General features: G+C 62.3%; 57 protein-coding genes and 1 riboswitch. Of the genes, 21 read left to right on the top strand and 36 right to left on the bottom strand.

Annotation, left to right across the window (positions count from 1 at the left end; genetic code table 11):
• Positions 1-13 precede the first annotated feature (13 nt).
• Together ACEN8I_RS12405 and alkB are read left to right on the top strand one after the other, a co-directional pair.
• Entirely contained in the window at positions 14-712 is a 699-nt protein-coding gene (locus tag ACEN8I_RS12405; RefSeq protein ID WP_413328856.1) for a 2OG-Fe(II) oxygenase, read from the top strand.
• Positions 713-748: 36 nt separating this feature from the next.
• Positions 749-1,402: a DNA oxidative demethylase AlkB gene (alkB, locus tag ACEN8I_RS12400; protein WP_413328765.1), complete on the top strand. Its 654-nt coding sequence runs from the start codon at positions 749-751 to the stop codon at positions 1,400-1,402.
• A gap of 27 nt (positions 1,403-1,429) precedes the next feature.
• Here alkB and otnI read toward each other — a convergent pair whose 3' ends face one another.
• The 7 genes from otnI to ACEN8I_RS12365 form a co-directional block, all read right to left on the bottom strand.
• Positions 1,430-2,263, bottom strand: coding sequence for a 2-oxo-tetronate isomerase (gene otnI / locus ACEN8I_RS12395; protein WP_413328764.1), 834 nt, complete (start codon positions 2,261-2,263; stop codon positions 1,430-1,432).
• Between the two features lie 5 nt (positions 2,264-2,268).
• Positions 2,269-4,155: a SulP family inorganic anion transporter gene (locus tag ACEN8I_RS12390; RefSeq protein WP_413328763.1), complete on the bottom strand. Its 1,887-nt coding sequence runs from the start codon at positions 4,153-4,155 to the stop codon at positions 2,269-2,271.
• A 49-nt stretch (positions 4,156-4,204) separates the two neighbouring features.
• Positions 4,205-5,596, bottom strand: coding sequence for a chromate efflux transporter (gene chrA, locus ACEN8I_RS12385; RefSeq protein WP_413328762.1), 1,392 nt, complete (start codon positions 5,594-5,596; stop codon positions 4,205-4,207).
• The gene (locus tag ACEN8I_RS12380) at positions 5,593-6,474 is read right to left on the bottom strand and encodes a chromate resistance protein ChrB domain-containing protein (RefSeq protein WP_413328761.1); all 882 of its coding nucleotides are present in this window, start codon (positions 6,472-6,474) and stop codon (positions 5,593-5,595) included. The genes chrA and ACEN8I_RS12380 overlap by 4 nt, the downstream gene beginning before the upstream one ends.
• A gap of 115 nt (positions 6,475-6,589) precedes the next feature.
• On the bottom strand, positions 6,590-7,198 hold the full coding sequence (gene metW, locus ACEN8I_RS12375; RefSeq protein WP_413328759.1) for a methionine biosynthesis protein MetW: 609 nt from the start codon (positions 7,196-7,198) through the stop codon (positions 6,590-6,592).
• Positions 7,195-8,355 carry a homoserine O-succinyltransferase MetX gene (metX, locus tag ACEN8I_RS12370; RefSeq protein WP_413328758.1) on the bottom strand — a complete coding sequence of 387 codons (1,161 nt, stop codon included), beginning with the start codon at positions 8,353-8,355 and terminating at the stop codon, positions 7,195-7,197. Before metX ends, metW begins: the two co-directional genes overlap by 4 nt.
• Before the next feature lie 137 nt (positions 8,356-8,492).
• The gene (locus tag ACEN8I_RS12365; protein WP_413328757.1) at positions 8,493-9,050 is read right to left on the bottom strand and encodes a TMEM165/GDT1 family protein; all 558 of its coding nucleotides are present in this window, start codon (positions 9,048-9,050) and stop codon (positions 8,493-8,495) included.
• A 6-nt stretch (positions 9,051-9,056) separates the two neighbouring features.
• A riboswitch (yybP-ykoY riboswitch) is annotated at positions 9,057-9,233 on the bottom strand.
• Between the two features lie 158 nt (positions 9,234-9,391).
• Between ACEN8I_RS12365 and ACEN8I_RS12360 the strand changes: the two genes are divergently transcribed.
• Entirely contained in the window at positions 9,392-10,594 is a 1,203-nt protein-coding gene (locus tag ACEN8I_RS12360) for an ammonium transporter (RefSeq protein ID WP_413328756.1), read from the top strand.
• A 3-nt stretch (positions 10,595-10,597) separates the two neighbouring features.
• Here the strand turns inward: ACEN8I_RS12360 and ACEN8I_RS12355 are convergent, their stop codons facing one another.
• The 5 genes from ACEN8I_RS12355 to ACEN8I_RS12335 form a co-directional block, all read right to left on the bottom strand.
• Positions 10,598-11,086 carry a DoxX family protein gene (locus ACEN8I_RS12355; protein WP_413328755.1) on the bottom strand — a complete coding sequence of 163 codons (489 nt, stop codon included), beginning with the start codon at positions 11,084-11,086 and terminating at the stop codon, positions 10,598-10,600.
• Positions 11,083-11,985, bottom strand: coding sequence for a putative DNA-binding domain-containing protein (locus tag ACEN8I_RS12350; protein WP_413328754.1), 903 nt, complete (start codon positions 11,983-11,985; stop codon positions 11,083-11,085). The genes ACEN8I_RS12355 and ACEN8I_RS12350 overlap by 4 nt, the downstream gene beginning before the upstream one ends.
• Complete coding sequence (locus ACEN8I_RS12345; RefSeq protein WP_413328753.1) at positions 11,982-12,887, bottom strand: DUF692 domain-containing protein; 906 nt, start codon at positions 12,885-12,887, stop codon at positions 11,982-11,984. Before ACEN8I_RS12345 ends, ACEN8I_RS12350 begins: the two co-directional genes overlap by 4 nt.
• An 80-nt stretch (positions 12,888-12,967) precedes the next feature.
• Complete coding sequence (locus ACEN8I_RS12340; protein ID WP_007862672.1) at positions 12,968-13,249, bottom strand: DUF2282 domain-containing protein; 282 nt, start codon at positions 13,247-13,249, stop codon at positions 12,968-12,970.
• A 164-nt stretch (positions 13,250-13,413) separates the two neighbouring features.
• The gene (locus tag ACEN8I_RS12335) at positions 13,414-13,986 is read right to left on the bottom strand and encodes a peroxiredoxin family protein (RefSeq protein ID WP_413328751.1); all 573 of its coding nucleotides are present in this window, start codon (positions 13,984-13,986) and stop codon (positions 13,414-13,416) included.
• A gap of 114 nt (positions 13,987-14,100) precedes the next feature.
• Here ACEN8I_RS12335 and ACEN8I_RS12330 point away from each other — a divergent pair, with 114 nt between their 5' ends.
• The 3 genes from ACEN8I_RS12330 to ACEN8I_RS12320 all read left to right on the top strand — a co-directional run bounded on the left by ACEN8I_RS12330 (position 14,101) and on the right by ACEN8I_RS12320 (position 16,050).
• Positions 14,101-14,667: a sigma-70 family RNA polymerase sigma factor gene (locus ACEN8I_RS12330; protein ID WP_413328750.1), complete on the top strand. Its 567-nt coding sequence runs from the start codon at positions 14,101-14,103 to the stop codon at positions 14,665-14,667.
• 19 nt (positions 14,668-14,686) lie between these two features.
• On the top strand, positions 14,687-14,938 hold the full coding sequence (locus tag ACEN8I_RS12325) for a zf-HC2 domain-containing protein (RefSeq protein WP_413328749.1): 252 nt from the start codon (positions 14,687-14,689) through the stop codon (positions 14,936-14,938).
• Between the two features lie 662 nt (positions 14,939-15,600).
• A complete protein-coding gene (locus ACEN8I_RS12320) occupies positions 15,601-16,050 on the top strand; it encodes an RNA recognition motif domain-containing protein (RefSeq protein WP_413328748.1) in 450 nt (149 codons plus the stop codon).
• Positions 16,051-16,161: 111 nt separating this feature from the next.
• Here ACEN8I_RS12320 and ACEN8I_RS12315 read toward each other — a convergent pair whose 3' ends face one another.
• The 4 genes from ACEN8I_RS12315 to ACEN8I_RS12300 are packed head-to-tail and all read right to left on the bottom strand — an operon-like array spanning position 16,162 to position 19,351.
• Positions 16,162-16,938 carry an SDR family oxidoreductase gene (locus tag ACEN8I_RS12315; RefSeq protein WP_413328746.1) on the bottom strand — a complete coding sequence of 259 codons (777 nt, stop codon included), beginning with the start codon at positions 16,936-16,938 and terminating at the stop codon, positions 16,162-16,164.
• Positions 16,939-16,963: 25 nt separating this feature from the next.
• Positions 16,964-17,728 (bottom strand): LPS export ABC transporter periplasmic protein LptC, encoded by a 765-nt coding sequence (gene lptC / locus ACEN8I_RS12310; protein WP_413328744.1) that lies wholly within the window; start codon positions 17,726-17,728, stop codon positions 16,964-16,966.
• Positions 17,725-18,327: a KdsC family phosphatase gene (locus tag ACEN8I_RS12305; protein ID WP_413328855.1), complete on the bottom strand. Its 603-nt coding sequence runs from the start codon at positions 18,325-18,327 to the stop codon at positions 17,725-17,727. Before ACEN8I_RS12305 ends, lptC begins: the two co-directional genes overlap by 4 nt.
• A 31-nt stretch (positions 18,328-18,358) precedes the next feature.
• Positions 18,359-19,351 carry a KpsF/GutQ family sugar-phosphate isomerase gene (locus tag ACEN8I_RS12300; RefSeq protein ID WP_413328743.1) on the bottom strand — a complete coding sequence of 331 codons (993 nt, stop codon included), beginning with the start codon at positions 19,349-19,351 and terminating at the stop codon, positions 18,359-18,361.
• Between the two features lie 65 nt (positions 19,352-19,416).
• Here ACEN8I_RS12300 and ACEN8I_RS12295 point away from each other — a divergent pair, with 65 nt between their 5' ends.
• A complete protein-coding gene (locus ACEN8I_RS12295; RefSeq protein WP_413328742.1) occupies positions 19,417-21,447 on the top strand; it encodes a cation:proton antiporter in 2,031 nt (676 codons plus the stop codon).
• Between the two features lie 68 nt (positions 21,448-21,515).
• Positions 21,516-22,088 (top strand): adenine phosphoribosyltransferase, encoded by a 573-nt coding sequence (locus ACEN8I_RS12290; RefSeq protein WP_413328741.1) that lies wholly within the window; start codon positions 21,516-21,518, stop codon positions 22,086-22,088.
• Between the two features lie 20 nt (positions 22,089-22,108).
• On the opposite strand, the gene ACEN8I_RS12285 is transcribed toward ACEN8I_RS12290, so the two are convergent.
• The 7 genes from ACEN8I_RS12285 to rpmH form a co-directional block, all read right to left on the bottom strand.
• Positions 22,109-22,903 carry a hypothetical protein gene (locus ACEN8I_RS12285; RefSeq protein WP_413328740.1) on the bottom strand — a complete coding sequence of 265 codons (795 nt, stop codon included), beginning with the start codon at positions 22,901-22,903 and terminating at the stop codon, positions 22,109-22,111.
• Positions 22,904-23,156: 253 nt separating this feature from the next.
• Positions 23,157-23,648 carry a Crp/Fnr family transcriptional regulator gene (locus ACEN8I_RS12280; RefSeq protein WP_007862691.1) on the bottom strand — a complete coding sequence of 164 codons (492 nt, stop codon included), beginning with the start codon at positions 23,646-23,648 and terminating at the stop codon, positions 23,157-23,159.
• A 187-nt stretch (positions 23,649-23,835) separates the two neighbouring features.
• The gene (mnmE, locus tag ACEN8I_RS12275) at positions 23,836-25,248 is read right to left on the bottom strand and encodes a tRNA uridine-5-carboxymethylaminomethyl(34) synthesis GTPase MnmE (RefSeq protein WP_413328739.1); all 1,413 of its coding nucleotides are present in this window, start codon (positions 25,246-25,248) and stop codon (positions 23,836-23,838) included.
• A gap of 121 nt (positions 25,249-25,369) precedes the next feature.
• Complete coding sequence (yidC, locus tag ACEN8I_RS12270) at positions 25,370-27,088, bottom strand: membrane protein insertase YidC (protein ID WP_413328738.1); 1,719 nt, start codon at positions 27,086-27,088, stop codon at positions 25,370-25,372.
• Positions 27,085-27,384 carry a membrane protein insertion efficiency factor YidD gene (yidD, locus tag ACEN8I_RS12265; protein ID WP_413328854.1) on the bottom strand — a complete coding sequence of 100 codons (300 nt, stop codon included), beginning with the start codon at positions 27,382-27,384 and terminating at the stop codon, positions 27,085-27,087. The genes yidC and yidD overlap by 4 nt, the downstream gene beginning before the upstream one ends.
• A gap of 23 nt (positions 27,385-27,407) precedes the next feature.
• The gene (locus tag ACEN8I_RS12260; protein ID WP_413328737.1) at positions 27,408-27,827 is read right to left on the bottom strand and encodes a ribonuclease P protein component; all 420 of its coding nucleotides are present in this window, start codon (positions 27,825-27,827) and stop codon (positions 27,408-27,410) included.
• A gap of 53 nt (positions 27,828-27,880) precedes the next feature.
• Positions 27,881-28,015 carry a 50S ribosomal protein L34 gene (gene rpmH / locus ACEN8I_RS12255; protein WP_007862708.1) on the bottom strand — a complete coding sequence of 45 codons (135 nt, stop codon included), beginning with the start codon at positions 28,013-28,015 and terminating at the stop codon, positions 27,881-27,883.
• A gap of 424 nt (positions 28,016-28,439) precedes the next feature.
• On the opposite strand from rpmH, the gene dnaA reads away from it, so the two are divergent.
• The 5 genes from dnaA to ACEN8I_RS12230 all read left to right on the top strand — a co-directional run bounded on the left by dnaA (position 28,440) and on the right by ACEN8I_RS12230 (position 35,098).
• On the top strand, positions 28,440-29,834 hold the full coding sequence (gene dnaA / locus ACEN8I_RS12250) for a chromosomal replication initiator protein DnaA (protein ID WP_413328736.1): 1,395 nt from the start codon (positions 28,440-28,442) through the stop codon (positions 29,832-29,834).
• 309 nt (positions 29,835-30,143) lie between these two features.
• The gene (gene dnaN / locus ACEN8I_RS12245) at positions 30,144-31,250 is read left to right on the top strand and encodes a DNA polymerase III subunit beta (RefSeq protein ID WP_413328735.1); all 1,107 of its coding nucleotides are present in this window, start codon (positions 30,144-30,146) and stop codon (positions 31,248-31,250) included.
• A gap of 148 nt (positions 31,251-31,398) precedes the next feature.
• Complete coding sequence (gene gyrB, locus ACEN8I_RS12240; RefSeq protein WP_413328734.1) at positions 31,399-34,026, top strand: DNA topoisomerase (ATP-hydrolyzing) subunit B; 2,628 nt, start codon at positions 31,399-31,401, stop codon at positions 34,024-34,026.
• 28 nt (positions 34,027-34,054) lie between these two features.
• On the top strand, positions 34,055-34,336 hold the full coding sequence (locus ACEN8I_RS12235; protein WP_413328733.1) for a DUF3297 family protein: 282 nt from the start codon (positions 34,055-34,057) through the stop codon (positions 34,334-34,336).
• Positions 34,337-34,453: 117 nt separating this feature from the next.
• Entirely contained in the window at positions 34,454-35,098 is a 645-nt protein-coding gene (locus ACEN8I_RS12230; protein WP_413328732.1) for a PolC-type DNA polymerase III, read from the top strand.
• Here ACEN8I_RS12230 and ACEN8I_RS12225 read toward each other — a convergent pair.
• The 6 genes from ACEN8I_RS12225 to dndC all read right to left on the bottom strand — a co-directional run bounded on the left by ACEN8I_RS12225 (position 35,095) and on the right by dndC (position 42,074).
• Positions 35,095-36,312 carry a DNA phosphorothioation-associated DGQHR protein 1 gene (locus tag ACEN8I_RS12225; protein WP_413328731.1) on the bottom strand — a complete coding sequence of 406 codons (1,218 nt, stop codon included), beginning with the start codon at positions 36,310-36,312 and terminating at the stop codon, positions 35,095-35,097. The genes ACEN8I_RS12230 and ACEN8I_RS12225 overlap by 4 nt on opposite strands.
• Positions 36,313-36,320: 8 nt before the next feature.
• On the bottom strand, positions 36,321-36,857 hold the full coding sequence (locus ACEN8I_RS12220; RefSeq protein WP_413328730.1) for a hypothetical protein: 537 nt from the start codon (positions 36,855-36,857) through the stop codon (positions 36,321-36,323).
• A gap of 190 nt (positions 36,858-37,047) precedes the next feature.
• Complete coding sequence (locus ACEN8I_RS12215; protein WP_413328729.1) at positions 37,048-38,586, bottom strand: FtsK/SpoIIIE domain-containing protein; 1,539 nt, start codon at positions 38,584-38,586, stop codon at positions 37,048-37,050.
• A complete protein-coding gene (gene dndD, locus ACEN8I_RS12210) occupies positions 38,583-40,655 on the bottom strand; it encodes a DNA sulfur modification protein DndD (RefSeq protein WP_413328728.1) in 2,073 nt (690 codons plus the stop codon). Before dndD ends, ACEN8I_RS12215 begins: the two co-directional genes overlap by 4 nt.
• Positions 40,656-40,684: 29 nt before the next feature.
• Positions 40,685-40,900 carry a DNA modification system-associated small protein gene (locus tag ACEN8I_RS12205; RefSeq protein WP_413328727.1) on the bottom strand — a complete coding sequence of 72 codons (216 nt, stop codon included), beginning with the start codon at positions 40,898-40,900 and terminating at the stop codon, positions 40,685-40,687.
• Entirely contained in the window at positions 40,893-42,074 is a 1,182-nt protein-coding gene (dndC, locus tag ACEN8I_RS12200; protein ID WP_413328725.1) for a DNA phosphorothioation system sulfurtransferase DndC, read from the bottom strand. Before dndC ends, ACEN8I_RS12205 begins: the two co-directional genes overlap by 8 nt.
• 153 nt (positions 42,075-42,227) lie before the next feature.
• Here dndC and ACEN8I_RS12195 point away from each other — a divergent pair, with 153 nt between their 5' ends.
• From ACEN8I_RS12195 to ACEN8I_RS12175, 5 genes are all read left to right on the top strand, one after another.
• Entirely contained in the window at positions 42,228-42,452 is a 225-nt protein-coding gene (locus tag ACEN8I_RS12195; RefSeq protein ID WP_413328724.1) for a hypothetical protein, read from the top strand.
• A 112-nt stretch (positions 42,453-42,564) separates the two neighbouring features.
• A complete protein-coding gene (locus ACEN8I_RS12190) occupies positions 42,565-42,840 on the top strand; it encodes a hypothetical protein (protein WP_413328858.1) in 276 nt (91 codons plus the stop codon).
• Positions 42,841-42,891: 51 nt separating this feature from the next.
• A complete protein-coding gene (locus ACEN8I_RS12185) occupies positions 42,892-43,665 on the top strand; it encodes an alpha/beta fold hydrolase (RefSeq protein WP_413328723.1) in 774 nt (257 codons plus the stop codon).
• A 302-nt stretch (positions 43,666-43,967) separates the two neighbouring features.
• Positions 43,968-44,192, top strand: a complete 225-nt coding sequence (locus ACEN8I_RS12180; RefSeq protein ID WP_413328721.1) for a hypothetical protein — start codon at positions 43,968-43,970, stop codon at positions 44,190-44,192.
• A gap of 102 nt (positions 44,193-44,294) precedes the next feature.
• The gene (locus ACEN8I_RS12175) at positions 44,295-45,503 is read left to right on the top strand and encodes a Fic family protein (protein ID WP_413328719.1); all 1,209 of its coding nucleotides are present in this window, start codon (positions 44,295-44,297) and stop codon (positions 45,501-45,503) included.
• A gap of 114 nt (positions 45,504-45,617) precedes the next feature.
• On the opposite strand, the gene ACEN8I_RS12170 is transcribed toward ACEN8I_RS12175, so the two are convergent.
• Both ACEN8I_RS12170 and ACEN8I_RS12165 read right to left on the bottom strand, forming a co-directional pair.
• On the bottom strand, positions 45,618-46,451 hold the full coding sequence (locus ACEN8I_RS12170) for an alpha/beta hydrolase (RefSeq protein WP_413328718.1): 834 nt from the start codon (positions 46,449-46,451) through the stop codon (positions 45,618-45,620).
• An 18-nt stretch (positions 46,452-46,469) separates the two neighbouring features.
• The gene (locus ACEN8I_RS12165; protein WP_413328716.1) at positions 46,470-47,267 is read right to left on the bottom strand and encodes an alpha/beta hydrolase; all 798 of its coding nucleotides are present in this window, start codon (positions 47,265-47,267) and stop codon (positions 46,470-46,472) included.
• 130 nt (positions 47,268-47,397) lie between these two features.
• Between ACEN8I_RS12165 and ACEN8I_RS12160 the strand changes: the two genes are divergently transcribed.
• Positions 47,398-48,240 (top strand): inositol oxygenase family protein, encoded by an 843-nt coding sequence (locus tag ACEN8I_RS12160; RefSeq protein ID WP_413328715.1) that lies wholly within the window; start codon positions 47,398-47,400, stop codon positions 48,238-48,240.
• 21 nt (positions 48,241-48,261) lie between these two features.
• On the opposite strand, the gene ACEN8I_RS12155 is transcribed toward ACEN8I_RS12160, so the two are convergent.
• The 5 genes from ACEN8I_RS12155 to minC form a co-directional block, all read right to left on the bottom strand.
• Complete coding sequence (locus tag ACEN8I_RS12155) at positions 48,262-49,155, bottom strand: sigma-70 family RNA polymerase sigma factor (RefSeq protein WP_413328714.1); 894 nt, start codon at positions 49,153-49,155, stop codon at positions 48,262-48,264.
• 68 nt (positions 49,156-49,223) lie between these two features.
• Entirely contained in the window at positions 49,224-49,661 is a 438-nt protein-coding gene (locus ACEN8I_RS12150; RefSeq protein ID WP_413328713.1) for an antibiotic biosynthesis monooxygenase family protein, read from the bottom strand.
• A gap of 147 nt (positions 49,662-49,808) precedes the next feature.
• A complete protein-coding gene (gene minE / locus ACEN8I_RS12145) occupies positions 49,809-50,069 on the bottom strand; it encodes a cell division topological specificity factor MinE (RefSeq protein ID WP_411882890.1) in 261 nt (86 codons plus the stop codon).
• Between the two features lie 3 nt (positions 50,070-50,072).
• Positions 50,073-50,891 carry a septum site-determining protein MinD gene (minD, locus tag ACEN8I_RS12140; protein WP_007862728.1) on the bottom strand — a complete coding sequence of 273 codons (819 nt, stop codon included), beginning with the start codon at positions 50,889-50,891 and terminating at the stop codon, positions 50,073-50,075.
• A 54-nt stretch (positions 50,892-50,945) separates the two neighbouring features.
• Complete coding sequence (gene minC / locus ACEN8I_RS12135; protein WP_413328712.1) at positions 50,946-51,707, bottom strand: septum site-determining protein MinC; 762 nt, start codon at positions 51,705-51,707, stop codon at positions 50,946-50,948.
• Positions 51,708-51,951: 244 nt separating this feature from the next.
• Here minC and ACEN8I_RS12130 point away from each other — a divergent pair, with 244 nt between their 5' ends.
• Both ACEN8I_RS12130 and ACEN8I_RS12125 read left to right on the top strand, forming a co-directional pair.
• On the top strand, positions 51,952-53,100 hold the full coding sequence (locus tag ACEN8I_RS12130) for a metallophosphoesterase (protein ID WP_413328711.1): 1,149 nt from the start codon (positions 51,952-51,954) through the stop codon (positions 53,098-53,100).
• A 93-nt stretch (positions 53,101-53,193) separates the two neighbouring features.
• Positions 53,194-54,900, top strand: coding sequence for an ABC1 kinase family protein (locus ACEN8I_RS12125; protein ID WP_413328710.1), 1,707 nt, complete (start codon positions 53,194-53,196; stop codon positions 54,898-54,900).
• Positions 54,901-55,023: the final 123 nt, after the last annotated feature.

The raw sequence follows: 55,023 nt of genomic DNA, 5'->3' as shown, positions 1-55,023 counted from the left end.
CAGCACACTTTCCCTGTTGCCCGCCGAGACAGATGACTGGGCGGCCACCACCGCCGCGCTGGACCTCCACGGCAACGCCGTGCTCCCGCAACTGCTAAGTGCGCGGGAATGCAAGACCGTGGCCAGCCTGTACGCCGACGCGCGCCATTTCCGCAGCCGCGTGCTGATGCAGCGCCACGGCTTCGGCCAGGGCGAATACCAATACTTCAGCTACCCGCTGCCGGACATCGTCGCGCGGCTGCGCGCCACGCTTTACCCGCGCCTGGTCGGCGTGGCCAATGCCTGGAACGAAGCCATGGGCATAGACGTGCGCTATCCGGCTGACCATGCCGATTTCCTCGCACGCTGCCACCAGGCCGGCCAGCAGCGGCCCACGCCGCTGCTCTTGCAATACGGGCCCGGCGACTACAACTGCCTGCACCAGGACCTGTATGGCGAGCATGTGTTCCCCCTTCAGGTCGCGGTACTGCTGTCGCGGCCGGGCGAGGATTTCACCGGCGGCGAATTTGTGCTGACCGAGCAGCGCCCGCGCATGCAGTCGCGGCCCGAGGTGGTGCCCTTGCAGCAGGGCGACGCCGTGGTGTTTGCCGTACACCACCGGCCGGTGCAGGGCAGCCGCGGCTTTTACCGCGTCAACATGCGGCACGGCGTGAGCACGGTGCGCAGCGGCCACCGGCATACGCTCGGGATTATTTTTCATGACGCCGAGTGATGGCCGCTCGCGCCGCAAAGCGATCAAGGAGATGGTGTGACCCTGGGGCTTTTTGACGATGCACCGGCGCCCTATGCCGCGCCCGAGGCCATCGCGCCGGGCGCGGCGCTGCTGCGCGGCTTTGCCCTGGAGGTCGATGAAGCCCTGCTGCAAGCCGTGCAAGCAGTCACCGCGGCCGCGCCGCTGCGCCACCTGGTCACGCCGGGCGGCTACACCATGTCGGTCGCGATGAGCAACTGCGGCGAGCTGGGCTGGGTGTCCGATCGCAACGGCTACCGCTACGACCCCAAGGACCCGCTCTCGGGCAAGCCCTGGCCGCCCATGCCGGCTTGCTTTTCCGATCTCGCTTTAAAGGCCGCCGCGCAAGCCGGTTTCGGCAACTTCCGTCCGGACGCCTGCCTGATCAACCGCTATGAACCTGGCGCACGCCTGTCGCTGCACCAGGACAAGGACGAAGGCCATCTGGATGCGCCGATTGTGTCGGTGTCGCTGGGCCTGCCGGCGGTGTTCCTGTTCGGCGGCTTGAAGCGCAGCGATAAGCCTGCGCGCTACCGCCTGCTGCATGGCGACGTGGCGGTGTGGGGCGGTCCGTCGCGGCTGGCCTACCACGGCGTCGCGCCGCTGGCCGAGGGCGAGCATGCGCGCCTGGGCAGACAGCGCATCAACCTGACGTTTCGCCGCGCACGCTGAGCGCGCGCCCGATCAGTTCGAACGCGCTCAGGCGCGTTCGCGAAATTTTTTCAGCCAGCCCAACCCGTCGGTTGTGGCACCAAGCTGGGCACCGCGCAGCGGCTTGTATTCGCAGCCGACCCAACCGCCGTAGCCCAACTCATCGAGCAGCGCAAACAGATAGGGGTAATTGATTTCGCCGACATCGGGCTCATGGCGGCCCGGCGCACCGGCGATCTGCAGATGGCCGACATGGCCCGTGGGCAGGTATTTGCGCAGCTTCATGGCCAGGTCGCCTTCGACGATCTGGCAGTGGTAGAGGTCCATCTGTACCTTGACGTTGGCCGCACCCACTTCGCGGATGATTTCGTGCGCATGGTCCTGCCGGTTCAAAAAGAAGCGGGGGATGTCGCGGGTGTTGATGGGCTCTATCAGCAACTCTACACCGACCCTTGCGGCCAGCGCGGCTGCCTCGCGCAGGTTGTTCACATAGGTGGGCTGCACCGTTTCGCGCTCCATGCCGTCGGGCAACACGCCGGCCATCACGTGGATGCGCGGGCAGGCCAAGGCCTGGGCGTACTCCAGCGCGATGGCGATGCCGGCGCGGAACTCGGCCTCACGGCCGGGCAGGCAGGCCGTGCCTTTTTGCGAGGAAGCCCAGGCTTTTTCGATGCCAGCCGGGTCCACGCCACCCGGCGGCGCATTGAACAGCACCAGCTGCTGGCCGTGGCGCTGCAGGATAGCCTTGAGTTCATCCGGCGTCCAGACGTAGGGCGAGAGGATCTCCACGGCAGTGAAACCATCGCGCGCGGCGGCGGCAAAGCGTTCGGCCATCGGAAGCTCGGTGTACATCCAGCTGAGGTTGGCGGCGAATTGGGGCATGGGCATCAGGCGGCGGGTGCGGCGGCTGTGTCGGGACCGGGCGCGGTTTTGCATTCCCAGAATATGCGCGCCGTGCAGTGCCGGCAAATTTCCGGGTCCAGCTTGTTGAAGATGGTGGCGATCGCGGTGAATTTGTCGGGGAACTGGTGTTCGGGCCCGAGCACACTCGTGAAACCGGTCTTGCGCCACATGCGGATGACCTCAGGCCGCGGCCGGTGGAAGTACAGGTCGCCGCCCATGGCGCGGCGCGCGGCGAGTTCGGCCTCCCAGAGCTCGGCGCCGGCCAGGTCGATGAAGTTCATGCTCTTGCCCATGACCAGCAGGTGTTTTTGCGGCTGCGGCTGGGTGCGCAGGGCATGCAGGATGTCGGCCACATGCTGGGTCGCACCGAAATAAACCTCGCCCTCCATACGCAAGAGCTTGAGCTGCGGGCACTCGGGCAGCACCCGGCGCTGTGCTTCGTCGGGCCCATCAGGGCCCGACGATTTTTTGGTTTCCAGCCCCGCATCGGGCGAGTTGTCTATCACTACGAACTGGCGGTCCAGGCCGCGGCTGTCAAAGCCCATGGTGCGCATCGCGGGCTTTGAGGTGCGATAGAGAAAAGACATCAGCGACAAGATCATGCCCAGCAGGATGGCGATTTCCAGCCGTATGGTCACGGTCGCAGCCATGGTGGCCAGGGCCACGCTGAAATCGCTGCGGCTCAAGGTGAACAGCTGGCGCCAGCGCGCAGCGTCGAGCAGCGTGAAGGCCACCAGCACCAGCAACGCCGCCAGCGCGGCCGTGGGAATCTGCGCGAGCAGCGGCGCGCTGAGGGCCACCAGCGCCAGCAGCAGCACGGCGGAGAACACCGAGGCCAGCGGCGTGCGCGCGCCGGCCTCCAGGTTGGGCATGGAACGATTCATGGAACCGCAGGACACATAACTCGAGAAAAACCCGCCCACGATGTTGGACAAGCCCTGGCCGCGGAACTCGCGGTTCGCGTCTATGCGCTGGCCCGAGCGCAGCGCCACCGTCTTGGCAATCGAGATCGCCTGGCCCAGCGCGACGATGGTCAGCGCAAAAGCCAGGCCGACCAGGTCGGCGGCCTGCGTCCAGTTGATGCGCGGTACTTCAAAGCGTGGCCAGGGCACGGGAATCTGGCCCACGGTGCGCAGCGAGGCCGAGGGCTGGGCGCCGGGCTGCAGCCAGCTGCTCCAGACCCAGGCCAGCGCGGTGGCCACCGCCAGCCCGATCAGCATGTAAGGCCAGTTGCGGCGCAACCTGCGCAGCAGCAAGGCCACGGTCAGCGTGATGGCCGCGACGCCCAGCGCCAGCGGCTGGGCGGAAGTGAGGTTCGTGAGCACATGACCCAGCACGGCGGCTGCGCTGTGCTCCGGCGCGGCGGCCAGGCCCAGCAAATCGGGCAGGGCGTGCACGGCGATCAGCAGCGCGGCGCCCGAGGTAAAACCAAAAAGCACGGCCGGCGAGATGAAGTTGGCCAGCACGCCCAGGCGCAGCGCGCCTATCAGCCACTGCATGACGCCCACCATCACGGTGACGGCCAGCGCGAGCTGGATGTAGAGCGGGCTGAAGGCCACGGCCAGCGGCGAGAGCATGGCAAACAGGGCCAGCGAGTTGGCGTTGGTCGGGCCCGACATGACGTGCCGGCTGGAGCCGAACAGCGCGGCGATGATGCAGGGAATGACGGCGGTGTAGAGGCCGTAGGCCGGCGGCAGGCCGGCCAGCGTCGCGAAGGCGATGCCTTGCGGCAGCACCAGCACCGCGCCCAGCAGGCCGGCCATCGCGTCGGCCCGCACGCTGGCGGGCGACACTTCGCGCACCCAGTCGCCGAACAGGCGTTCCAGGAGCGGAATTGATGACCGAGGTGCTGGGGCGGCTGAGGGTTCCATCACAAGGGCTTGAGCATACCGCGCCCGGCATGCCGGCCGCCCCGGGCGATCAGGCCAGGCCGGCCACGCGCAGCAGCAAACCCGCCAGGGCCGAGGCCGCGATCACCGGGATCACACCGCGCTTGTAGCGCAGCAAGGCTACGGCCGCGCCCAGCGTGATGGCCAGCGCGTAAAAATCCACCCGGCCCAGCCACGGCCCGCCCGTGTCCGCGCGCAAAGCAATGTGCGCGAGGAAGAACAGTGCCAGACTGGCAATCACGCCGACCACCGCGGCCGTGATGGCGGTCAGCGGCGCGGTGAAATGCAGCTTGCCGTGCGTGGACTCCACCAGCGGCCCGCCGGCCAGGATGAACAGGAAAGAAGGCAGGAAGGTGAACCAGGTCACCACCGTGGCCGCCAGCGCGGCGCCCAGGAACAGCATGTCGGGCCCCAGCACCTGCCTGGCCCAGCCGCCCATAAAGCCGACAAAAGCCACGACCATGATCAGCGGGCCGGGCGTGGTTTCGCCCAGCGCCAGCCCGTCAATCATCTGCGGGCCGCTCAACCAGTGAAACTGCTCGACCGCGCCCTGGTAGACATAGGGCAGGACCGCATAGGCGCCGCCAAAGGTGAGCAGCGCGGCCTTGGTGAAAAACCAGCCCATTTGCGTGAGCGTGGCATCCCAGCCTTGCGTGGCCAGCAGAATGCCCATGGGCAAGAGCCAGAGCACGGCGCCCACGCCCAGCACGGCGGCCAGGCGCGAGGGTTTAAAGCGCGCATGCGCCGGCGTCGGCGTATCGTCATCGATCAGCGCCGGGCCGTAGCCTTTGTGCGCGGCGCCATGCCCGGCCCCGCCGGCAAACTGCGAAGGCGCAAAGCGCGCGCCCAGCCAGCCCAGCACTGCCGCGCCCAGCACGATGAGCGGAAACGGCGTGTTCAACACATAGATCGCGACAAAACTGCCGAGGGCGATGGCCCACAGGATGGGCGCTTGCGAGGGCGTCTTGAGCGAGCGCGAGCCTATGCGGTGCACCGCCTGCAGCACGATGGCGGCCACCGCCGGCTTGATGCCGTAAAAAAGGCCCGCGACCAGCGGCACGTGGCCAAAGGCCACATAGACCCAGCTCAGCGCAACCAGGATGAACAGCGAAGGCAGAACAAACAGCGCGCCGGCCACCACGCCGCCCCAGGTGCGGTGCATCAGCCAGCCTATGTAGGTGGCCAGTTGCTGGGCCTCGGGGCCCGGCAGCAGCATGCAGTAGTTGAGCGCGTGCAAAAAGCGCTGCTCGCTGATCCAGCGTTTTTGCTCCACGAGTTCGCGGTGCATGATGGCGATCTGCCCGGCCGGCCCGCCAAAGCTGATAAAGCCCAGCTTGAGCCAGAACTTCAGCGCGTCGGCAAATGAGACTGTCGCCGGCCGTTCGTGCGGCAGTGGTAGGGATGAGGGCAGGGCAGTCGTCACTTCACAGCTCCGGTCATGGTTTCAGGTTTCCAGCTGTGCGGCTCGCCCTGCGCCTCGCGGCACCAGGCATAGAGCGCGTCATACAGCGGCATGGCGGCTTCCAGCATGGCGTGGTCGTCCTCGGCGTGCAGGCGCGACAGGCCCAGCGAAAAGGCCAGCAGGCCGGCCGATTGCGGGGCGAGGTCCAGGCGGTCGGTGTCGGCGCCGCGCACGATGCGCGCCAGCACCTGCAGCGCAGGGTCGTTCAGCGCGAAGGCTTTGAGCAGGGTGTCAAAACTGCACAGCTCGCCCTCGTGCGAAACCGGTGCGCCGGGAATGTCGTAGGCCAGGGCGCCCAGGCGTTTTGCCTCAGCCAGCACCTGCGAAGTAGGCACATAAAGAAACTCGGCGCGCGGGTCTATGAAGCGGCGTACCAGCCAGGGGCAGGCGATGCGGTCTATCTTGGGCCGCTCGCGCGTGATCCAGCGCGAGGCTTGCTCGCCGGTGACGCCCCAGTCGGGCCGCTTGGCCATCATGGGCGGGCGCTGCGCGCGCCATTGGGCGATGTCCTGCGGGGTATCGACGCCGTCTTCACCGCCCACTATGCCGCCGGCCAGCGCACGGGCATTCCAGCCCGCCGCCCGCAGTTCGGCGACGGCATCGGCGCTGACGTTGTGTCCAAAGACGCAATAGGCCACGACTTCGCGCGGCGGCTGCGATGCCGCGAACGCGGCCACGTCTTCGGGCGCACAGTAGCGGGCACCCGCGAGCAACTGGGGGCTCTCACGGAATTTAGCCTCGCGCCGCACGTCGAGCAGCAGGGGCGCATCGGCGCGGCCCATGCGGGCGGCGAGATCCCGGGGGGAGATAGGGGGAACGGAAAGGGTAGAGGTGTCCACGGAGTACTCCAATGAGTTGCCAGCGCTTGGACGGGACACCGTCTATCTGTGAAGATTCGGGAGGCTGAAATCCCGATAGGCGGATATTAGCACTCCCAGGAATCCGTGAGCATTTTCAGCCGTGACGGAACTTGAACACCGCGCGGCTGGCGCGGGCATTTGGCCAAAAGCGGACTTCGCGGCCGTCCTGCAGGCCGAAGGCATCGAGAATCTCCAGCTGGTTCTGCAGCGCCAGCGCCTCAAAGTCCTGTAGCGTGCCGACGCGGATATTGGGCGTGTCGTACCACTGGTAAGGCAGCACCTTGGTCACCGGCATGCGGCCGCGCGCGACGGCCAGGCGATTCGGCCAATGGCCGAAATTGGGAAACACGACGATGCCGGCGCGGCCCACGCGCGCGGTTTCGCGCAGCATGGTTTCAGCGTTGCGCAGGTGTTGCAGCGTGTCTATCTGCAGCACCACGTCGAAGGAGCTGTCGCCGAATAGCGCCAGGCCTTCCTCGAGGTTGAGCTGGATCACGTTGACGCCGCGCGCCACGCAGGCCTGCACGTTGGCGTCGTTGATCTCGACGCCGTAGCCCGAGCATCCGCGCTCGCGGATCAGGTAGTCCAGCAACTCGCCGGTGCCGCAGCCCAGGTCGAGCACGCGGGAGCCGGGCGGCACCAGGCGGGCGATGGACAACAGGTCGGCAGAAGGCTGCACAGTGAGGTCGACAATCGGGTTCATGCGGCCACCTTGCTCTGGAAATAGGAACGCACGACACCGAGGTAGCGCTCGTCCTCCAGCAAAAAGGCATCGTGGCCGTGAGGCGCGTCGATTTCGGCGTAGCTCACGTCGCGCTGGTTGTCTAGCAGGGCCTTGACGATCTCGCGGCTGCGCGCCGGGGAAAAGCGCCAGTCGGTGGTGAAGCTCACCAGCAGGAATTTGGCCTTGACCTGGGCCAGAGCCCGGGTGAGGCTGCCGCCGTAGGCGCGCGCCGGATCGAAGTAGTCGAGCGCGCGCGTGATCAGCAAATAGGTGTTGGCGTCGAAGTACTCGCTGAACTTGTCGCCCTGGTAGCGCAGATAGCTTTCGATTTCAAACTCGATGTCCTGCGTGGTGTATTTGTAGGGCGCGTCGGCGCTCGCGGTTTCCGCGACCGCCTGGCGCAGCTGGCGGCCGAATTTTTCGTTCATCACGTCGTCGCTCAGATAGGTGATGTGGCCGATCATGCGGGCGATGCGCAGGCCGCGCTTGGGCAGCACGCCGTGGCGGTAAAAATGGCCGCCGTGGAAATCCGGGTCGGTCACGATGGCGCGCCGGGCCACTTCGTTGAAGGCGATGTTTTCGGCCGTGAGGTTGGGCGCGCTGGCCACCACCACGGCGTGGCGCACGCGCTCGGGGTATTGCAGCGTCCAGGCCAGGGCCTGCATGCCGCCCAGGCTGCCGCCCATCACGGCGGCCAGGGTCTGTATGCCCAGGCGGTCCAGCAGGCGGGCCTGCGCGCTGACCCAGTCCTGCACCGTGACGACGGGGAAATCGGCCCCGTAGATTTCCTGCGTGTCGGGGTTGGGCTGCATGGGGCCGGTGGAGCCGAAGCACGAGCCCAGGTTGTTGACGCCGATCACGAAGAAGCGGTCGGTGTCGACCGGCTTGCCGGGACCGATCATGGTGTCCCACCAGCCTTCGGACTTGCTGATGGACTGGCCCTGCGCATCGAGGTAGACGCCCGCCACATGGTGGGAGGCGTTCAGCGCGTGGCAGATCAGCACGGCATTGGACTTGTCGGCGTTGAGTTCGCCGTAGGTTTCATAGCTCAGGTCGTAGGCGCGTATCGAGGCGCCGCTCTGCAGCGGCAGTGCCTCGACAAAATGCATGCTGAGCGGGGTGGCAATCAGTGTCAAAAAATCACCTGCAGAAAACAAAAAACCCGGCGTCGCTAAAGCGAGTCCGGGTCCTTTGGAGTTCGTCTTTAGCTGTACTTTTTAAGCGCCCGCAAGCTGAGCAAATCGGCGCTGAAAGGAAGTATACCAAGCCGGGGTCACATCAAGAGCGCGGCCAGCCCCAGCCCGGCAAAGATCAGCGCCGATACGATGTGCACGGCGCGCAGCGGCAGCAGGCGCGTGACGCGTTCGCCGAGCCAGACCACGGGCGCATTGGCCAGCATCATGCCCAGCGTGGTACCCGCGACCACGCTGGCGATGGCGTCGTAGCGCGCGGCCAGCATCACGGTGGCGATCTGGGTCTTGTCGCCCATTTCGGCCAGGAAAAACACCAGCACGGTGGTGAAGAAAACGCCGAAGCGCGGCGGTTTCCCGTCCTCGTCCGCCTCAATCTTGTCGGGCACCAGCATCCACGCCGCCATGGCCAGGAACGATGCGCCCAGTATCCAACGCAGTGTTTGCGGGCCGACCAGCGTGGTCACCCAGGCGCCGGCCGCGCCGGCCAGCGCGTGATTGAACAGGGTCGCGACGAGGATGCCGGCGACGATGGGCCAGGGCTTTTTGAAGCGGGCAGCGAGTATGAGGGCGAGGAGTTGCGTCTTGTCGCCCATTTCGGCGAGGGCGACGATGCCCGTGGAGACGAGGAAAGCTTCCATTCAAAAAGACTCCGGCCGGATGAAACCCATGACTGCACGCCATCCCCGGCCTGAAGCGGATGCTGTGCAGTCAAAGGTCTCGCGTAGTCCGAAGACCGCTTGCGCCATGTTCCACAGGAACAAGTCTGTTGACGCAAGCCCCTTTCAGGATTGAAAGGCTGGCTACTCCCCAATGACAGCCTGCATTGTAGCCGGCCTCCAACCCTCGTTGGAAGGCAGAAATTGGTGCACGCAGGCGTCTCTCGCACGTTTGCGGCGCATTTCTTGCTTGTATTTGGTGCGATTCCAGAAATTCGCGGAATTACGCACCAACAAATTACATTTCATCTGAAGAGGGATCTATGGAAGCACTAAAACAGGGCGCGGACGCCTTGTTCATTCTGCTGGGCGGCATCATGGTGCTGGCCATGCATGCCGGTTTTGCCTTTCTGGAACTGGGCACGGTTCGCAAAAAGAACCAGGTCAATGCGCTGGTCAAGATCCTGGTGGACTTCTCGGTGTCCACGGTCGTCTATTTTGTGGTGGGCTATGGCGTGGCCTACGGCACGCATTTTTTCGTCGGCGCGGAGCAGCTGGCCGCAAAAAACGGCTATGAGCTGGTCAAGTTTTTCTTCCTGCTGACCTTTGCCGCGGCAATTCCAGCGATTATTTCGGGCGGCATTGCCGAGCGCGCACGCTTTTACCCGCAGCTGATCGCCACGGCCGTCATCGTGGGCTTTGTCTATCCCTTCTTCGAGGGCATCGCCTGGAACCAGCACTTCGGCGTGCAGGCCTGGATCAAGGCGCTGACCGGCGCGGAGTTTCATGACTTCGCGGGCTCCATCGTGGTCCATGCGGTGGGCGGCTGGCTGGCGCTGCCGGCGGTGATTCTGCTGGGCGCGCGCAGCAACCGCTACCGCAAGGACGGCGCGGTATCGGCCCACCCACCGTCAAACATTCCCTTCCTGGCGCTGGGCGCCTGGATTCTGACCGTGGGCTGGTTCGGCTTCAACGTGATGAGCGCACAGACCATAGACAAGATCTCCGGCCTGGTCGCCGTCAATTCGCTGATGGCCATGGTGGGCGGCACGCTGGCGGCGCTGGCCTTTGGCAAGAACGACCCGGGCTTTGTGCACAACGGCCCGCTGGCCGGGCTGGTCGCAGTGTGCGCGGGTTCGGACCTGATGCATCCGCTGGGCGCGCTGGTGACGGGCGGTGTGGCCGGCGGCGTCTTCGTCGTGATGTTTACGCTGACGCAGAACAAATGGAAGGTCGACGACGTGCTGGGCGTATGGCCGCTGCACGGCTTGTGCGGCCTGTGGGGCGGTATCGCGGCCGGCATTTTCGGCAGCCAGGCGCTGGGTGGCCTGGGCGGCGTAAGCCTGGGCGCGCAGCTGATCGGCAGCGCCATGGGTGTGGCCTGGGCGCTGTTGGCGGGCTTTGCCGTTTACGGCACGCTCAAGGCCGCCATGGGCTTGCGCCTGAGCCAGGAAGAAGAGTTTGAGGGCGCCGACCTGTCAATTCACCGCATCGGCGCGACACCTGACCGCGAAGTCAACTGGTAGGTGTTAGAAAAGTCGCCGCAGGCGCGGCGCCAGCCAGCGGTCCAGCGACCACGGGCCCAGGCCGTAGATGGCCAGCCCCGCGAGCAGTGAGCCCCAGAACATGTGCTGCTGCAGGGCAGCCGGCGCAATCTCGCCGAGCGAAATGACCGCCACAGCGTTCACCACAAAAAGGCCCAGGGGCGAGAAGCGCCCGCCCAGGCCCAGCACCAGCAGCACCGGCAGGGCGACCTCGCCGGCGGTACCCATCGCCGCAGCCAGGGCGGGAGGCAACAAGGGCACCTTGTATTCGTCGGTGAAAAGGGCCACGGTGGTCTCCCAATCGCGCAGCTTGGTCAAGCCCGAGAGGAAGAACACCTGGGCAATGTAAAGCCGGGCGAGCAGAGCAGCCAGAGGCTGAAGCGAATCCAGCGAGCGGGTCAGCTGGCACCAAAGGTCGTGGCCGCGCTGCCAGAGCCCCGGCGGATTTGCGTGTACGGTGTGGATGGTGTTCATGAGGGTTTCTCCGGATGATCGTGAAGGTTGGAAGCGTTGGGTTCGGCCGCAGGTGCCGCCTCAAAGGCTGTGGCGTTCAACAGGCGCGCGCCTGTGACAAGGCCGTCCTGGGCGGCCCGCCCCAGCCATTGGTTGAAGCTGAATGCGACTGCGGGTTCAGCTGTGCCGCGGTTCGCGCATTCCAAAGCGCGCCCCAGCGCATCCTCCAGCGAGTTTGCACTCTGCAGCGCGGCCAGAAACGCATGCTCGGCAGCCGTGATGGCGCGGACGCGCGGCTTGAAGCCTTGCCGCCAGACCAGCGCATGCTCCGCCACGCCGTCGCGCAGCAAGGCGGCCGCATCGGCCAGCGAGGGCTCGCCTCGCAGGTGGGCATTGACGATGCTGGCCGCCGGATGGAGGCTTGCCAGCAAAAAAACCCCGGCGCCCAGCGTCAGAGTGACTTCCCCAGGGTCGACCGTTGAAAGCAGGGCAAAAGAGTGCGGATCAGGCTGTACATCAGCCGCCGTGGCGGCCTGGTGCAGCGCCCATTCAATCCGGGCGACATCGCCCAGGTAGGTTTCGTCCGCAAGCTGCGGCGATGCTTCCAGGAAACTTGCAAGGCCGCCTCCCCACTGCGCGATGTCCCCGCGGCAAGGAGGATGATGCCGCCAGAAATACCGCGCGAGCGGGGCAAAGCTTTCGTCACCGATCAGCTGCGCCAGCACGGGGTAGGCAGCGCCCAGCGCACGCTCCGCCAGCGCGAGCCCGTTGGCCCGATAGGCCTGCAGGCCGCGGCGCACAATGGCCGCCTGCCCGCCGGCAAATTGCAGGCGGGGCCAAAGGCCGCTGTCGTCGTGCTCGCCAGTCAGGGCACACAGCAGCGCTTGCTGTTCCTGCGCCAGCATCGCGGCGGTGCTCATGCGGCCACCGCCTGGGGCATCCGGGTTGCGATATTTCGCGCTCGGGCGGCTTCCTCGAGCAAAACGGCCAGCGGCGGAATATCGGTGTCCCATTCCACCAACGCCGCTACGCCGCCAAAGCGCCGCTGCGCGTGACGGTAGATCTCCCAGACGTCGGCACACACACGGCTGCCGTGGTCGTCAATCACGATGTCCGCGTTGTCGCGGTGGCCGGCCAGGTGAAGTTCGCCCACGCTGCCCCGTGCAATCCGGTCCAGCCATTCAAGGCAGGCGGCCAGCGGATCGGCCATGCTGCCGGCAAGTCGTGCGTTGAGCGCGTTGACATAGATATTGTTCACGTCGACCAGCAAGCCGCAGCCCGTGCGCTGCACAAGTTCGCGCAGGAATGTGGTTTCGTCTCGGTCTGAACTGTTGAAACAAAGATAGGCCGACAGGTTCTCCACCAGCAGCTGCCGCTTCAGCCTGTCCTGGACGCGCTGCACGTTGGCGCACATCACATCCAGTGTGGCGCTGTTGAAAGCAATGGGCAGCAGGTCCGCCGCGTGGATCTGGCAGCCCGCAGCCGTGCCTCGCGCAAAGCAGGCATGGTCGGAAACACGAACCGGCTCGATGCGTTCGACAAGACGGGCCAGCTGGTCCAGGTGCCAGGCGTCGATGCCGCAGGCCGAACCCAGCCCCAGCCCCACGCCATGCAGGCTGACGGGATAGTGTTCGCGTGCCTGGCCCAGAACGGCCAGGCCGGCGCCGCCTTCGGCAAAAAAATTCTCGGAGTGGACCTCGATGAAATCAAGGCCGGGGAGTGATTCCAGCAGTTCGCCGTAATGGGGATGCCGCCAGCCAATGCCGCAGGGAGCGTGGTCCGTGTGGTGCGAGAGGGACATGATGGATGCGGCGAGTGGCATGGCTGGGTGGCGTTGAAGTTTTCAGGAAGGTGGGGCGGCCTCCCGGCGCGCCCCTTTCTGCTTCGTTAAAAGGCGTGCGCTCAGCTCTTCTTTTCCATGGCCTTCATCTTGGCCTGTTCCGCGGTCATGCCCTTCATGCTGGCGCACGTGCCCTTGGCCACGTATTTCCACTCGTTGGCGTCGGCGCTGACCTTGGACTGGCCGGCGCAGGAGTGCGTACCGCTCAGGTTGGCGCAGTCGTTCTGGCCTGCGGTGGTGATGCCGTAGCATTTTTCTTTTTCCTGGGCCACAGCGGGCGTGGCAACCAGCATGGTGGACAGCAGGGAAGCGGCGGCGGCGGCGATCATGGCGCGTTGGTTCATGGTGAAAACTCCTGTTAGTTCGTGAATTGTGAAAGTTAAATAACAACCACCGCAGAGGTTTTTCTGTGTGGTTGCGAATTAGTCTGGGGCGCTCCGTTTTTCTTACGCAACCTTCAAAATAATTTTCACGCGCGCGACCAGGACCCGCATCCACACTTGCCTTACTACAGCAAGTCGGCGATGCGGTCCCAGGCTTCAGGGGGAATGCGGCCCACATAACGCTCGACCACTTTGCCGCTCTTGTCGACGAGGAATGCAGCCGGCAACTGCGCAGACTTGCCTACGTTGTCCTTGTAGCCGCCGTCTCCCGTCCAGAGCTGCACGAAGCGCTGCTTCAAGGGGACCGTGCGGGAAATGATGCGCTCATACTCCATGAGGTCCTGCATGCGCGTGTCGGTGTTGACGGCGACCAGCTCAAAGGGCTTGCCGGCCCAGCCCTCATAGTTGTTTCGCAGCTCCGGCATCTTGTCGCGGCACACCGCGCAGCCGGTTGACCAGAACATCACCAGCACCACCTTGCCTTTGAGGGAAGACAGCTTGAAGGACGCTCCATCAATTGTTTTCCCCTCGATCTGCGGCGTAATGACAGGCGTTGCCGCAGGTGCGGCCACGGTTTGCGCGAAGACCGGTGCTATGGACATCAAGGCAGCGCACGATAGCAACAGGGCCCGTCGATAAAACGCGCTGGGTTGATGGCAAGCGGTTTGCTGCACCGGTGTGTATTCAGTGGGGCCCATGATGATGTCCTTGGTAGTGATGTATTTGGCAGTAGTCGCAATCCGGCCTCAGTCCTTACGCATTTCCTCGAAATTTTTATTGCGGCGCTGCGGCATGCCGCTAGACTCCTGGCCATGCCTACTTTTGAAGAGCAGCTGGTCGAGCACCGGCTTTACCTCCTGCGCTTTGCGCGGCTTCAGCTGCGCAATGACGAATGGGCGGAAGACGCGGTGTCGGAAACCCTGCTCGCGGCCCTGTCCAAGCCCCAGTCCTTTGGCAACCGCTCGCAGCTCAAGACCTGGCTGGTCGGCATCCTCAAGCACAAGGTCATAGACCTGCTCCGCAGCAATGCCCGCCTGGTGGCCGTGCCGGATGCGCAGGCCGACGAGGAGGGAGACGAGCTGGACCGCCTTTCCTTCAAGGCCGACGGCCACTTTGCGGAGACGCCCAACGACTGGGGCAGCCCCGACCAGACCTTGCAGCAAACGCAGTTCTTCCAGGTACTGGACGCCTGCATGGAGCGCCTGCCGCCGGCGCTAGGCCGGCTCTTCCTGATGCGCGAATGGCTGGAGCTTTCTTCACAGGAAGTCTGTAAGGAACTCTCGCTGACGCCGACCAACCTGTATGTCCAGTTGCACCGGGCCCGCCTGCGCCTGCAGGAGTGCCTGAATATCCACTGGTTCGGCAAACCCAGCACCTGATCGCCCGGCGCCCCCTGACATGAAACCCAAAATCACCCTGTTACGACGCACCTGCCGGGAGGCGGCGGCGCTGCTGATCGCGCGGGAGGACCGCGCGCTCAGCCTGCCCGACCACGTCGCGCTCAAGCTGCACCTGATGGCCTGTGGCGCCTGCCCCAAATTCGAGAACCAGATCCTGACCCTGCGCGCGGCAATGAAACGCTGGCGCCATTATTCCGGCGACGCCGCACAGGACGCGGCGGGGCAGGCCGAAGGCAATTCCTTGAAATAAGGCCCTGCCGCCGGGTGCAACGCAGCCGCAATGGGTCCGTGCAGCCGCGAAACGCCGGAAAAAGCTTTCTTCGTGGTTGCAATTTTGTGTAACTATTTCCCAAAGTTGGAACAAGACGCACGGCCAGCGCGGTGCAGTCCTTGCGTTCCAGCGGCGTCCACACGAATTGCGCCCTGGTTGTAACCCGCACTGCTCCTAAAAACGCGGCCTTTACGGATCTTGAGGGTGTTCTTTTTTTAATGTATGCACTAACTTAGCCTGTAAATCAATGACGGATTGGTTTTTAAAACAAGGGCATAAAAATCAAACCGCTATCAGGCAAACGAAGCATGGAAGTCTTTATGCTTCATTTGATTCGGGCATGGTTCGCAGCCGTCGTGCGCCGCAGCATGTGAGCGCATCGATATTGCCGCGAAAACCCGCTACCGACCGCCTGCCTGTAAGGCCGCAAAGCCCCTGTTCATGCGGGCTGAGGCCGTCTAGGTAGTAACGCTAGTGGATTGTGTTTTGGATTAGTGAAGCATAATATGCCGGTGCGAGTGTCAGCATTCGCACACGTTAGGTGATCGGTCAGTTTCGCGCGCTACAGCGGTACGTTTCAAGATTTGTTGTGCTTTCGGGACCCCATCGCTTTTGTTTTTGTGTTTTAGAGGAGTCCCTTCATGGGCAACAAACTATACGTCGGCAACCTGCCTTACTCGGTGCGTGACGAAGACCTGCAACAATCTTTTGGCCAATTCGGCGCTGTTACCAGCGCGAAAGTCATGATGGAACGCGACACCGGTCGCTCCAAGGGCTTTGGCTTTGTCGAAATGGGCAGCGATGCAGAAGCCCAGGCAGCTATCAACGGCATGAACGGCCAGCCTCTGGGCGGCCGTAGCGTCGTCGTGAACGAAGCACGTCCGATGGAAGCACGTCCCCCACGTAGCGGCGGCTTCGGCGGCGGCGGTGGTGGCGGCTACGGTGGTGGTGGCGGCGGCGGCGGTTATGGCGGCGGTGGCCGTTCCGGCGGCGGCGGCAGCGACGGCGGTTTCCGTAGCCCATACGGCGGCGGCGGTAGCGGCGGTGGCCGTTCCGGCGGCGGCGGCGGTGGCGGACGCGGCGGCTACTAAGCCCTGCTAACCCCTCTTTCTTCAGCCCCGGCTGAAGAGCGCTAAAAAGGCTTCAAGACCTCGGTTTTGAAGCCTTTTTGCTTTTTCGGCCCCGCAAATAAAAAAGCTAAATCAGCGCTCACCCTGGCGATGCTTGCGCGCGCGACCGGACAGGGCCTTGTCAAACAGCGCATTGGGCAACAGGCGCAGCAGCTTGGCCACCACGCCCATCTGCCAGGGAATCACACGATAGCTGTGCCCGGCATGAATGGCCCCGAACGCCTTGTCGGCAAACGCCTCCGCCTTCATCAAAAAAGGCATGGGATAGCAGTTTTCGCGAGTCAGCGGCGTATCGATATACCCGGGGCAGATCGTCACCACTTTCACGCCGCTGGGATGCAGCTCGCCGCGCAGGCTTTCGCAATACGCGATGACCGCCGCCTTGCTGGCGCAGTAGGCGCCATGGCCGGGCAGGCCGCGTATGCCGGCCACGCTGCCTATGCCCACCAGGGTGCCGGTGCCGCGCGTCACCATGCCGCCGATAAAGGGGTGAAAGGTGGCAGCCACGCCGATGTTGTTGGTCGCAAAGGTTTGTGCCATCACGTCCAGGTCCGACCGCACGGCGGTGTCCATGCCTATGCTGATCCCGGCGTTGGCGATCACGACGTCGGGCACACCCTGCGCAGCAATGCAGGCCTGGCCGGCCGCGACGATGCTGTCGGTATCGGCCACATCGGCGCTATAGACCTGGTAGCGGCCCGCGCTGAGGCTGTTGGCCTCGGCCCAGGCCTGGACCTCGGCCGTGCGGCGCGCGGCCAGCGCCAGCCGGTAGCCCGCCGAATAAAAGCGCATGGCCAGCGCCTGGCCTATGCCGCTGGACGCGCCGGTGATGAATACGAGTCTGGACATGGATGGCCGTTGAGAAAGTCGGTCGCTAAGGCGTGACCGGTTTGGCGGGGCTTGCCGGCGCCGGTGCCGCCGGCAAGGTCAGTGTGGGAAGACCGGCGGCGCTAGCGGCACTGGCAGCGGAGCGGGGAATGAGGATGCCGTGGACGCGGCCTTTCAGGTCGGCCACCTGGTCCAGGTTGTCATACGCGAAGGTGTCGCCGACAAACTGGTCGGTGCCGCGAATCAGCAGCACGGGCTTGTGCGATTTCACGCGTTCGTCGTTCAGGAAAGCATGCAGGAATTCACCGCGGAACTCCATACGCGGTGTTTCCTTGCCGCTGGCGTCCTTGCTGGCGTCCCTGATCACCCGCGCATTGCCGGTCAGCTGCACTTCCGAGCCGTCGCCGTTGGAATACGCGCGATTCGCCGTGGCGGTGGTCACACGGCCGTCGGGGCGGATGCTGCGAATCCGCGCCTGGTCGATTTCAAGAATGTCGGTGTCGGGGAAATGCCGGGCCTCAATGCCGTAGATCTCGCTCTTGAGCTGTCCGTTTTCGTCAAAGGTCTTGACGGTGAACTTGCGCATGAAATAGTCGACGTCGTGGCTTGCTTCCCGGGGCGCTTCGGAGGTGCTGAAGATGGGCGTATTGCGCACCAGCCAGTAGGTGCCCAGCGCGAGTGCGCCCATCATCAGCAGCGGCATATAGATGGCCATGCTGTCCCACACGCGCAAAACGCCGCGCCATGCCTTCTTGAGCGGGGAGCGCGCGCCGGTGCGGCCTGCGTCACGGCCCTGTGTTGCGGTTGTCATTGGCAATATTCCCGCAGCAACTCCGCATAGCGCCCACTGGCGACAAGCAGCAGGTCGCAAAACTCGCGCGCCGCGCCATGGCCGCCGGGCGCCTGCGTGACATGGTGGGCCTGCGCCCGCACTTCCACATGCGCATTGGACGGCGCGCAGCTGATCGCCACCCGGGTCATCACCGGCAGGTCGGGCCAGTCATCGCCCATGGCCGCGGCCGCGGACCAGTCCAGGCCTAACGCCTGCAAGCTTGCCTCGGCAGCGGGGCGTTTGTCTTCCGTGCCGAAATGCGCATGCGTGACGCCCAGCGCCTGCAGGCGCGCGCGCAACACATCGCTGTCCCGCCCGGTGATCACCACGGGGGTGATGCCGGCGCGCTGCAGCAGCTTCAGGCCGTGGCCGTCCAGGGTGTTGAAACGCTTGATGATTTCGCCCGAGGCGCGGTAGCCGCCATTGGCCTGGGCCAGGGCATGGCCGTCGGGGTATTCGGAGAAATACAGACCGCCGTCGGTGAGCACGCCGTCCACGTCGAAGAACACCACCTTGACGCCTTGGGCGCGCAGCAGCAGCTCGGGAGCAAAGTTCAGGGCGGGGATGAGCTGCGGCATGGGAGGCGTCAAAGAGGGCATGAAAACACCATCAGATGACTTTCGCGCGCATCAGGTCGTTGGAATTGAGCGCGCCGCACAGCACGCCGGCCTCGTCGACCACCAGCACGCTGGTGATGCGGTATTGCTCCATCAGCGCGGCCGCTTCCACGGCCAGCGAATCCGCTCGCACAGTGCGCGGGTTGGCATGCATCACGTCGCCGGCCTTGCTGCTGCGCAGGTCCACGCCTTTTTCGACCAGGCGGCGCAGGTCGCCGTCGGTAAAAATCCCGAGCACGCGCCGCTCGCCGTCGACCACGGCGGAAGCGCCCAGACCCTTGGCGCTCATCTCGCGCATGAGGTCAGTAAAGCCGGTGTCGGCCCGCACCTGAGGCACGGCGTCGCCGCTGCGCATCACGTCGCTGACATGCGTGAGCAGCTTGCGGCCCAGCGCGCCGCCGGGGTGCGAGCGGGCAAAGTCTTCTTCCCGGAAGCCGCGCACGTCGAGCAACGCGACAGCCAGCGCGTCCCCCATGGCGAGCTGCGCAGTGGTGCTGGCGGTCGGCGCCAGGTTGAGCGGGCAGGCCTCCAGCGCGACGCTGCTGTCGAGCGTGACACGCGCATGGCGCGCCAGCGCGGACTGGGCGCCACCGGTGATGGCGATCATGGGCACGCCCTGGCGGCTCAGCACCGGCAGGATCACCGTAAGTTCCTCGCTTTCGCCGCTGTTGGAAATCGCCAGCACCACGTCCTGGCCGGTGATCATGCCCAGGTCGCCATGGCTGGCTTCGGCCGGGTGCACAAACATGGCGGGGGTGCCGGTGGAGGCCAGCGTGGCCGCGATCTTGCGGCCTATGTGGCCGCTTTTGCCCATGCCCATGACCACCACACGGCCTTGGCAGGCCAGCATCAACTCCACCGCCCGGGCAAACTCGCCGCCCAGACGCTGCGCCAGGCCCATCACGGCGGCGGCTTCTATCTCAAAGGTCTTGCGGGCCAGGTTCAACACCTGCTCGGCATCCAGTTTCACGGGGTCTGCGCTCATGGCTGCATTCTATAGAGGCGCACAAAGGCCCATGCCGCCGCGGTTTCCTCGGCTACCATCGGCGCATGAGCGCGCTTGAACTGACCCTGCTGTACCTGCTGGCCGCGGTGCTGGGTGTGGTCGCGTGCCGCTCGCTCAAGCTGCCGCCCATGCTGGGCTACCTGGCAGTGGGCGTGATCATAGGCCCCAACGCGCTGGCGCTGGCGCAAAACTCGGACGGCATCCGGCACCTGGGCGAGTTCGGCGTAGTCTTCCTGATGTTCGTCATCGGGCTCGAGTTCAACCTGCCCAAGCTGCGCTCCATGCGGCGCCACGTGTTCGGCCTGGGGCTGCTGCAGGTGGCGCTCACCATCGTGCTGGCCACCGTGGGCTCACTGTTCCTGGCCAGCATGGCGCCCGGCCTGTGGACCATGGGCTGGCAGACCGCGCTGGCGCTGTCCGGCGCGATCGCCATGAGCAGCACCGCCATCGTCGTCAAGCTGCTGTCCGAGCGGCTCGAGCTGGAGTCCGAGCACGGCAAGCGCATCATGGGCGTGCTGCTGTTCCAGGATCTGGCCGTGGTGCCGCTGCTGGTGCTGATCCCGGCGCTGGGCGCCCCCGCCGACACGCTGCTCATGGCGCTGGCCGTCGCCGGGCTCAAGGCGGCCGTCCTGGTCGGGCTGCTGCTGACCGGCGGGCAACGCGTGATGCGCTGGTGGCTCACCATCGTGGCGCGGCGCAAAAGCGAAGAGCTGTTCGTGCTGAACCTGCTGCTGGTCACCCTGGCGCTGGCCTGGCTGACCGAGCGCGCCGGGCTGAGCCTGGCGCTGGGCGCCTTCATCGCCGGCATGCTGATCTCGGAAACCGAATACAAGCACCAGGTCGAGACCGATATCCGGCCTTTCCACGACGTGCTGCTGGGCCTGTTCTTTATCAGCATAGGCATGCTGCTGGACTGGCGCCTGGTGCTGGAGCGCTGGCCCCTGGTGCTGCTGCTGATGACGCTGCCCGTCTTTTTCAAACTGGTGCTGGTCACGGCGCTGGCCCGCTCGCTGGGCGCGACCGCCGGCGTGTCGCTGCGCACGGGCCTGTACCTGGCGCAGGCCGGCGAATTCGGTTTTGTGCTGCTCACGCTGGCCCAGCAGAACCGCCTGGTGCCGCCGGCCCTGCTGAATCCGATCCTGGCCAGCATGGTGCTGTCCATGCTCGCCACACCCTTCATCATCATGTACAGCAACCGCATCGTGATGAAGCTGGTCTCCAGCGAATGGCTGCAACAGTCGCTGCAGATGACCACCATCGCGCGCAAGTCCATCAACGCCAACAAGCACGTGATCATCTGCGGCTACGGCCGCTGCGGCCAGAACCTGGGCCACATGCTGGAGCGCGAAGGTATCCAGTACATGGCGCTGGACCTGGACCCCGACCGCGTGCGGCAGGCCGCCGCCGCGGGCGACTCCGTGGTGTTCGGCGATGCGGTGCGCCTGCAGGCCCTGATGGCCGCGGGCCTGGCGCGCGCCAGCGCGGTCGTCATCACCTACCTGGACACCGCCAGCGCCCTCAAGGTGCTGGCCAACACGCGCGCCCATGCGCCCACGGTGCCGGTCATCGTGCGCACCGTGGACGACCACGACCTGGAAAAGCTGCAGGCGGCCGGCGCCACCGAGGTCGTGCCCGAAGCCATAGAGGGCAGCCTGATGCTCGCCAGCCACGCGCTCGCGCTGGTGGGCGTGCCCATGCGCCGCGTGATCCGCGTGGTGCAGGACCAGCGCGACGCGCGCTACAACCTGCTGCGCGGTTACTTTCGCGGCGCCGACGACGACACGGTCAATGAGCTGGAGCAGGAGCGGCTGTCCAACGTCACGCTGCCGCTGGGCATCAAGTCCCTCGGCAAGCCGCTGGGTGCCATGGCCCTGGAAGCCGGCGGCGTGCGCGTGGTGAGCCTGCGCCGCAGCAACGGCAAGGCCGTGGCCGCGCAGGCGGAAACCCTGCTGGAAGGCGGCGACACGCTGGTGCTGTCAGGCAAGCCCGAAGCGCTGGCCATGGCCGAAGAAAAGCTGCTGCGCGGCCGACCGGCCAAAGCCAATCCCACCAGCCCCGCCGGCGCGCCGGGCTGACGCGTTTTGCGCCCGCCGGGCGCACAATACGCGCACCTCACCCGCGCACCCCAACTGCACGACGCACCATGCCCGACCTCCACAGCCTCCAACACCAGTCCATCAGCCAGTATTTGCGCAACCATATCCGCACCGTGCCGGACTGGCCCGCGCCGGGCGTGCAGTTTCGCGACATCACGCCGCTATTGCAGAATCCCAAAGTCTTTCGCGTCCTGATTGACGCGTTTGTGCACCGCTACATGGACCCGGCCTTGCGCCCCGACGTGGTGGCCGGCCTCGACGCGCGCGGTTTCATCCTGGGCGCGGTGGTGGCCTATGAGCTCAATGTCGGTTTTGTGCCCATTCGCAAGAAGGGCAAGCTGCCGTTCACCACAGTGCAGGAGACCTATGAGCTCGAATACGGCAGCGCCACGGTGGAGCTGCACACCGACGCCGTCAAGCGCGGCGACAAGGTCCTGCTGATCGACGACCTGATTGCCACCGGCGGCACCATGATGGCCGGCAAGAAATTGCTGGAGAAGCTGGGCGCCAGCGTGACCGAGGGCGCGGCGATTGTGGATTTGCCCGAACTGGGCGGGTCGGTGAAGCTGCAGGCCGCGGGCCTGCCTTTGTTCACGCTGATTGATTTCGCCGGGCACTGAGCGGTGCCTGGCACCGGACCCTAGATCAGGTCGCCGTACTGCGTGCTGCTGAGAGCCGGCGAGGACGGCGAATCCGGCATTTCGGTATCTTCGAAGCCGGTCAGCAATGCGTAGGAGCGCGGGCCGCTTTTGCTCCTGGCGGCGTCCTTGGCCTCCTTGACTTCCTTGGCGTCTTTGACACCCTTCTCGGGCGCGGCGGCCGACCCCTGGGCGGACGCGGCCAGCAAAGCCTGCTTGAACGCGGCTACTTCGTCGGCCTGTATGGGTTCGTAGCGGGGCGTTGGCTTGGCAGGCTTGGCGGCTGTGTCGGCGACAGCAGCGGCAGTTGCTGCTACAGGAACCGCCGCGCTTTGGGGCGCGTCCTGGGTGCTGGGCTTGGGCTTGACCACAACCGCCGTTTCATCGATGCGCCAGTACACCGCAGGCACCGTGATCTCGAAACGCGCCTTGGCATTCTGGATGATCAGCGTCTCGATTTCACCGAGTTGTTCTGAAGGACGACCGAAGGCCTTGGCCAGATCCATCATGACGAGGAACTCATTGCCGCGCTGGTCCAGCGAAAGCACCTTGAATTTGTAGCTGGCGGACAGCACACCGGAGCGTGTCATGGATTCGCGGATCGCGACATACAGCTGCTCGCGGCGGGCGTGGCGCTTGAGCTTGGCGCCGTCACCGGGCGCTGCGGCTTCAACAGGCAGCCGGCCCGGGACGGAAAGGGGTGATTTGTCACGTGCGGCAGCGGCGCGCTTCTGCTCCTCGGCGGGAGAAGGTTTGAGCGGGCTTGGCTTGCTGGAAAACCAGTTTAGAAAAGACATGTTCGGCGTTCTTGTAATGGATAGGGCAATTTTCCGTCAATGCAGTGTGTGAAGTCTGTAAGCAATCCCCACAAACCACACCGCTGTTGTTTGGCGGCTGCTTTAACGGTCACTTTATCGAATCGCCCGCATTACCGCACGGTAAAAAATCACGGGCATCGCCGGTTTGCCGCCAGTCGCGCAAACTCCTCTTTGCCGGGAAACCGTTGTCCGATGACTGCTGTGTATGCCGTAACCAAGCCGACGTGTCGCCTCAGGTCACCGCGACGCGCTTGGGCCGGTTGTACAGGCGCTTGGCCATCACCGAACCCATGGCCATGGTCAGCTCCAGTGCGATAGGGCTGTGGCGATTGGCCAGCTCAAGGAAACGCATGGGCGTGAGGCACCAAAGCTTGCAAGGGGTGGAGGCGTGCACCGTGGCGCTGCGCGGCATGTGCGAGAAAAATGCGCCTTCGCCGAGCACGGTGCCGGCGCCGACCAGGGCCATGCGCACGCGCGCTTTTTCATCTTCGTAGTGAACGCTGAGGGTGCCGCTTTCAACAAAATACAGCGTGCGGTCCAGTGCGCCTTGCTCCATCAGCACCTGGCCGCTGTTCAGGGCAAACGGCTGCAGGTAGCTGGCCAGGATGTCCCAATGCGGCTGGTTGAATTGACAACGCAGGGCATCGCTGGCGTGGCAATGCAGGATGGCCTGGGCCAGGCCCTGGATGTCAAAACGGATGGCGGCGGGAAGTGGAGCGTTCATAGTGCAACGGAAGATACCTTCGCACTACAACAGCAGCAAGGGCTCTTAACGCCCACTTACACCTGATACAGGGGCAGTCCGATTTGTAATTTCCCCTCGAGAACAGGCCATTTTTAACCCTTTCAGGGGGTTTGCGACCGCTGGTCCGCGCCCAGCGCCCGCCCATCGTTCGCCGGCCGCCCGCTTACTACTTTCCAATACAGAATCTCGAGAAAATTTCACCCAGCAGGTCGTCCGGCGTGAATGCGCCGGTGATCTCGCCCAGGTGCAGCTGGGCCTGCCGCAAGTCTTCGGCCAGCAGGTCCAGCGCCGGCTGCGCCGTGTGAAGTTGCATGCCGGCTTTCACAAGCTGCTCTTCAACCTGGCGCAGCGCGCGCACGTGGCGCTCGCGCGCCATGAACACGCCTTCAGGCACAGCCTGCCAGCCCGCAACCTCCAGCAACCGGCTGCGCAAGTCCTGCAAACCTGTACCGGTTTTGGCGGAGATCAATACGCCGCCCTTTATGGAGCCCAGCACCTGCGTGTCGGCCGCATCGGACTTGTTCCACACATCGATGATGGGCGTGTTGCGCGGCAACTCGCGAGCCAGCACCTGCGCGATGTGCGCATCGGCGGCCAGGTAGTCGGCGGTGTGGCGGGTCAGGTCGTGCAGGAAGAGCACGGCGTCGGCACTCGCGATTTCGGCCCACGCGCGTTCCACGCCGATTTTTTCCACCTCATCGAGCGCATCGCGCAGGCCGGCGGTGTCCACCACATGCAGGGGCACGCCCTCGATCTGGATCAGCTGCGACACCTTGTCGCGCGTGGTACCGGCAATCGGCGTGACGATAGCGAGCTCGGCGCCGGCCAGCGCGTTGAGCAATGAACTCTTGCCGGCATTCGGCTGGCCCGCGATCACCACCTTGATGCCTTCACGCAATAGCGCGCCTTGCACGGCGCGCTGCATCACGGTGGCCAGCGTCGTTTGCAAGCGCGTCAGCTGGCCTTGGGCGTCGGCCTTCTGCAGGAAGTCGATGTCTTCTTCGGGGAAGTCCAGCGTGGCCTCCACCAACATGCGCAGGTGGATCAGCTGCTCCAGCAGTGTGTTGACCGCCAGGGAGAACTCACCCGACATCGAACGCGCGGCCGAGCGCGCCGCGGTTTCGGTACTCGCGTCAATCAGGTCGGCGATGGCCTCGGCCTGCGCCAGGTCTATCTTGTCGTTGAGGAAGGCGCGTTCCGTGAATTCGCCGGGTTGCGCCACACGCAGCCGGGGTACGGCAGCCTGGCCGGTGATGGGATCAAGCGCCGCGCCCGCCTCCAGGCAGCGCGCCAGCAGCAACTGCAGCACCACGGGCCCGCCATGGGCCTGCAACTCCAGCACGTCTTCGCCGGTATAGGAATGCGGCGCGGGGAAATGCAGGGCCAGCCCCTGGTCTATGGCCGCGCCTTGTGCGTCGCGAAAGGGCAGGTAGGTCGCCTGGCGCGGCTGCAGCGCGCGGCCGCATACCGCTTCGATCACAGGCGCGATGTGTTTGCCGGAGACACGCACAATGCCCACGGCGCCGCGGCCGGGCGCGGTGGCGATGGCAACTATGGGGTCGTGGTGTCGGGCCAGCATGGTGCTAGATATTAAGCGGCAATCAATGGGTGGGTCCGCCCGGGGCGCGGCGGCAAGGTCTCCATCAGCTTCCAAAGAAAAAGGGCCGCGAAGCGGCCCAATTTTTATTTTCTGCCCCGCCTTAGTTGAATTTAGGCAGGTTGAACTGAGGCGGCACGCCCATGCGGGTGTTGATCACCCACTGCTGGGTGATGGACAGGATGTTGTTGGTGATCCAGTACAGCACCAGGCCGGCCGGGAAGAAGAAGAACATCACGCTGAAGATCAGCGGCATGAACCACATCAGCTTGGCCTGCATCGGGTCCGGCGGCGCGGGGTTGAGCGCCGTCTGCAGCATGGTCGTCAGTGTCATCACGATAGGCAGGATAAAGAACGGGTCCGGCGCCGAGAGGTCGTGGATCCAGCCTATCCAGGGCGCGTTGCGCATTTCGACGCTGGACAGCAGCACCCAGTACAGCGCGATGAACACCGGGATCTGGATCATGATGGGGAAGCAGCCGCCCATGGGGTTGACCTTTTCCTCGCGGTAGATCTTCATCATGGCCTGCTGCATTTCCTGCGGCTTGTCCTTCAGGCGCTCGCGCATTTCCATGATCTTGGGATTGATGGCCTTCATCTTGGCCATGCTGGCGTAAGCCTTGGCGTTGAGCCAGTAGAAGGCCACCTTGAGCAGCAGCACCAGTGCCACGATGGACCAGCCCCAGTTGTGGATAAAGCCGTGCAGCTTGTCGAGCAGCCAGTACAGCGGCTTGGCCAGGATGGTGAGCCAGCCGTAGTCCTTCACCAGCTCCAGGCCGGGGGAAATGGCTTCCAGGGTTTTTTCTTCCTGCGGGCCGACGAAAAATTTCGAGTCGATGGTCTTGGTCGTGCCAGGGGCGATGGTGTCCAGCGAGGTGATCATGCCGACGGCGTAGAGATTGGTGTCGACCTTGCGGAAGAACAGGTCGCGCTTGATGCCGTCACCCAGTATCCAGGCCGAGGCGAAGTAGTGCTGCACCATGGCGGCATAACCGTTGCTGGCCTGTTTCTCCACATCGACCTTGTTGTTCTCGATGTCCTTGAATTCAACCTTCTGGTACTTCTTGGCGTCGGTGTAAATCGCCGGGCCGGTGAAGGTGGAATAAAAGGAAGACTCTCCGGGCGGCTTGTTGCCGTCGCGCACCAGCTGCAGGTACAGCTGCGGTGAAACCGCGGCCGTGCCGGTGTTGACGATGTCGTGGCGCACCGCGATGTCATAGGCGCCGCGCTTCAAGGTATAGGTCTTGACCATCTTGACGCCGCCAACGTCGGCCGACTCGAACTTGACTTCGAGTTCATTGAGGCCGTCCTTCAGCGAACGCTCGCCGGGGACCAGCTTCATCAAGGTCTTGTGCGTGGGGAAGCTGCCGCTGCCGATCAGGCCGGTCTGCGCCACGTACACGCGGTTGGCGCTTTCATCCAGCAGCACAAAACCCTGGTCCTTGTGCGTCTGGTCCTTGTACTTGACAAAGGCCGAGTGCACCAGGGTGCCGCCTTCGCTGTCAAAGGTCAGCGTGAGCACGTCGGTGTTCACCACCACACGCTCCTTGGTGGCCGCGGGCGCCAGGCTGGGCGCGCCTGTGGGGACGGTACCCGGCACGGCGGGCGCCGCATTGGCGGCCTGGGGGGCGGGCACCGAGGAAGCCGCTGCGCCGGCAACTGGCGCGGAGGCGGCCACGCCGGCAGCGGGTGCCTTGGCGGACTGCGTGCTGGAGGGGAAGAAGGTCGCCTTGTGGCCGTTAAAAACCTGCCACTGGTCCCACAAAAGGACCATGGAGAAACCAAATATCACCCACAAGATGGTGCGGCGGATGTCGTTCATGACGGCGTCTTTTTAGAAGGGGTAGGGGCCACGGGCGTGGCCAGGCGGGAAAAGAGAGAAAAGGGGCGCGCCGCGGTGGCGGCAGGCGGCACCGGATCGTGCCCGCCTTCACACCAGGGATGGCAGCGGGCCAGGCGGCGCAGCGTGAGGTAGCTGCCCACGGCGGCGCCGTGCTGCTGCAGCGCCTCCAGAGAGTATGCGGAGCAGGTCGGCTCGAAACGGCAGGCCGAACCCAGCCAGGGGCTGAGCAGCAGGCGATAGCCTTTGACCAGGCCTATCAACAGCGTTTGCGGCAAGCGGACGAGGGCGGCCGGCAGGCTCATGGCGCTTTGGCTCCGGCCTGCATCAGGGCCTGGACTTCGGCGCGCACCGCCTGCTTGAGCGTCTCGGAGCTCGCACTGACGAATTCGGTGCGCGAAAAATCACGCCGCAAGCGGACCACATAAGCGGCCTGGGGGTACTGATGTGAAAAATCAGCGCTCACGGTGTAGATCTGGCGTTTGATGGCGTTGCGCGTGACAGCCCGTTTGGCCCAGCGTTTGGGAACCATGGCCCCAAGCCAGGTGTCCTGGATGGGGAACAGCGACCTCGCCGCAAGGGCATCAACAGGGCCGCCTGACTCGGTTTGCACCGGCCTGGCGTCCAGCGCATTGCGGTGCAATGCGAAGTGCGTTGTTTTTGCAACGATGGCGCCGGCAAGGACTGCCTGGAACTGGGAACGGGTTTGAAGCCGCTGCACGAGCGCCAGGCCTCAGTTCGGAAAACTGCGGATGGCCAGCAAAAACGACAGGCTTAGACAGCCAGGCGTTTGCGGCCCTTGGCGCGGCGCGCGGCGATCACTGCGCGGCCGCCGCGCGTTTTCATGCGCGTCAGAAAGCCGTGCGTGCGGGCGCGTTTGACTTTGGAAGGTTGGTATGTGCGTTTCATGATGAGTCCTGTTAGCCGGTCAGCTACAAAGCTTCCCCTGGGCGATTCGAATGATCTTGGTGGCCGTACAACACAACCAACTCTGCAAGTCTGCAAACAGGCGAAAACCCGCTGCGAATCAGGGAAACCCATGATTATCGCAGATTTCCCAACGCTGGCAACAAGTTAGCCCGCTCATTGGCGGTAAAGGCTGAGAAGCACCCGGTCACTTACCCGACCACTTCCCAGGCTCCACCGCAGGGCGCCGCGGGGCCGCGAAAACCCATCCGGGCGGCCCGAAAATAGGTTGAAACACTGAGCATTTATTTTGTGGATAACTCCCCGCCCGGACTACAATTGCCGGTGCTCAAAATTAACAATATCCACAAGCAGCGACACGCCGCCCGGCCCCTTCTGCCAGGCCGGCAACCCGGCAAAAACCAGCATGAGTGAGGCATCCGTCCAAAACCTGAGCCAGGGCTTGTGGCAGAGCTGCGTCGACCATTTGGCGCAGGAATTGCCCGAGCAGCAGTTCAACACCTGGATCCGTCCGCTGGTGGTCGACGTCGCGGCCGACCTCTCCAAAGTCACCGTTCTGGTGGGCAACCGCTTCAAACTGGACTGGGTGCGCGCACAGTATGCCGGCCGTATTTCGGCCCTGCTCGAGAAGATTTCCGGCCAGTCCATAGCCCTTGAGTTAGCGCTTGCTCCCCGCGAAGCGCCCGTCAAATCGAATTCTTTGATCCGCAGCTTTGAGGGCTCGAATATCCCGGAGCCCGCCGGCCTGGGCGTTCCCGAAGAAGCCGCCGGCGCGCCTTTCAAAAACCGGCTCAACAGCGCGCTGACCTTCGACACCCTGATTGAAGGCACGGCCAACCGCATGGGCCGGGCCGCCGCACTGCATGTGTCCAGCAGCCTGGGCCAGCTTTACAACCCGCTTTTTATCTACGGCGGCGTCGGTCTGGGCAAGACCCATTTGATGCACGCCATCGGCAACAAACTGCTGGTGGACAACCCCGCCGCCAAAGTTCTCTACATCCATGCTGAACAATTTGTTTCAGATGTGGTTAAAGCTTACCAGCGCAAGACTTTTGATGAATTCAAGGAGCGTTACCACTCCCTGGATTTGCTGCTGATCGACGACGTCCAGTTCTTCGCCAACAAGGACCGCACCCAGGAAGAGTTTTTCAACGCTTTCGAGGCCTTGCTGACCAAAAAGTCGCACATCGTGATGACCAGCGACACTTATCCCAAGGGTTTGACGGATATCCACGAACGCCTGGTCTCGCGCTTTGATTCCGGCCTCACGGTCGCCATCGAACCGCCCGAGCTCGAAATGCGCGTGGCCATCCTGATCCGCAAAGCCGAGGCCGAAGGCGCCTCCATGCCCGAGGAAGTCGCCTTCTTCGTCGCCAAGAACGTGCGCTCCAACGTGCGAGAGCTCGAAGGCGCGCTGCGCAAGATCCTGGCCTACTCGCGCTTCAACCTCAAGGAAATCTCCATCCAGCTGGCCCGGGAGGCCTTGCGCGACCTGCTGTCCATCCAGAACCGGCAGATCAGCGTGGAGAACATCCAGAAGACCGTCGCCGACTATTACAAGATCAAGGTCGCCGACATGTATTCCAAGAAGCGGCCCGCCAGCATCGCCCGGCCGCGGCAGATTGCCATGTACCTGGCCAAGGAGCTGACCCAGAAGAGCCTGCCCGAGATCGGCGAGCTCTTCGGCGGGCGCGACCACACCACGGTGCTGCACGCCGTGCGCAAGATGTCCGCGGAGCGCCAGCAGATGACCGAGCTCAACCAGCAGCTGCATGTGCTGGAACAGACCCTGAAAGGCTGAAAGCACATCTCTATATGGGAAATGAATCCTTTAGCGCTCAGTTTTTCAGACCCAATCCCCGGCTCAAAGGCCTTCACAACAAGTTTGGGGACAACTTTTGAACAACCCATGGTTTATCCACAGAAGCAGATGACAATCGAAAGTTGTTCATATCCGGCAGTGAACTTCCAAGGCATCTGGGCACATGGTTAAACAAACGCCAAGTGGTTGATCAAAAAGGGGAAAATGGCACTATCCACAGATGGGCGTCCCCCTTATCTACTACTACTAATTTGAATTAAAGAATTAAAGATATATACAGAGGAAGTCATGATCGTTCTGAAAGCAACCCAGGATAAAGTTTTGTCGGTACTGCAATCGGTCGCCGGCATCGTGGAGCGCAGGCACACCTTGCCGATTCTGGCCAACGTGCTGATCCGCAAAACCGGCGCACAGGTGCAGCTGACCACCAGCGATCTTGAAATCCAGATCCGTACCACGGCCGAGCTCGACGGCGACACCGGCAACTTCACCACCACCGTGGGTGCCCGCAAGCTCATCGACATCCTGCGTTCCATGCCCAGCGACCAGACCGTCTCGCTCGAGTCCTCGCAGAACAAGCTGATCCTCAAGGGCGGCAAAAGCCGCTTCACGCTGCAAACCCTGCCCGCCGAAGACTTCCCCCTGGTCCAGGAAGCCGCCAACTTCGGCCCCGGCTTCTCGGTGCCGCAAAAGGTCCTCAAGGAGCTGCTCAACCAGGTCTCCTTCGCCATGGCCGTGCACGACATCCGCTACTACCTCAACGGCATCCTCTTCGTCGCCGAAGGCAAGCAGCTGAGCCTGGTCGCCACCGACGGCCACCGCCTGGCCTTCTCCTCGGCCATGCTCGATGTTGAAGTGCCCAAGCAGGAAGTCATCCTGCCGCGCAAGACCGTGCTTGAAATGCAGCGCCTGCTCAGCGACAAGGAAGGCGCCATCGAGATGCAGTTCGCCGGCAACCAGGCCAAGTTCAGCTTTGAAGGCATGGAGTTCGTCACCAAGCTGGTCGAGGGCAAGTTCCCCGACTACAACCGCGTGATCCCCAAGAACCACAAAAACATCATCACCCTGGGCCGCGTGCCCCTGCTGGCCAGCCTGCAGCGCACCGCGATTTTGACCAGCGAGAAGTTCAAGGGCGTGCGCCTGAACATCGAGCCCGGCACCCTGCGCGTGGCCTCCAACAATGCCGAGCAGGAAGAAGCCGTCGACGAGCTCGACATCGACTACGGCGGCGATGCCATCGAAATCGGCTTCAACGTGACCTACCTGATAGACGCGCTGGCCAATATGGACCAGGACATGGTCAAGATCGAACTGGCTGATTCCAACAGCTCCGCGCTGCTGACCATCCCCGACGATTCGGCCTTCAAATACGTGGTGATGCCCATGCGCATCTAGCGCGCCGGACATACGCCAACACCCATCAGACCCGCGACCCTACGCGGGTTTGGTCATTCAAGAGATTGAAGAAATCGAAGCAATTCGAAAAGAGATCGCGAAACAGCTCACGAAATAGCTCGTGAAAAGATCGGAAAAGAAGCCGGATATGACTGAAGAAAACAAAGTGAACGAAGCAGAACAGGTGCATGTGTCCGAAGGCGCGGCCACCGAGGAAAGCTCCAATTTCCAGCCCAAAATCGACACCAACCAGGCCGGCGCGTCCGAAGCCTATGGTGAAGGCTCCATCCAGATCCTGGAAGGCCTGGAAGCCGTGCGCAAGCGCCCCGGCATGTACATCGGCGACACCTCCGACGGCACCGGCCTGCACCACCTGGTCTTCGAGGTGGTCGACAACTCCATCGACGAAGCCCTGGCCGGCCACTGCGACGACATCGTCGTCACCATCCACACCGACAACTCCGTCAGCGTCACCGACAACGGCCGCGGTATCCCCACCGGCATCAAGATGGACGACAAGCACGAGCCCAAACGCTCGGCCGCTGAAATCGCCCTGACCGAGCTGCACGCCGGCGGCAAGTTCAACCAGAACAGCTACAAGGTCTCAGGCGGCCTGCACGGCGTGGGCGTGAGCTGCGTCAACGCACTCAGCAAGATGCTGCGCCTGACGATTCGCCGCGACGGCAAGGTCCACGTCATGGAGTTCTCGCGCGGCTTTGTGCAGAACCGCATCGTCGAGACCATTGACGGCGTTGATGTCTCGCCCATGAAGGTCATGGACGACACCGACAAGCGCGGTACCGAAGTCCACTTCCTGCCCGACACCGAGATCTTCAAAGAGAACAACGACTTCCACTACGAAATCCTCAGCAAGCGCCTGCGCGAACTGAGCTTCCTCAACAACGGCGTGCGCATTCGCCTCAAGGACGAGCGCACCGGCAAGGAAGACGACTTCGCCGGCGCCGGCGGCGTCAAGGGTTTTGTCGAGTTCATCAACAAGGGCAAGACCGTCCTGCACCCCAATGTGTTTGCCGCCATGGGCGACCGCCAGAGCGACCAGGGCACCAACATCGGCGTCGAAGTCGCCATGCAGTGGAACAGCGGCTACAGCGAACAGGTGCTCTGCTTCACCAACAACATTCCCCAGCGTGACGGCGGCACCCACCTGACCGGCCTGCGCGCCGCCATGACCCGCGTCATCAACAAATACATTGACGACAGCGAGCTCGCCAAAAAAGCCAAGGTTGAAGTCACCGGCGACGACATGCGCGAAGGCCTGTGCTGCGTGCTCAGCGTCAAGGTGCCCGAGCCCAAGTTCAGCAGCCAGACCAAGGACAAGCTGGTTTCCAGCGAAGTGCGCGGCCCGGTCGAAGATATCGTGAGTCGTTTGCTGCACGATTACCTGCAGGAACGCCCCAACGACGCGAAGATCATTGTCGGCAAGATCATTGAAGCCGCCCGCGCCCGTGAAGCCGCGCGCAAGGCCCGCGACATGACGCGCCGCAAAGGTGTGCTCGACGGCATGGGCCTGCCCGGCAAACTCGCCGACTGCCAGGAAAAAGATCCCGCCATGTGCGAGATCTACTTGGTCGAGGGTGACTCCGCCGGCGGCTCCGCCAAGCAGGGCCGCGACCGTAAGTTCCAGGCCATCCTGCCGCTGCGCGGCAAGATCCTCAACGTCGAAAAAGCCCGCTATGAAAAGCTGCTGACCAGCAATGAAATCCTGACGCTGATCACCGCCCTGGGCACCGGCATCGGCAAGGCCGGCGGCGTCGGCGGCACGGCCGGCACCGACGACTTCAACGTCGCCAAGCTGCGCTATCACCGCATCATCATCATGACCGACGCCGACGTTGACGGCGCCCACATTCGCACCCTGCTGCTGACCTTCTTCTACCGCCAGATGCCCGAGCTCGTCGAGCGCGGCCACATCTACATCGCCCAGCCGCCGCTCTACAAAGTCAAGGCCGGCAAGGAAGAGCAGTACCTCAAGGACACCGCGGCCCTGGACGGCTTCCTGCTGCGCATTGCGCTGAAAGATGCCAGCGTGCAGGTCGGCCCCGATGAGAAAAACGTCCTTACCGGCGACACCCTGGCCGAGCTCGCGCGCAAGCACCAGCTGGCCGAATCCGTGATTGCCCGCCTGCGCGGCTTTATGGATGCCGAGGCCCTGCGCGCCATCGCCGACGGCGTGAGCCTGAACCTCGACACCGTGGCCGACGCGGAAGTCTCAGCCGTGGCCCTGCAGGCCAAGCTGCGCGAGCTCAACACCACCGGCACACCCGCCGAAGTGGCCGGCGAATTCGACACCCGCAACGACAAACCGATTCTGCGCATCAGCCGCCGCCACCACGGCAACGTCAAGAGCAGCGTCATCACACAAGACTTTGTGCACGGCGCCGACTACGCCACCCTGGCCGAAGCGGCCGCCACCTTCAGGGGCCTGATCAGCAGTGAAGGCGCGAAAGTCATGCGCGGCGAAGGCGAGCGCCAGAAGGAAGAAAGAATCAGCGACTTCCGCCAGGCCATGGCCTGGTTGATCGGCCAGGCCGAAAACGCCACCGCCCGCCAGCGCTACAAAGGCCTGGGCGAGATGAACCCCGCCCAGTTGTGGGAAACGACGATGGACCCGACCGTGCGCCGCCTGCTGCGCGTGCAGATCGACGACGCCATCGAAGCCGATCGCGTGTTCACCATGCTGATGGGCGACGAAGTCGAGCCGCGCCGCGAGTTCATTGAGCAGAATGCCCTGCGCGCCGCGAACATCGACGTTTGATACACGACCAACCCCCTTTCCTGATTCCATGACCGAAGAAACCACGACTACCACGGCAGCAGCAACAGCGACAACAGAACGCCCGGCGCTGCCCGACCACCTCTCCACCGACGAACGCAGCCCGCATTTCGTCAGGGCCATCTTTGAGCACGACGTGGGCATACGCTTTAACGACAAGGAACGTTTTGACGTCGCCGAATACTGCATCAGCGAAGGCTGGATCAAGGTCCCCGTCGGCAACAAGGTGGACCGCAAGGGCAACCCGCTGATGATCAAGCTCAAGGGCAAGGTCGAGTCGTTTTACAAATAGGTCGCTGCCTGGCCCGGGCCGGTGCAAGCATGACAAACCCGGCCACGATCAACACCATGAAGTTAAACCTCCCGCAGGTGATCTTCATGGTGTTTTTCTTTGCGTGAACAACAAACCATGAGCTGCATCGCCGTCATCGACTTCGAGACCACAGGCCTGTCACCGGCCATGGGCGACCGCGCAACCGAAATCGCCATCGTGCTCGTCGAAGAAGGCAGCGGCAAAATCGTCGACCGCTTCCAGAGCCTCATGAACGCGGGCCGCTACATCCCGTCTTTTATCGAAAGCCTGACAGGCATCAGCAACGCCATGGTCGCCGCCGCGCCCGCGGCCGATACCGTGATGAGGGAAGCCAGCCGCTTTGTCGGCAGCGCCCCCATGGTGGCACACAACGCGTCGTTTGACCGCCGCTTCTGGGAAGCCGAACTCAGCCTGGCCGGCGAAAGAGCAGCAAGCCAGCCCTTTGCCTGCACCATGCTGGTCGCCAGGAGGCTGTACCCCCAGGCGCCCAGCCACAAGCTGGGCGTGCTGATCGACTACCACCACCTGCCCAAAGCTGGCCGCGCCCACAGGGCTATGGCCGATGCCGAAATGGCAGCCTCCTTGTTGGGCCAGATCCAGGATGATTTGCGTAGCCGGCATCGGGTGGCCAGGCCTGACCATGGTTTGCTGCTGGCGCTGCAGCGTTGTGCCAGGCCGGGGGTGGGGGCGTTGATGGCTAGGTATAGCAGTTCGGGCCAGGTTTCAGCTAAAGAGCTTTAACCGATTGCCTCTTCAATTGCACGTCTTATTGCTGTGCGACCTGACCCGGACGCGTTTTTGAATACTGCTGAGGAGAAGTCGATATTTCCTGCCGGTAAAAGTAGGTCTTGAAAATGTGATTCACTTATGTTCCGGCTCGAATACGCTTTCGCTGAATGGAGACGAAGAATGTCAAATAGGGCCTGTACGCCAACCGTTTTTGTAATGAAGGAACCGGCTTTGGCGGGCTCCCAAAAAATCTTGTCGCAGACCTTTAGGTAATTTAGGGTCATCTGGTAGATCACAGCATCCGCGCTATTTAAATAAGGCTCTCTGAGGGGAGACTTGTCTTTTCGAAAAGTTGAGATGTCCGATCGTCTTTTTCGCTCTACCGCTAGTAGATACGAGCTATCCTTCTTCGGGTTGCTTGTGAAAAGCCGCATGATCCCTTCGACGACGACTGCAGTTGAGACTTTCCAGCTCCTTGTCTCACTAAGCTTTTCTAGGGCAGCATCTTTTTTGGGTGCAATTACGATGCGTCCTTTTAGAGGGGACCCATCCTCTGTCCCAAGTTTGCGAGTCAGAAAAACCGCTAATTTGTCAGGACTCCAGTAAGCCTCCTGCTCTTCTTCCAAGTTATAACCAAAGAGTTCATAGGTCAGACTTTTATCAACGGGCTTTTGAGTAGAGTTAATCGTTGCAAATAGCTGGGCCTGGAAGGGTTTCGGTAAGTCTAGAAAAATGGAGCAAATCAGATTCATGTCGAGACGTTGACTATCTGCTTGTGTGAAGGCGAATAGACGATGCTGCCCATCAATGATTGCTGCCAGCTTCTCTCGGCTGGGAATTGTTAGTAAACAAGAGCCGCTGTCTTGCGTATCGGTAATTGACCAGCGTTGATGGGTTGTAGTGCCTGTGGGGGTTTCATCATCTGCCCATTCCTCATCTTCTATGAGGCCATCTTCCTTCCGGAAGTTTGCGGCCAAGATAATCGAATTTGGAAATGAAGAGTCAGCTCGGTTGATGTAATCGGCAATTGGCTGAATTCTCTTCGGCTGTGGTAAGCGCTGCGTTCCCGTTAGTTCGTAGCTTGTTCCGCTGTCTCGTAGGTGTGCGCTTAGTGCGTCGCTATATGCGACGTCAAGTAATAGGCGAGCAGGTAATACGGTTACGTAGAAGATTCCGATTGGCTGCTCAACCCGTATCGCTGGCACTTGATATGGAAAACTTATCATTTTTCCCCCTACACCGTGAAGCCAGTGAGATCGCCACTTAAAGGTCGATCAAGACCCGGTCCGCCTAAGGGATTAATGGACGAGTCGGGCTCCTCCTCTTGAAACTCTTTTTGATTTGCATTGGCAATCCACCACATCCACCATGCTGTAAGAGTTGACAGAGTGCCCCAAACAATCGCAGCTAAATCGCTGATATAAGTACTTCGGCAGAAGACTAAGCCGAGCATGCAAATTGCCAGAAGCAATACAGCGAAAGCTCGAATTGATTTCTTTTCTTCAGCCCAGATTAATTGCATGCATGTCGCTGCGACGAAGGCCGGAACGAAAGAAACGAAGGCGTTGCGTATTGCGGTTGCATCCTCGGAGCAGCTCATGAAATAGAGGAAAACCTCGATCCAAAATCCAGCAGGAGCCAAACCCAGGATAGCAACAAGAAAGAAGATGACGAAGCCAGGATAAAAGAGCGGTTTTTTTGTTCTTACTGTGAGCTCTCGCTTAAGTGCTGGCCAACGCAACAGTAGTAGCTTCTTTTCTGCTTCGTCCACGGAGTTCTCCAAAAACTGTATCAACCATGTTACATGGTTGTTTTTGGACGAGGGGCTGGTTTCTGCTCAATGTGACTTAATTACCAGTTTGGAGTTCGGCCACTGAAAGGGAACACGACCGTTGAGCATGAAGCTGCGCGTACCCCACTTCCTGGTTTTCGCCGATGCAGTGCTAAATATGGATTCCCCGCTAGCGGGTCGACTTTTCTCTCAACAGGGACTCGATATCGGATCGCTCGATTCGAACTCCATGGACGCGCTCGGGTTGGCTGCCGGGCTTGGCTTTAACAAGCATGTCGCCTGCCCCTAAGAGATCTTCTGCACCTGACTCGTCCAGAATGATCGTGGACTCCGTACTCTTTTGAACTGTTAGAGCAATACGCGCTGGAATGTTGCTTCGAACTAGCCCTGAGAACGTCTTAGCATCGGGTCGTTGAGTCGCTATTACTAAATGAATGCCTGCCGCTCGAGCCTTTTGAGCAAGCCTCACAATGTGATCTTCAATGTCTTTTGCCATTGTCAAGAGATCAGCGAGCTCCTCAATAACGACGACGATGTACGGGATATCCATTCGCTTCTTGCGAGCTTCATCAATATTACTTACCCCGGCAGCCATGAAGGTTGAATACCGCGCTTCCATTTCGGTTACTAGTTCGACCAACATTTCTCTTGCGGAGGAGGCAGTGATTGCAATTTCTCCGCGATACAAATAGGGACTGCCTCGATATACAGCGAACTCGACTTGCTTTGGATCAATCAACGCCAACTGAAGAGCGCCAGGAGGAATGCGGGCAACTAACGACAATATCAGGGCATGTAGGCATACGCTTTTTCCGCTACCGGTCGTTCCACCAACAAGCAGATGAGGCGCTGCGGCAAGATCGAACGAATAGGGTCTTCCCAAAACATCCACCCCCGGATAAACGGGTAGTTGTCCGGCCGTAATTTTGGTAGATGCAATCCAATCACGTAACTCTGCATAGCCAACCGGCTTCCATGTGGAGGCTGGACGTGGCACATCAAGACTTATAGTTTTCGCTTCATCGCCGGTTGAGAGTGTTGGCCTGGAGGTTTGGAGGTTTAAAGCCAACCCTAATCGTTCGAGGCCTCTACGAAGCTTGTCAAATTGATTGATGTCAGGCAGAAATACTTTGTACCTAGATACTCGAGGACCATGCGTGAGGCCCTTGATTTCTGCTGCTACCCCAATTTCGGCCAGCGCTTTGATCAAAATTGCTGATGCATCTTGAGGTTTGTCGACTTTGACAGGCGTTGGTTTTATAGATGGTGTTTGGGCTACGTCAGGAAGATCTGCGCGGCGGATGATCAAGGTCTCCAGAAATTTATCAAAATTGCCGGAGGCATCTTCCCAATCTTGCATAAGAAGTTGAGCCCCTCTATGCCAATGCTTTCTAACTGCAGCGCGGAAGGCATCCATTGAATCAATTGCCTCACCGCCATGCATGGTGGCGTGAGTCACGATGAGGCCTACCCAGGCTGTGACGTCTTCCTGCGTAAATAGAATTGAAGCCGGTATTTCTAGGCCTTTTGAATCCACGCTGCCATCAGACAATTTTCCCAGTGCCATGGAGCGACTAATCGCCAGCCTAGCAACGTTTGCTTTTGTAGACAGTCCCAGGTTGGACATTAGCAGGACGGTTGATCGATCTGCTTCGGAACTGGTTCGGAAGCGAGAACTCATGATTTGCTGAAGCGAAATAGCGCTCATCGCCGACCCCTTACAAAGTACTTTCCTTGCTTGGCTGTCGTGCGACCAATTCCGTCACCTACGTCTTCATGCTCTAGCAAATACGTCTTGCAGACGTTGTCAGAGATTTCTTTATAAAAGTGAAAGTCAATCTCCTCATCTTGAGAGAGAAGAATCACCTGGCGGTTTGGATCGGCTGTCCAGAATTTTAGGATGTTGTCACGATGCTTGCTGTCAAGGCGGCCCAAGGGCGTATCAACAACCATTGGTGCTTTTACTCCGGATACTTTCGCGAGGCCGGCAATTAGCGCTGTCGCGAAGATTTGATTCTCGCCCGCAGATCTGTCGAACGTAATCTCTTTGCCATTAGTGCTCAGAATTCTGGCCGAGCCTTGATCCCCGATTTCAATTTTGTCTACTTGATGTTTGTGGGCAAGTTGCTTATAGACATCAGTCATCGCTTTGCCTAAAGCTTTGACTTTTAATGGAAATAACGCGGGAATTACTTCGTCGAGGATTTTCCGCACGCGCTCTGATTTTTCGATTACCGCACGGGTAGGACTTGATTCGTCGAGTTTCCCTCTCTCTCGCATGTAATCAGCTCGCATGTTGCTCACTTGTGCTTCCAGTGTGACTATCGAGCGGTCATCGATGCGGACACGGTCAGCCAATTCTTCAATTTTTTCTTGTACTGCTTCCAGCTGAGTCTTTAAGTTTGCCAACGTGCCGTCGCGGTCAATCCCATCCAAGCGAGAAATCTTACGCCCCAGCTCATCGGTTCGCTGCTGTAGCGCATGCTGTTCGTTTAGTAGATCTTGGATCTCTTTTTGACCCAGATTGATAGAGCTCAAAAACTCCAATGCTTTGACGCGTTGAGCTTCGTGTAGGTAGTCGTGGACAATCTCTTCTGCACAATTCGCAGGTGGTGGGTAGAAGAGCGTGTCCCATGCTGCATCTAGCCGCTTTTTGATCGCAACTTGTTGATCAGTTGAAAGTGCTGGATCTATCCGAGGTTCATTCTGAGAGTTGAATGCTGCTTGAAACTCAACTTTACGAGGCTCAAGAGATCTCTTCTCAGCGTCCCAAGCAAACCAGTTAACTTCAGCATTAAGCTGGTTCTTGAGTTCATCGGTTAATTTTTTTGGAACTAAATGGAATGGCAGGCGGCCGGACAAGATGTCTTCCAATGCGCGATGCGATTCACGAAGTTTGTTTCTGTTTTGTTCTCGTTCTTCGACAAGTTCTTTAACAGTCGCAATATCTCCACCCCCTCCTCCAGAAGAGGTAATCCGTTCTACAAGGGACTGTTGCTCTGCCCTTAGCTGAAGTTTTTCCTGCTCGGCTTCGTCGGCATCTTTCTGAAGTTTTTGGAGCTGCTCCTCTCCAGCAGAAAGCTGCTCCGAGAGTTGGTGGAGACGGTCCTCATCAACTGAAACCACATCCCCACGCTTCATGCTTTCGAAGCTTTTGAGGCGATCAGCAAGGGATCGAAGAAGTACAACGCCCAGCAGGCCCTCGAGACCCTGCTTGACCTGTTCTACGCGAGATTGATCCGCCAGTTTTTTTACTTCTTCGCCGTCAAAGAAGAAAAATGGTGCAACGTGAGCAGGGACGAAAACTTCGTCGAGTAACTCTGAAAAATGAAAGCCATTTTTCCCGTCGACACGCGGGCTAGAAGGGATATCTCGAATGACCTCTCGAACGATGGCCTCTTCCTCGCCAGTCCAGTTGCCGTTCGAACGAAAAAACCACTTGCGACAGATATCGATGGCTTTGGTCTTCGTTCTATTGATCGTGACTCGGACCATCATGGTGTCCAAGCCGTCGCGTTTGGCTTCGCCGTTAAATGCACTTTCCAGAAAAGTTGGGTACCCTTTTTTATCGTCGGTTTTTAAACCAGCACGAGCCAAGTGAATGATTGCGTCTTTACCATATAAGCAGAGATAAAGCGCTTCAAGAATGGAGGTTTTTCCGAATCCATTCATCCCTCCGATTAGAACTATGTTGCGTCCATCGTCGGGGGCAGGAAAATCGAACACCTGATGTTGGTAGCTCTTGAAACAAGTTAGCTCAAGCTTTGAAATCCACATACCCACCCGCCTCCGATTGCAAGTTATCGTTATTCGATTGCGCCAAGAATTTCCTCAAACCGTAGGTTAATGCCTCGTGCTCGCTCTTGGTGTTGTCGCTCTCGTTGAACCATCACCAATTCAGTGATAACTTCAATTGGAACTTTGTTTTTGAGGCATACGGCCTCTAGAATTTTCCGCGCATCTTCATCGGCCCAAAGTGGCAAGTCGTTTAGGAATGCGTGGTCAGCAAAATCTTCATCCATCAGCCAGCCCCTTTTCTTGTTGTAACTCTGAAGTCCAGTGTTGATATATCAGGTCTAATTCTTTTTCGGAGATCAATGGATCTCCAAACTCTTTTTGCACTTCCAGAAGACGTTCAAGGATGAGTTTTCGAGTTTGAATTGTGAATGGTCCGGGTATGTGCCTGCCTTGTAGGTCAAACGATAGTCGTCCATTCCGCCGATATGCCTGCCGATGCTCCGATTTATTACGGATGGATTTGAGCCAATCGCGAAAATCCACCAAAGGCTTGTATTGGTGTTTGCCTATATCTATGAAACCTTGAAGGCTTCGGTCTTTTTCGACAACGGTGCATGTCCAGCAGCCAAACCGACTGTTGGGGGTGCCACAGCCTGGCGCCTCCTCTTTACTTAGGACAACGGGGCATTCCCCTCCTTCTGCGTCGCGATAAAGCTGAAAGAGATCACCGTGGGTCCCGCCCCATGGCGCCGGATATGTGCCGAGAATTTCCCATACGTCGTCAGTACTTAAATTGACGATGGGGCGATAAATTAAGGCGCCTGGGAGCTCGTTATGAGGCGCGAGTTTGCTGTCGCGGTGATTCTGATGTTTTTCAATTGACCGCTGTCTGGAGCTGCTTTCGTCCATGCGGACGCCAAGCACAACTATAGCGGCACCGGATTCAGAGATGTGCCGTTTGATGTAGTCACTGGTCGGCTGAATTTTGAGGCGATCCGTGCACCAACGCATGGTTTGATTAGGACTGGGATAACCCTTGCCAATAAGCAGAACCCAAAAGGACTTATCAGTATCTGGGGTAGTCCGCGCCACGGTAATTGGCAGTGCGAGATTTTCGGCCATGTGGCGAATTGCACTGGTCACTTTGTCCAAATGAGCAATGACGACCGGACTCTCAACAAGCGTATCGTTGGAGACGACATGGACTGGGCGATTCCGTCGTGATGGGGGAATTGACATCAACGCATCAATGGTCGCATGCACTACTAGGGTGCTGTCCTTACCTCCAGAAAATCCAATAATCCAGGGGAAATGCTGGTTCTCATCCAAATAGTCTGCGCGGACCGCCCGTACTACATCGGCCCAGCGACCAAGCGCGGAATCGTCATCGAGCATTTTGACCTCGGCACCCGTTACTGACGAGGGGACTGAGTGCTCGGTAAAGTTGTCGTCTGCCATGAAATGCCGTAATTGAACTGGTGAGCTCAGGGGTTTGTGGTTGCGTCGGCTATTCTGACATACAGAGGCATTTTTATATTCTGCCTGCGCCTCCTAGCTTTAGGTACAAAGTTGGTTTTATGGGCGAGATATCATCCCTCCCCCCCCAGCATCATGTCCCACGTCTCCATGGGCACCAATGACTATCCGCGCACCAAGGCCTTTACATCAGCCGTGCTGGGCAGGCTTGAGGCCAAGGCGCTGGAGCTGGGCGGCCAGGGTGATGGCGCGTCGGGCCCGCGTGAGCTGTATGGGCCGCAGTATTACGGGGCCTTTGTGCGCGACCTGGATGGGCACAAGATTGAGGCCATGTTCTGGGATGAGGCGGCCGGGGGCTGAGCTGCCTGCTTCGCCTTGTCGTGCGGGGGCACAGGGCGTCGTCTGACAGAAGCGGGCTGTGCAGGTTTCCAGAATGGATGGATCAACCACCCTTCACAAGGAGACGTGCATCATGGCCATGAAACCAGGCAAGCCCAATGTCCAGCGCAGTGTAGGCATCACCGGCACCGCTGCCGACCCGACCACCGAGCAGGACAACAACACCAGCCCCAAGGCCGCCCCATCAGGCCACGGCGGCAAGGTCGAGAACGACTTCAACCAGGTGGGCGAGCAAAAGCCCACCCAGCGCAACGAAGGCCAGCGCACGGCCAACAGCCGCAGCGACCGCGAGTCGCATGTGGGCGGCAGCAACCAGCTGCAGGCGCGGCGGGGTACGACGGGGCGCTGATGATGGTGCGTGCGGGGCCCCCGGGCGCCGCTGTCCTTAAAAGGAGTGACTGTGGAAAACTTCAATCACCGAAGCGGCGAGCACCTGATGCTGGACAGCGCGAAGATTTACTTCGAAGTCCACGGCGACGACGCCGGCTCGGCGCTGCTGTTTCTGCACGGCGGGCTGGGCACCATGGGGGACTTCAACGGCGTGCTGCCGCTGCTGAAACAGCGCTTCAGGCTGATTGCCATTGACAGCCGCGGCCACGGCAAGTCCACGCTGGGCACGGCGGCCCTGAGCTACGAGCGTCTCGCCCTTGATGCCGCTGCCGTGCTGAAGCACCTGGGCGTTGAGCGCTGCAGCGTGGTGGGCTTCAGCGACGGCGGCATCACGGCGCTGCGCATGGCTGCGAAGGCAGACTCATGCGTAGACAAGCTGGTGGTGATTGGCGCGGACAAGATGCTCAAGCCCGACGACCCGGTGCGCAAGCTGCTGGGCAGCGTGACGGCGGAGAGCTGGACAAAGAAGTTTCCCGAGACGGTGACGCTTTACCAGGACCTTAATCCCCAGCCTGATTTTGCGGGCCTCATTGAGGCCATCGTGCCCATGTGGCTGGATGACAGCGGCAGCGGCTACCCGGGCGAGAGCGTCAAGCGCATCCGCTGCCCTTTGCTGGCGGTGCGCGGCGATGAAGACCATCTGGTGTCGCGCGCGAGTGTGTTCGAGCTGGTGGAGCAGGTGCCGGGTGCGAAGCTGCTGAACATTCCGTTTGCCGGCCACGAGGCGCACAAGGACCAGGCCGAGGCGGTGATGGCGAGTGTGAACCGGTTTCTGCGGGAATGAGGCGGGTTTCCTGGTGGGCCGGGGTCTTGAAGGGCATACAACGCCCGTTCGCCCTGAGGTAGCTAAGGGTTTGGTGCCTCATGCGTGGGGGGCTTCGATACCTCAGCCCGAACGGAGGGGTGGGTGTGGGGTGCACTGGCTTCGACAGGCTCAGCCCGAACGGACATTTGGTTTTGAGTGCGGCGTCTTTACCTGCCGCTGAGGCATTTCCTTACAAACCGCAACATGGCAGACGCACAGGCCTAAGCCTGGCGGCGCAGCATCGAATCCTCGTTGATTTTTTGTTGCCGGGGTTCAATGCCATGAAGAAGCTTGCCGAGTTTTTGTTCCGCCCGCGTTATTTGCGCGCCATTCCCTCGCTGGTGGTGTTGACCACCGCCATGGCCTGGGGTGTGGCGCCGGACCCGGATGTGATGGACACCATGCAGAAGGCGGAGAAGCGCGCGGGTGTGAGCCTGTCGCTCAACCATGCGGCGGTGGGCAGCAGCCCCGGGGACGCGGCGTTGGATGAGCCCGCGCAGGGTTAGGCTGGTGAGTGCCGGCGACGGTGAGTGAATTGAAGTCGCAAACAAAGTCGCAAAAATACTCGCAGAAATTGCAAAAATTCCTTTATTGTCATAGACTTAGGAATGACCGCCAAGTCGCAAAAATTCCAGCTCTATGACGATCCCGCGCAAATGGAGCCCCTGCTTCCGGGGGAACACCAGCTTGCGCCGCTGCTGGAACAGGCTCATGACCTGCAAAAAGAGGCACGCAGCCTGGCAGGCCAAGGTTCGCCGGCCGATCTTCGCCAGTTGCTGCGGGCCATGAACTCCTACTACAGCAACAAGATAGAAGGGCAGCACACGCTGCCGTTTGAAATCGAGAGCGCCTTGCGCAATGATTATTCGCGTGATGCGGACAAGGCACGGCGGCAACGTCTGGCGCTGGCGCATATGGAAACCGAGCGCGCGATCGAGGCCGGATGGAACACCTGGTCGGGCCAGCAGGTATGGTCCGCACAAATGGTGAAGGACATTCACCAGGATTTGTTCGCCCGCTTGCCCGACGCCGACCGGGTGCTGCCCGAAGGCGATGTGTTGATGCCGGGCGCGCTGCGCGACCGGGAGGTCAGTGTGGGCGTGCATGCGGCGCCGGCCCATGCGGCCATTGGCGCCATGCTGGCGCGATGGGGCGGCTTTTATGGCGGTGTGCGGCGCGGCGAACTGCAGATCGTCGCGATCGCCGCGTCGCATCATCGCCTGGCCTGGATACACCCGTTTCGGGACGGCAACGGCCGCGTGGCGCGGCTGCACACACACCTTGCCCTGGGTGCGCAGGGGCTGACCAACGGCTTGTGGTCCCCCCTGCGCGGTTTTGCGCGCAGCCATGAGGCCTATTACGCCCACCTGGCCGCGGCCGATGAGCCGCGCGCGGGCGCACTCGACGGGCGCGGCAACCTGTCGGAGCGGGCGCTGATGGCCTGGATTGGCTACGTGCTGGCCTTGTGCCTGGACCAGGTGCGCTTTATGGCGGGCCTGCTGGACATGGCGGGGATGAAGGACCGCATTGCAGCTTGTCTGGCCTTTGAGGAAAGCGTGGTTAGGCAGGGGGTGCGCAGTGAGGCCTTGCGGGCTTTGCACTATTTGCTGCTCACGCAAGCCGAATTGGAGCGAAGCGAGTTCAAGGCTTTGCTGGGGCTTGGTGAACGCCTTGCCACGGCTCAGGTCACGGCCCTGCTTAAGCGCGGCTTGTTGGCGACCGATTCACCGCACGGCAAGCTGCGTTTTGGTGTGCCGCAGCATGCCTTGCGGTTTTATTTCCCCAATCTGTGGCCAGAGGCCGAGGCCACCACATAGAGAGCGCCGCTCACAAAATCCAGCGAAGCGGTCCTGGCTAGGCGTGTTGCCGCAGACAGTGCACCAGCATGGCAAGGCGGCACAACAACGCCAGGAGGGTTTTGTGACCGGCGCTTAGGGCTTTGCCGCAATCACCCAGCGGCTGATCTTGCCGACCACGTCGGCCTCCAGCCCGTTAAAGCCGTGGTAGGCCATGGCCTCGCAGGGGTCGCCGCGGCTTTGGCCGCCGCTGACGCTGATGAGTTCGGCCTTGGGCGTCTTGCTGAGTTTTTCCATCATGGCCGGTATCTCGCTGTAGGGGCAGACCTTGCAGCCGTCGCTTTCGTGGTGGACCACGAGCACGGGGATGGCGAGTTTTTCCAGCGGCATTCTGGGCACGGCGCGGCCGTTGGGGTCCAGCAGGATGCTGGAGGTCAGCACCAGACCGTCGGGGCCGCCCTGCTCGGGCGTGGCCTCGGTGGCGATGTAGGCGGCCGACTGGGTGCCGCGGCTGGTGCCGACCAGCCATACCGGCGCGGGTGATTGCTGTTTGAGCCAGGCAATGGCGGCGAGCACATCGGCGCGGTGCTCGGGCTTTTGCCGGTTGCCCGAGAGATAGGGCGGTGACTGTTTGTCGGAAGGCGCGTCGATGACGGCGACGGCCAGGCCGGCGTCGGCAAACAGCTGGCGCGTACGCACGAGGAAGTTGCCTTCGCCCCAGCCAAAGCTGCCCCCGTCCTTGATCTGCAAGCCGCCGTGGCCGCCGGCCATCAGGATGACGGAGGCCTTGGGCGCGCCCGAGGGGGCGATGTAGACAAAGCGCTGGGTGACGCCGGGGCGGGTGGGGATGTCGACCACACGCGGCGCGGCGCTTTGCGCAAAAGCCGGCTGGCCGGCCAGCAGCGCGCACAGGCCCAGCAGCAGCCACAGGCGGCGGGGAAAGAGGCGGATGAGGGGGAGGGTGTCCATGCTGGCCTTTCTGCTTTTCTAATGAACGGCGGCCTTGATCCACTGCACGACGGCCTCGCCGGCGACGACGGGGGTGCTCAGGTGGTTGGCCTTGACTTCGAGGTACTGGCTTTTGGGGTTGGCGGGCAGCTTGTCGACGAAGTAGGCGCGCGCGTATTTGCTGATGCCGTCTTCGTCGCCCACGACGGTGAGCACGGGCGTGGCGGCGGGGATGCGCGGGGCGCTGACGCCCATGTCGGCCTCGGAGGCCGGGTCGAAGTAGCTCAAATAGTCTTTGGCGCTGGTGACCACGGCTTGCTGTTTGCCCTGGTTGATGTCGTAAAAGCGTTCTCGCGAATCGCCCTTGCCGGCGGCGACCAGCTTGCGGGCTTCGTCGACGCTTTCGCGCACCGCGGTGTTTTGCTGGAAGGCGTAGTAGCGCGCGGGCACATGGCCGGGCGCCAGCAGCACCAGGGCCTGCACGTCGCCGCCGCGCGCCGCAAAACCCATGGCAGCCGGCGAGCCCATGCTGTGGCCGGCGATCACGATGGCGGTGGCGCCCTGGCTGCGCAGGGTTTTGACATGCGCGGCGATTTCGGCCATGGCGCCGTCCCAGCTGCCGTCGAGGTAGCGGCCGCGCGACCAGGGCATGTCGGGAAAGAGCACCAGCATGCCCGCGCTTTCGAGCACGGGCTTGAGGCGGCCCATATTGGGGTCGTTGTTGCTGCCGGGGCTTTTGCCGTGCAGCATCAGCACGCCGATTTTGGGCTGGGCCTGGGCGAGGGCACCCGTGAGGCATGCCGAGGCCAGCAACAGGCCTGTGGCAAGGGTGCGCAAGAGGGTGCGTAAGAAGGTTCTGCGTGGCATGGGGTGCTTTCGGTGCACGGGGTGCGGCCCAATATAGCCGCTGCGGCCCGGCCCGCCAGCCGGGTTTGCACGCAGTGGCGGCGCTTTCTACAATTGGCTGATGATGAACGCCGCCATGCCCCAAGCCGCCAGCCCCGCTTTACAACAAACCGCCCTGCTGGCCAGCGAGCCCGAGCGCGCCGCCTACCGCGACTACGACCAGCCCGGCATGGACAGGGTGCGCAATTTCTACCGCAACAACCACCAGCACCAGACGCTGGACTTTGTGCGCGCCAAGAAGGCCCAGTGGCTGGGTTTTGGGCAGCGCGAGATGACACCCTGGGCCGCGCTGGAGTTCCTGAACACCCTGGTCGATGAGTCCGACCCCGACATCGAACTGCCGCAGATCAGCCACCTGCTGCAGACCGCCGAAGCGATTCGCGCCGACGGCCACCCCGACTGGTTTGTGCTGACGGGTTTTATCCACGACCTGGGCAAGGTGCTGTGCCTGTTCGGCGAGCCGCAATGGGCGGTGGTGGGCGACACCTTCCCGGTGGGTTGCCGTTTCTCGGAGCGCATTGTGTACCCCGAGTACTTCGCGCTGAACCCCGACAGCGCGGACGCGTGCTACAACAGCGAGAACGGCATCTACACCCCCGGCTGCGGGTTGGACGCGGTGCACATGTCATGGGGGCATGACGAATATTTGTACCAGCTGATGAAGCCCTACCTGCCGCTGCCGGCGCTGTACATGATTCGCTATCACTCGTTTTATGCGTGGCACAGGGAAGGGGAGTATGGACACCTCACCGATGCGCAGGACAGGGCGCACCTGGAGTGGGTGCAGAAGTTCAACCCCTACGATCTTTATTCGAAGAATGACAAGCCGCCGGTGTTGGCGGAACTCAAGCCTTATTACGACGAGCTGATGGCCAAGTATTTGCCGGCCAGCCTCAAGCTGTAGCGATCGCCGGAGGCGGCACGGCTACAGCGACGAGTGCTCAAGGTCCGCCATCGCATAGCGGGCAAAAAGGAAATCGCGAATCGTCGAGACGCGTTCGCCGGACCAATCCAGCACGACAACGTAGTCCGGCCGCCGCGGCTCGGCAAGCGCTTGCTGTTGAATCAACACGGCCGGCCGGCCCTCGACCAGGCCCGGCCAGGCCCGCCAGCCCGGCGCCTGTTTGTAGCGCGTAAAGTACTCGCCGACGGCAGGCCCCTGCAGGCGCACCCGGTTCACCAGGTCGAGCTGCACGTCGGCGGCCAGCATGGTGCGAAGCGTGTCAAAGTCGTGTGCGTTGAACAGCTCGACATACCTTCGCAGCAGCCCTTCTTCAGCGGCGGACAATGCGGCGCGCTTGCCCGCCGCAGCCGTCTGCCCCACCAGCTCGCGCAGGCGGCTGCGCCCGCGCTGCAGCAGCGACTTGACCGCAGGCACCGTGGTGCCGAGGATTTCGCCGACCTCTTCGGCGGAATAGTCCAGCACATCGAACAGGATGACCACGCTGCGCTGCGACGCGGGCATGTGCATAAAGGTCGGCAAGGCCGCGGCGGCCGCCTCGCGCCGCGCCAGTTCGTCGACGGGATGAACGATCAGGTCCATGTCGTCCTCCTCCTGCGTGCCGTTCGCGCGTGCCCTGCGGCGCAGCAGGTCGAGCGCCAGGTTGTGGGCGATGCGGAACAGCCAGCCCTCGGGGTTCGCGATCGGCTGATCCGGCGGGGCCGACTCCAGCGCGCGCACCAGGGCGTCCTGGACAATGTCCTCGCCGTCAAGGGCTGAGCCCACCATCCTGGCGCAATAGCGGTGCAAGGTGGGCCGCAGCCGCTCGAGGTCCATCGACGACAGGGGATGCGGATCAGGCGCGTGGGGCTGGGTCATTTGGCAGGGGCTCAAATGCGCCGCCCTGAGGCGGCAGGGCAGCGAGGTAGCGAAGCGGCTCAGGCGATTCAGGCGGCAATGGTGGAGATGACATCACAAATCGTCGCTTCCATCTGCGCGATCGCCTTGATGCGTTCAAAGTATCCCGGCATTTCGGGGTGCTGCCGCATCGTCGCGATCGCATCGGCGCTGCGCCATTGGCCGTAGATTATCACGCGCTTGCCGTCGCGCGAGGTGTGCAGTGAGGACGAGACGAAGCCGGGGACTTTGGAAATCCAGGCGTCGGTTCCTTCCTTGAGCAGCGCCACGAGGCGGTCGAGGTTTTCAGGGGAGACGCTGAAGACGTTGACCAGCGTGGTGAGTTTGGCTTCGGGGTTGATGTTGAGTGTCATGGTGTTGGATCTCGGTTGGGAGCGTGAGGCAAACGGGGCGCTCGCCGCGAGCACCAGCGCGCCGGCAAGCAGGCTGCGCCGGCCAGGCCGGCCGGGGGTGTGTGGTATCGACATGAACAGGCTCCGCGAACCCGTACAGGGGGGCTCGTACCTGTATAGACGATGGACAGGGGCCAAACGAATCGGTCCAGGCGATTTTTTTGGCGGAGGCATGGCGCCGTTGACGGCACCAGCGGGACACCCACAGGAGAGGGCTGCCGGCTACTTCTTGTCGGGCAGCTCGATCTTGACTTCCAGCACGTCGAGGTTGTCCTGCCGTTCCAGGTGCAGCTTGATGTCGTTGGGGTTGATGCGCACGTATTTGGCGATCACGGCAATCAGGTCGCGCTGCAAAGCGGGCAGGTAGTCGGGCTCATGCCCGCGGCCGGTGCGCTCATGCGCCAGGATGATCTGCAGCCGCTCCTTGGCGACGCTTGCGGTTTTTTTCTTTTCGCCGAGCAGGAAGGACAGGAAGGACGCCATGTATCACTTCCCTCCGAACCAGCGCTTGAAAAGGCCCGGCTTTTGCGCGTCGATAAACCGCATGGGCTTGTCCTTGTCGCCGAGGAAGCGGTCGACCACGTCCTTGTAGGCTTCGGAGACGTCGCTGCCGTTCATGTGCACCGCCGGCACGCCCTGGTTGGAGGCCTGCAGCACGGACTCGGATTCGGGGATCACGCCTATGAGCTTGATGCGCAAAATATCCTGGATGTCTTCGAGCGAAAGCATCTGGCCCTGGTCGACGCGGCCGGGGTTATAGCGGGTGATCAGCAAGTGTTCCTTGATCGGGTCGCCGCCGGCGATCGCGCGCTGGGTCTTGCTTGAGAGCATGCCCAGGATGCGGTCGGAGTCGCGCACCGATGAGACCTCGGGATTGGTCACCACCAGGGCCTCGTCGGCAAAATGCATGGCCATCAGCGCGCCGGTCTCTATACCGGCGGGAGAGTCGCAGACGATGTATTCAAAGTCCATCTCGCCCAGGTCTTTCAGCACTTTCTCGACGCCGCTTTTGGTCAGCGCGTCCTTGTCGCGGGTTTGCGAGGCGGCCAGCACAAACAGGTTGTGGCACTGCTTGTCCTTGATCAGGGCCTGGTTCAGCGTGGCTTCGCCCTGGATGACGTTGATGAGGTCGTAGACCACGCGGCGTTCGCAGCCCATGATCAAGTCCAGGTTGCGCAGGCCCACGTCGAAGTCGATAACGGCGGTTTTATGGCCGCGCAGCGCCAGGCCGGTGGCAAAGCTGGCGCTGGTGGTGGTTTTGCCCACACCGCCCTTGCCGGAGGTGACCACAATGATTTTTGCCATGCTTGAATTTCCTTGGAAACGGGAGAAGAGAGATAGGGAAGCGGGCGCGCTCGGTTAAGCAGCCATTACGTTCATGACCAGCTTGTCGCCTTCATCGCCGGGCACCAGCCGCACCTGTGTGGGCTTGCCGGCCATGCCGGGCGGCAGTGGGTGTTCGCTGGTGCGGTAGACGCCGGCAATCGAGAGCAGCTCGGCCTCCAGCGCCAGCGAGAAAATGCGCGCCTCGGCATTGCCGCGCGCGCCGGCCATGGCCTTGCCGCGCAGCGGCGCATAGACATGGATGTGGCCGTCGGCAATGACCTCGGCGCCGGCATTGACCATGGCCAGCACGACCAGGTCGCGGCCGCGTGCATAGACCTGCTGGCCGGAGCGCAGGGGCTTGTCGATGACCAGGGCGCCCAACGGTGCGGCCGGGACAGGAGCAACAGGGGCAACAGCTACAACAGGCGCCGGCGCGGGCGCCGTGGGCCGCACCGGCACCAGGTGCGCATCGGGCACGGGCAGCAGGCCGGCCTGCAGCGCCGCGGCCATTTGAGCGGGGCTGCCGCCCTTGGCCGTGAGGGGTACCAGCTGGTAGCTGCCCAGCAGGCTGATCAGGGCCGGAAAGTCGATGTCGCCCGCCGCTGGCGGCAGCGGCGAGAGGTCGACCATCAGCGCGTCCTGGTCGAAAAAATCGGGAATGTCGCCAAAGCGGGCCTGGAGTTCGCGCGCCAGGGCGACGAGGTCGGTGGACTTGAGCAGCAAGGCCACCAGGGGCAGGTTGGCGCTTTTGATTTCAAAGGTGGCGGGAGTGGTGGCCTGGAGGGCGACGGTCATAGGCGCATGGGCGGAGAAGGCCGGCGGGTGCGGCAAATGAAAAGAAGGGCCGAGGGTATCCTGTGAATCGGCTCATCGGCCCGCACGCTTTGTCGCAGTTGTGAGCGGGTGAAACGCGTAGAAGCCGCGTGCACGGCCTTGGTGCGCTGGCGCCGTCCATCGCCGTCCATCACCGGAAAGCGTTTTGGCATTGAATGCATGCGGCCCGCACCCATATGCAGTGCTCATTACCGGAACCCTGTTCATGAACTTCCTGCCGCTGGCGCTTGTAACCGCGCTGCTCCATGTTTACATTGGCGCACGCCTTGTTCCCGGGCTGGAGGCCCATCCCCTTGTCCAGTGGCTGCTCATCATCGGCCTGGCGCTGTCCGCACTGCTGATGCCGCTGGGCCTGATGGCCGGGCGTGTGGCCAAACAGCCGCTTGCCGATGTGCTGACCTGGGTGGGCCTGCTGTTCATGGGCCTGTTCTCGTCCCTGTTTGTGCTGACGCTGGCGCGCGACGCCGGTTTGCTGCTGCTGTGGGGGGCCGACCTGCTGGCGCCCGGCCAGTTGCCGCTGGCCTGGCTGCGCATTGCCTCGGCCGAGGCCGTGCCGTTGCTGGGTGTGCTGGTCACGCTGCTGGGTTTTTTGAATGCGCGGCGCACCGCAGCCGTGGTCAGGGTGGACGTGCCCATCAAGGGCCTGCCGCCCGCGCTGCAGGGCTTTACGCTGGCGCAGCTCAGCGACATCCACGTCGGGCCGACCATCAAGCAGCCCTACCTGCAGCGCATTGTTGACAAGGTCAACGCGCTGGACGCCGACGTGGTGGCCATCACCGGCGACCTGGTAGACGGCAAGGTCGCTGAGCTTGCGGCCCACACCGCGCCGCTGGCCGACTTGAAGTCGCGCCACGGCACCTTTTTTGTGACCGGCAACCACGAGTACTACTCGGGCGCCCACGCCTGGGTGGACGAGCTGCGCCGCCTGGGCCTGACGGTGCTGATGAATGAACACGTGGTGATCCGCCAGCCGGGCCAGAACGGCAAGCCGCTGGTGCTGGCCGGTGTGACGGACTACAGCGCCGGCCACTTCGACCCGGCCCACCGCAGCGACCCTGAAGCCGCCTTGTCAGGCGCGCCGCTGGACGCCGTGCGCGTGTTGCTGGCCCACCAGCCGCGCAGCGCGGCCGCTGCCGCCAAGGCCGGCTTCGATTTGCAGCTCTCGGGCCATACGCATGGCGGGCAGTTTTACCCATGGAACCTGTTTGTGCGCTTCCAGCAGCCGTTTACGGCGGGTTTGCACAAGTTGCAGAACCTCTGGGTGTATACGAGCCGGGGGACGGGTTACTGGGGCCCACCCAAGCGCTTTGGCGCGCCATCCGAGATCACCGCCCTGAGGCTGGTGGCGGCCTAGAACCGGCCCGGCGGCAAGGCGCGCCGCCCGCCACCCGCATCCTGTTTGACAAATCCCAAGTCCCGCCGGAAAACCCGGGACTATCATCCGCGGATGTTCATCGAAACCCTGGGTGCCGCGCGCGACATGGCGCGCCTGGCGGAAATCACCGGTGTGCTGATCCGCCACGGCTTCGGCGACAGCGTGCGGCGGCTGGGCCTGGCCGACAAGCTCGAGCGCGCCGGCCATGCGCTGCACTGGAGCAATGTGGCCGACCTCGCCCGCATCGGCCCCCCCGAACAGGTGCGCCTGGCCATGGAAGAGCTGGGCCCCACCTTCGTCAAGCTCGGGCAGGTGCTGGCCGGCCGCGCCGACCTCTTCGGCCCCGAATGGATCACCGAGTTCGAGAAGCTGCACAGCCAGGTGCCGCCCGTGCCCCTGGCGCTGCTGCTCCCCCAGTTGCGCGAAGACCTGGGCGGCGAGCCTGAAACCGTCTTTGCCCGCTTCGACACCACGCCGCTGGCCGCCGCCTCCATCGCCCAGGTGCACGCCGCGCAGCTCCATGACGGCACGCAGGTCGTCGTCAAGATCCGCCGCCCCGGCATCACCGAGGTCATAGAAGCCGACCTGCGCCTGATGGAACGCCTGGCCGCGCTGGCCGAGGCCGAGCTGCCCGCCCTCAAGCCCTACCGCCTCAAGCAACTGGTGCGCGAGCTTGCCAAGTCGCTGCGGCGCGAACTCGACCTGGCCGCCGAATGCCGCCATGCCGAACGCATCGCCGCCAACATGGTGCCCCTGCCCTACATCGTGATCCCGCGCGTGCACTGGGCCCACACCGGCGCGCGCGTCAACGTGCAGGACCTGGTCGACGGTGTGCCCGGCAGCGCACTGGACAGGCTCACGCCCGAGGCCGGTTATGACCGGAGCGAACTCGCCCGCCGCGGCGCCCGCGCCGTGCTGAAAATGATTGTGGAGGACGGCATCTTCCACGCCGACCCGCATCCCGGCAATGTGTTTTACCTGCCCGGCAACCGCATCGCCTTCATCGACTTCGGCATGGTCGGGCGCCTGACCGAGCGCAGGCGCGAAGAGCTGCTGCAACTGCTGCTGGGCCTGGTCGAGCGCCAGCCGCAGGCGGTGGCCGACGTGCTGCTCGACTGGACCGGCGACGAGCACGGCGTCAACCTGTCCCAGCTCGAGACCGAAATCGAATCCTTTGTCGACCAGTACCACGGCACGCCACTGGCCCAGCTCAGCCTGGGGCAAATGCTGTCCGACGTCACCGCCATCCTGCGCGAACACCACCTGGGCCTGCCCTCCGACCTGGCGCTGCTGATCAAGGCCTTCATCTCGCTCGAAGGCATGGGCCGCGGGCTGGACCCGGACTTCCACATGGCCACCGAGGCCACGCCGTTGCTGCGGCAGGTCGTGCGCGCGCGCTACCAGCCCAAGGCCCTGGCCACCCGCGGCTGGCAAACCCTGAGCCGCGCGCTGGCGCTGGCCGGCCAGCTACCGCACGACCTGTCGCGCCTGCTGCGCAACGCGCGCCGCGGCCGCGTGCAGGTGGCGATAGAGCTGGCCCACCTCAAACGCGTGGGCGACCAGCTGGACCGCGCCGCCAACCGCCTGGCCATGGCCCTGGTGATCGCCGCGCTCATCATCGGCTCGTCCATCGTCATGACCGTCAAGGGCGGCCCCACCCTGTTCGGCCTGCCCGCCTTCGGCTTCCTGGGCTTTACCGGCGCCATGGCCGGCGGTGTGTGGCTGGTGCGGGCTATCTGGCGGAGTAGCCGGGCCAGTAATGGGGAGGGGCAGGATTGACGCCGGGTCTTGCTCCGGCTTGGCGCGCTCTTCCTCTGCTTGGGTCTGCTGGCCGGGTCTCGCCCCGGCGGGCGACCTACTTTCTTTTGCTTCGCCAAAAGAAAGTAGGCAAAGAAAAGGCGA

The organism is Polaromonas sp. CT11-55, assembly GCF_047303325.1.
GTDB lineage: Bacteria > Pseudomonadota > Gammaproteobacteria > Burkholderiales > Burkholderiaceae_C > Polaromonas.
Note: the sequence above shows the minus strand (reverse complement) of the source record. Positions and strands in the feature narration are given on the sequence as shown.

Excerpts from the sequence above, each read along its gene's own strand:
- otnI (WP_413328764.1), bottom strand. The coding sequence starts at position 2,263 with ATGCCCCAATTCGCCGCCAACCTCAGCTGGATGTACACCGAGCTTCCG.
- ACEN8I_RS12390 (WP_413328763.1), bottom strand. The coding sequence starts at position 4,155 with ATGGAACCCTCAGCCGCCCCAGCACCTCGGTCATCAATTCCGCTCCTG.
- metW (WP_413328759.1), bottom strand. The coding sequence starts at position 7,198 with ATGAACCCGATTGTCGACCTCACTGTGCAGCCTTCTGCCGACCTGTTG.
- ACEN8I_RS12365 (WP_413328757.1), bottom strand. The coding sequence starts at position 9,050 with ATGGAAGCTTTCCTCGTCTCCACGGGCATCGTCGCCCTCGCCGAAATG.
- ACEN8I_RS12360 (WP_413328756.1), top strand. The coding sequence starts at position 9,392 with ATGGAAGCACTAAAACAGGGCGCGGACGCCTTGTTCATTCTGCTGGGC.
- ACEN8I_RS12355 (WP_413328755.1), bottom strand. The coding sequence starts at position 11,086 with ATGAACACCATCCACACCGTACACGCAAATCCGCCGGGGCTCTGGCAG.
- ACEN8I_RS12350 (WP_413328754.1), bottom strand. The coding sequence starts at position 11,985 with ATGAGCACCGCCGCGATGCTGGCGCAGGAACAGCAAGCGCTGCTGTGT.
- ACEN8I_RS12345 (WP_413328753.1), bottom strand. The coding sequence starts at position 12,887 with ATGCCACTCGCCGCATCCATCATGTCCCTCTCGCACCACACGGACCAC.
- ACEN8I_RS12340 (WP_007862672.1), bottom strand. The coding sequence starts at position 13,249 with ATGAACCAACGCGCCATGATCGCCGCCGCCGCCGCTTCCCTGCTGTCC.
- ACEN8I_RS12335 (WP_413328751.1), bottom strand. The coding sequence starts at position 13,986 with ATGGGCCCCACTGAATACACACCGGTGCAGCAAACCGCTTGCCATCAA.
- ACEN8I_RS12330 (WP_413328750.1), top strand. The coding sequence starts at position 14,101 with ATGCCTACTTTTGAAGAGCAGCTGGTCGAGCACCGGCTTTACCTCCTG.
- ACEN8I_RS12325 (WP_413328749.1), top strand. The coding sequence starts at position 14,687 with ATGAAACCCAAAATCACCCTGTTACGACGCACCTGCCGGGAGGCGGCG.
- ACEN8I_RS12320 (WP_413328748.1), top strand. The coding sequence starts at position 15,601 with ATGGGCAACAAACTATACGTCGGCAACCTGCCTTACTCGGTGCGTGAC.
- ACEN8I_RS12315 (WP_413328746.1), bottom strand. The coding sequence starts at position 16,938 with ATGTCCAGACTCGTATTCATCACCGGCGCGTCCAGCGGCATAGGCCAG.
- lptC (WP_413328744.1), bottom strand. The coding sequence starts at position 17,728 with ATGACAACCGCAACACAGGGCCGTGACGCAGGCCGCACCGGCGCGCGC.
- ACEN8I_RS12305 (WP_413328855.1), bottom strand. The coding sequence starts at position 18,327 with ATGCCGCAGCTCATCCCCGCCCTGAACTTTGCTCCCGAGCTGCTGCTG.
- ACEN8I_RS12300 (WP_413328743.1), bottom strand. The coding sequence starts at position 19,351 with ATGAGCGCAGACCCCGTGAAACTGGATGCCGAGCAGGTGTTGAACCTG.
- ACEN8I_RS12295 (WP_413328742.1), top strand. The coding sequence starts at position 19,417 with ATGAGCGCGCTTGAACTGACCCTGCTGTACCTGCTGGCCGCGGTGCTG.
- ACEN8I_RS12290 (WP_413328741.1), top strand. The coding sequence starts at position 21,516 with ATGCCCGACCTCCACAGCCTCCAACACCAGTCCATCAGCCAGTATTTG.
- ACEN8I_RS12285 (WP_413328740.1), bottom strand. The coding sequence starts at position 22,903 with ATGTCTTTTCTAAACTGGTTTTCCAGCAAGCCAAGCCCGCTCAAACCT.
- ACEN8I_RS12280 (WP_007862691.1), bottom strand. The coding sequence starts at position 23,648 with ATGAACGCTCCACTTCCCGCCGCCATCCGTTTTGACATCCAGGGCCTG.
- mnmE (WP_413328739.1), bottom strand. The coding sequence starts at position 25,248 with ATGCTGGCCCGACACCACGACCCCATAGTTGCCATCGCCACCGCGCCC.
- yidC (WP_413328738.1), bottom strand. The coding sequence starts at position 27,088 with ATGAACGACATCCGCCGCACCATCTTGTGGGTGATATTTGGTTTCTCC.
- rpmH (WP_007862708.1), bottom strand. The coding sequence starts at position 28,015 with ATGAAACGCACATACCAACCTTCCAAAGTCAAACGCGCCCGCACGCAC.
- dnaA (WP_413328736.1), top strand. The coding sequence starts at position 28,440 with ATGAGTGAGGCATCCGTCCAAAACCTGAGCCAGGGCTTGTGGCAGAGC.
- dnaN (WP_413328735.1), top strand. The coding sequence starts at position 30,144 with ATGATCGTTCTGAAAGCAACCCAGGATAAAGTTTTGTCGGTACTGCAA.
- gyrB (WP_413328734.1), top strand. The coding sequence starts at position 31,399 with ATGACTGAAGAAAACAAAGTGAACGAAGCAGAACAGGTGCATGTGTCC.
- ACEN8I_RS12235 (WP_413328733.1), top strand. The coding sequence starts at position 34,055 with ATGACCGAAGAAACCACGACTACCACGGCAGCAGCAACAGCGACAACA.
- ACEN8I_RS12230 (WP_413328732.1), top strand. The coding sequence starts at position 34,454 with ATGAGCTGCATCGCCGTCATCGACTTCGAGACCACAGGCCTGTCACCG.
- ACEN8I_RS12225 (WP_413328731.1), bottom strand. The coding sequence starts at position 36,312 with ATGATAAGTTTTCCATATCAAGTGCCAGCGATACGGGTTGAGCAGCCA.
- ACEN8I_RS12215 (WP_413328729.1), bottom strand. The coding sequence starts at position 38,586 with ATGAGCGCTATTTCGCTTCAGCAAATCATGAGTTCTCGCTTCCGAACC.
- dndD (WP_413328728.1), bottom strand. The coding sequence starts at position 40,655 with ATGTGGATTTCAAAGCTTGAGCTAACTTGTTTCAAGAGCTACCAACAT.
- ACEN8I_RS12205 (WP_413328727.1), bottom strand. The coding sequence starts at position 40,900 with ATGGATGAAGATTTTGCTGACCACGCATTCCTAAACGACTTGCCACTT.
- dndC (WP_413328725.1), bottom strand. The coding sequence starts at position 42,074 with ATGGCAGACGACAACTTTACCGAGCACTCAGTCCCCTCGTCAGTAACG.
- ACEN8I_RS12195 (WP_413328724.1), top strand. The coding sequence starts at position 42,228 with ATGTCCCACGTCTCCATGGGCACCAATGACTATCCGCGCACCAAGGCC.
- ACEN8I_RS12190 (WP_413328858.1), top strand. The coding sequence starts at position 42,565 with ATGGCCATGAAACCAGGCAAGCCCAATGTCCAGCGCAGTGTAGGCATC.
- ACEN8I_RS12180 (WP_413328721.1), top strand. The coding sequence starts at position 43,968 with ATGAAGAAGCTTGCCGAGTTTTTGTTCCGCCCGCGTTATTTGCGCGCC.
- ACEN8I_RS12175 (WP_413328719.1), top strand. The coding sequence starts at position 44,295 with ATGACCGCCAAGTCGCAAAAATTCCAGCTCTATGACGATCCCGCGCAA.
- ACEN8I_RS12170 (WP_413328718.1), bottom strand. The coding sequence starts at position 46,451 with ATGGACACCCTCCCCCTCATCCGCCTCTTTCCCCGCCGCCTGTGGCTG.
- ACEN8I_RS12160 (WP_413328715.1), top strand. The coding sequence starts at position 47,398 with ATGATGAACGCCGCCATGCCCCAAGCCGCCAGCCCCGCTTTACAACAA.
- ACEN8I_RS12155 (WP_413328714.1), bottom strand. The coding sequence starts at position 49,155 with ATGACCCAGCCCCACGCGCCTGATCCGCATCCCCTGTCGTCGATGGAC.
- ACEN8I_RS12150 (WP_413328713.1), bottom strand. The coding sequence starts at position 49,661 with ATGTCGATACCACACACCCCCGGCCGGCCTGGCCGGCGCAGCCTGCTT.
- minE (WP_411882890.1), bottom strand. The coding sequence starts at position 50,069 with ATGGCGTCCTTCCTGTCCTTCCTGCTCGGCGAAAAGAAAAAAACCGCA.
- minD (WP_007862728.1), bottom strand. The coding sequence starts at position 50,891 with ATGGCAAAAATCATTGTGGTCACCTCCGGCAAGGGCGGTGTGGGCAAA.
- minC (WP_413328712.1), bottom strand. The coding sequence starts at position 51,707 with ATGACCGTCGCCCTCCAGGCCACCACTCCCGCCACCTTTGAAATCAAA.
- ACEN8I_RS12130 (WP_413328711.1), top strand. The coding sequence starts at position 51,952 with ATGAACTTCCTGCCGCTGGCGCTTGTAACCGCGCTGCTCCATGTTTAC.
- ACEN8I_RS12125 (WP_413328710.1), top strand. The coding sequence starts at position 53,194 with ATGTTCATCGAAACCCTGGGTGCCGCGCGCGACATGGCGCGCCTGGCG.